General features: G+C 59.6%; 57 protein-coding genes and 2 pseudogenes (1 of these 59 cut by a window edge). 18 read left to right on the forward strand and 41 right to left on the reverse strand.

Annotated elements, in window-relative coordinates:
* Positions 1–81 precede the first annotated feature (81 nt).
* A complete protein-coding gene (locus B5495_RS09355; RefSeq protein ID WP_079553208.1) occupies positions 82–837 on the forward strand; it encodes a DeoR/GlpR family DNA-binding transcription regulator in 756 nt (251 codons plus the stop codon).
* Positions 838–957: 120 nt separating this feature from the next.
* Here B5495_RS09355 and B5495_RS15130 read toward each other — a convergent pair whose 3' ends face one another.
* Positions 958–1,209 carry a PhzF family phenazine biosynthesis protein gene (locus B5495_RS15130; protein ID WP_154045255.1) on the reverse strand — a complete coding sequence of 84 codons (252 nt, stop codon included), beginning with the start codon at positions 1,207–1,209 and terminating at the stop codon, positions 958–960.
* Positions 1,210–1,215: 6 nt separating this feature from the next.
* On the opposite strand from B5495_RS15130, the gene B5495_RS14685 reads away from it, so the two are divergent.
* Positions 1,216–1,857, forward strand: a complete 642-nt coding sequence (locus B5495_RS14685) for a hypothetical protein (RefSeq protein ID WP_172824546.1) — start codon at positions 1,216–1,218, stop codon at positions 1,855–1,857.
* Positions 1,854–2,156, forward strand: a complete 303-nt coding sequence (locus tag B5495_RS09365) for a BON domain-containing protein (protein ID WP_079553117.1) — start codon at positions 1,854–1,856, stop codon at positions 2,154–2,156. The genes B5495_RS14685 and B5495_RS09365 overlap by 4 nt, the downstream gene beginning before the upstream one ends.
* Positions 2,157–2,199: 43 nt before the next feature.
* Here the strand turns inward: B5495_RS09365 and B5495_RS14815 are convergent, their stop codons facing one another.
* From B5495_RS14815 to B5495_RS09400, 8 genes are all read right to left on the reverse strand, one after another.
* Positions 2,200–2,370 carry an exopolysaccharide biosynthesis protein gene (locus tag B5495_RS14815; RefSeq protein WP_197685615.1) on the reverse strand — a complete coding sequence of 57 codons (171 nt, stop codon included), beginning with the start codon at positions 2,368–2,370 and terminating at the stop codon, positions 2,200–2,202.
* Positions 2,371–2,494: 124 nt separating this feature from the next.
* Entirely contained in the window at positions 2,495–3,439 is a 945-nt protein-coding gene (locus tag B5495_RS09370) for a DMT family transporter (protein ID WP_172824547.1), read from the reverse strand.
* Entirely contained in the window at positions 3,378–4,121 is a 744-nt protein-coding gene (locus B5495_RS09375; RefSeq protein ID WP_172824548.1) for a class I SAM-dependent methyltransferase, read from the reverse strand. The genes B5495_RS09370 and B5495_RS09375 overlap by 62 nt, the downstream gene beginning before the upstream one ends.
* A 79-nt stretch (positions 4,122–4,200) precedes the next feature.
* Entirely contained in the window at positions 4,201–4,950 is a 750-nt protein-coding gene (locus tag B5495_RS09380; RefSeq protein WP_079553216.1) for an AraC family transcriptional regulator, read from the reverse strand.
* A gap of 86 nt (positions 4,951–5,036) precedes the next feature.
* On the reverse strand, positions 5,037–6,887 hold the full coding sequence (gene glmS / locus B5495_RS09385; RefSeq protein ID WP_079553218.1) for a glutamine--fructose-6-phosphate transaminase (isomerizing): 1,851 nt from the start codon (positions 6,885–6,887) through the stop codon (positions 5,037–5,039).
* 47 nt (positions 6,888–6,934) lie between these two features.
* The gene (gene glmU, locus B5495_RS09390; protein ID WP_079553220.1) at positions 6,935–8,302 is read right to left on the reverse strand and encodes a bifunctional UDP-N-acetylglucosamine diphosphorylase/glucosamine-1-phosphate N-acetyltransferase GlmU; all 1,368 of its coding nucleotides are present in this window, start codon (positions 8,300–8,302) and stop codon (positions 6,935–6,937) included.
* Between the two features lie 4 nt (positions 8,303–8,306).
* Positions 8,307–9,413: an FAD:protein FMN transferase gene (locus B5495_RS09395; protein WP_079553222.1), complete on the reverse strand. Its 1,107-nt coding sequence runs from the start codon at positions 9,411–9,413 to the stop codon at positions 8,307–8,309.
* 60 nt (positions 9,414–9,473) lie between these two features.
* The gene (locus B5495_RS09400) at positions 9,474–10,274 is read right to left on the reverse strand and encodes an undecaprenyl-diphosphate phosphatase (RefSeq protein WP_079553223.1); all 801 of its coding nucleotides are present in this window, start codon (positions 10,272–10,274) and stop codon (positions 9,474–9,476) included.
* A 192-nt stretch (positions 10,275–10,466) separates the two neighbouring features.
* Here B5495_RS09400 and B5495_RS09405 point away from each other — a divergent pair, with 192 nt between their 5' ends.
* The gene (locus B5495_RS09405; protein ID WP_079553225.1) at positions 10,467–11,648 is read left to right on the forward strand and encodes a cation diffusion facilitator family transporter; all 1,182 of its coding nucleotides are present in this window, start codon (positions 10,467–10,469) and stop codon (positions 11,646–11,648) included.
* Here the strand turns inward: B5495_RS09405 and mgtE are convergent.
* The 14 genes from mgtE to mnmG form a co-directional block, all read right to left on the reverse strand.
* Entirely contained in the window at positions 11,645–13,063 is a 1,419-nt protein-coding gene (gene mgtE / locus B5495_RS09410) for a magnesium transporter (protein ID WP_079553227.1), read from the reverse strand. The two genes, B5495_RS09405 and mgtE, sit on opposite strands and share 4 nt — an antisense overlap.
* A gap of 161 nt (positions 13,064–13,224) precedes the next feature.
* Complete coding sequence (locus tag B5495_RS09415; RefSeq protein WP_079553229.1) at positions 13,225–13,647, reverse strand: F0F1 ATP synthase subunit epsilon; 423 nt, start codon at positions 13,645–13,647, stop codon at positions 13,225–13,227.
* A 24-nt stretch (positions 13,648–13,671) separates the two neighbouring features.
* Positions 13,672–15,051, reverse strand: coding sequence for a F0F1 ATP synthase subunit beta (gene atpD / locus B5495_RS09420; RefSeq protein ID WP_079553231.1), 1,380 nt, complete (start codon positions 15,049–15,051; stop codon positions 13,672–13,674).
* Between the two features lie 64 nt (positions 15,052–15,115).
* Positions 15,116–16,000 carry a F0F1 ATP synthase subunit gamma gene (gene atpG / locus B5495_RS09425; protein WP_079553233.1) on the reverse strand — a complete coding sequence of 295 codons (885 nt, stop codon included), beginning with the start codon at positions 15,998–16,000 and terminating at the stop codon, positions 15,116–15,118.
* A 70-nt stretch (positions 16,001–16,070) separates the two neighbouring features.
* Positions 16,071–17,615, reverse strand: coding sequence for a F0F1 ATP synthase subunit alpha (atpA, locus tag B5495_RS09430; protein WP_079553235.1), 1,545 nt, complete (start codon positions 17,613–17,615; stop codon positions 16,071–16,073).
* Positions 17,616–17,631: 16 nt separating this feature from the next.
* On the reverse strand, positions 17,632–18,183 hold the full coding sequence (locus tag B5495_RS09435) for a F0F1 ATP synthase subunit delta (RefSeq protein WP_079553237.1): 552 nt from the start codon (positions 18,181–18,183) through the stop codon (positions 17,632–17,634).
* Positions 18,184–18,194: 11 nt separating this feature from the next.
* Positions 18,195–18,665 (reverse strand): F0F1 ATP synthase subunit B, encoded by a 471-nt coding sequence (locus B5495_RS09440; RefSeq protein WP_079553239.1) that lies wholly within the window; start codon positions 18,663–18,665, stop codon positions 18,195–18,197.
* A gap of 75 nt (positions 18,666–18,740) precedes the next feature.
* The gene (gene atpE, locus B5495_RS09445; protein WP_079553241.1) at positions 18,741–18,968 is read right to left on the reverse strand and encodes a F0F1 ATP synthase subunit C; all 228 of its coding nucleotides are present in this window, start codon (positions 18,966–18,968) and stop codon (positions 18,741–18,743) included.
* Between the two features lie 52 nt (positions 18,969–19,020).
* Positions 19,021–19,848 (reverse strand): F0F1 ATP synthase subunit A, encoded by an 828-nt coding sequence (gene atpB / locus B5495_RS09450; RefSeq protein WP_079553243.1) that lies wholly within the window; start codon positions 19,846–19,848, stop codon positions 19,021–19,023.
* A 4-nt stretch (positions 19,849–19,852) separates the two neighbouring features.
* Complete coding sequence (locus B5495_RS09455) at positions 19,853–20,266, reverse strand: ATP synthase subunit I (RefSeq protein ID WP_331712878.1); 414 nt, start codon at positions 20,264–20,266, stop codon at positions 19,853–19,855.
* Between the two features lie 194 nt (positions 20,267–20,460).
* Positions 20,461–21,396, reverse strand: a complete 936-nt coding sequence (locus B5495_RS09460) for a ParB/RepB/Spo0J family partition protein (protein ID WP_079553245.1) — start codon at positions 21,394–21,396, stop codon at positions 20,461–20,463.
* A gap of 47 nt (positions 21,397–21,443) precedes the next feature.
* On the reverse strand, positions 21,444–22,211 hold the full coding sequence (locus tag B5495_RS09465) for a ParA family protein (RefSeq protein WP_079553247.1): 768 nt from the start codon (positions 22,209–22,211) through the stop codon (positions 21,444–21,446).
* Positions 22,212–22,223: 12 nt separating this feature from the next.
* Positions 22,224–22,892: a 16S rRNA (guanine(527)-N(7))-methyltransferase RsmG gene (gene rsmG, locus B5495_RS09470; RefSeq protein ID WP_079553249.1), complete on the reverse strand. Its 669-nt coding sequence runs from the start codon at positions 22,890–22,892 to the stop codon at positions 22,224–22,226.
* Positions 22,889–24,793 carry a tRNA uridine-5-carboxymethylaminomethyl(34) synthesis enzyme MnmG gene (mnmG, locus tag B5495_RS09475; RefSeq protein ID WP_079553251.1) on the reverse strand — a complete coding sequence of 635 codons (1,905 nt, stop codon included), beginning with the start codon at positions 24,791–24,793 and terminating at the stop codon, positions 22,889–22,891. The genes rsmG and mnmG overlap by 4 nt, the downstream gene beginning before the upstream one ends.
* A 652-nt stretch (positions 24,794–25,445) precedes the next feature.
* Here mnmG and B5495_RS09480 point away from each other — a divergent pair.
* Complete coding sequence (locus tag B5495_RS09480; RefSeq protein ID WP_079553253.1) at positions 25,446–26,132, forward strand: SDR family oxidoreductase; 687 nt, start codon at positions 25,446–25,448, stop codon at positions 26,130–26,132.
* Positions 26,133–26,159: 27 nt separating this feature from the next.
* Here B5495_RS09480 and B5495_RS09485 read toward each other — a convergent pair whose 3' ends face one another.
* From B5495_RS09485 to argC, 5 genes are all read right to left on the reverse strand, one after another.
* Positions 26,160–26,918 (reverse strand): amino acid ABC transporter ATP-binding protein, encoded by a 759-nt coding sequence (locus B5495_RS09485; RefSeq protein WP_079553255.1) that lies wholly within the window; start codon positions 26,916–26,918, stop codon positions 26,160–26,162.
* A 9-nt stretch (positions 26,919–26,927) separates the two neighbouring features.
* Positions 26,928–27,599, reverse strand: coding sequence for an amino acid ABC transporter permease (locus B5495_RS09490; protein WP_079553257.1), 672 nt, complete (start codon positions 27,597–27,599; stop codon positions 26,928–26,930).
* A gap of 92 nt (positions 27,600–27,691) precedes the next feature.
* Positions 27,692–28,480 carry a transporter substrate-binding domain-containing protein gene (locus tag B5495_RS09495; protein WP_154045306.1) on the reverse strand — a complete coding sequence of 263 codons (789 nt, stop codon included), beginning with the start codon at positions 28,478–28,480 and terminating at the stop codon, positions 27,692–27,694.
* Positions 28,481–28,672: 192 nt separating this feature from the next.
* Positions 28,673–29,026, reverse strand: coding sequence for an iron-sulfur cluster insertion protein ErpA (erpA, locus tag B5495_RS09500; RefSeq protein WP_079553258.1), 354 nt, complete (start codon positions 29,024–29,026; stop codon positions 28,673–28,675).
* Positions 29,027–29,147: 121 nt separating this feature from the next.
* Positions 29,148–30,182 (reverse strand): N-acetyl-gamma-glutamyl-phosphate reductase, encoded by a 1,035-nt coding sequence (gene argC / locus B5495_RS09505; RefSeq protein WP_079553260.1) that lies wholly within the window; start codon positions 30,180–30,182, stop codon positions 29,148–29,150.
* 121 nt (positions 30,183–30,303) lie between these two features.
* Between argC and B5495_RS09510 the strand changes: the two genes are divergently transcribed.
* The 6 genes and pseudogenes from B5495_RS09510 (at position 30,304) to B5495_RS14980 (ending at position 36,119) form a co-directional block, all read left to right on the forward strand.
* The gene (locus B5495_RS09510) at positions 30,304–32,109 is read left to right on the forward strand and encodes a chloride channel protein (protein ID WP_079553262.1); all 1,806 of its coding nucleotides are present in this window, start codon (positions 30,304–30,306) and stop codon (positions 32,107–32,109) included.
* Between the two features lie 42 nt (positions 32,110–32,151).
* Positions 32,152–32,583, forward strand: coding sequence for a protoporphyrinogen oxidase HemJ (gene hemJ / locus B5495_RS09515; RefSeq protein WP_079553263.1), 432 nt, complete (start codon positions 32,152–32,154; stop codon positions 32,581–32,583).
* Entirely contained in the window at positions 32,583–33,407 is an 825-nt protein-coding gene (thiD, locus tag B5495_RS09520) for a bifunctional hydroxymethylpyrimidine kinase/phosphomethylpyrimidine kinase (protein ID WP_079553265.1), read from the forward strand. Before hemJ ends, thiD begins: the two co-directional genes overlap by 1 nt.
* Before the next feature lie 18 nt (positions 33,408–33,425).
* A complete protein-coding gene (hemL, locus tag B5495_RS09525) occupies positions 33,426–34,712 on the forward strand; it encodes a glutamate-1-semialdehyde 2,1-aminomutase (RefSeq protein WP_079553267.1) in 1,287 nt (428 codons plus the stop codon).
* A gap of 124 nt (positions 34,713–34,836) precedes the next feature.
* Positions 34,837–35,205 carry a hypothetical protein gene (locus B5495_RS09530; RefSeq protein ID WP_079553269.1) on the forward strand — a complete coding sequence of 123 codons (369 nt, stop codon included), beginning with the start codon at positions 34,837–34,839 and terminating at the stop codon, positions 35,203–35,205.
* A 60-nt stretch (positions 35,206–35,265) separates the two neighbouring features.
* Positions 35,266–36,119: pseudogene (locus B5495_RS14980) on the forward strand (IS5 family transposase).
* A 146-nt stretch (positions 36,120–36,265) separates the two neighbouring features.
* Here the strand turns inward: B5495_RS14980 and B5495_RS09545 are convergent.
* Positions 36,266–37,684, reverse strand: a complete 1,419-nt coding sequence (locus B5495_RS09545) for an IS1380 family transposase (protein WP_079553070.1) — start codon at positions 37,682–37,684, stop codon at positions 36,266–36,268.
* 67 nt (positions 37,685–37,751) lie between these two features.
* Here B5495_RS09545 and B5495_RS14695 point away from each other — a divergent pair.
* A pseudogene (locus B5495_RS14695) lies at positions 37,752–37,841 on the forward strand (IS5/IS1182 family transposase); the annotation flags it as partial.
* Positions 37,842–37,944: 103 nt separating this feature from the next.
* Here the strand turns inward: B5495_RS14695 and B5495_RS09550 are convergent.
* From B5495_RS09550 to B5495_RS14700, 3 genes are all read right to left on the reverse strand, one after another.
* Positions 37,945–38,727, reverse strand: a complete 783-nt coding sequence (locus B5495_RS09550) for a hypothetical protein (protein WP_079553273.1) — start codon at positions 38,725–38,727, stop codon at positions 37,945–37,947.
* A gap of 61 nt (positions 38,728–38,788) precedes the next feature.
* Complete coding sequence (locus B5495_RS09555) at positions 38,789–39,349, reverse strand: hypothetical protein (protein WP_079553275.1); 561 nt, start codon at positions 39,347–39,349, stop codon at positions 38,789–38,791.
* Between the two features lie 376 nt (positions 39,350–39,725).
* Positions 39,726–39,896 (reverse strand): CsgG/HfaB family protein, encoded by a 171-nt coding sequence (locus B5495_RS14700; RefSeq protein ID WP_269457152.1) that lies wholly within the window; start codon positions 39,894–39,896, stop codon positions 39,726–39,728.
* 65 nt (positions 39,897–39,961) lie between these two features.
* Here B5495_RS14700 and B5495_RS09560 point away from each other — a divergent pair, with 65 nt between their 5' ends.
* Positions 39,962–41,380 (forward strand): IS1380 family transposase, encoded by a 1,419-nt coding sequence (locus tag B5495_RS09560; RefSeq protein ID WP_079550240.1) that lies wholly within the window; start codon positions 39,962–39,964, stop codon positions 41,378–41,380.
* A gap of 142 nt (positions 41,381–41,522) precedes the next feature.
* Here the strand turns inward: B5495_RS09560 and B5495_RS09565 are convergent, their stop codons facing one another.
* The 4 genes from B5495_RS09565 to B5495_RS09580 all read right to left on the reverse strand — a co-directional run bounded on the left by B5495_RS09565 (position 41,523) and on the right by B5495_RS09580 (position 44,079).
* Positions 41,523–42,278, reverse strand: coding sequence for a CsgG/HfaB family protein (locus tag B5495_RS09565; protein ID WP_079553277.1), 756 nt, complete (start codon positions 42,276–42,278; stop codon positions 41,523–41,525).
* A 58-nt stretch (positions 42,279–42,336) separates the two neighbouring features.
* Positions 42,337–42,777 carry a curli assembly protein CsgF gene (locus B5495_RS09570; RefSeq protein ID WP_079553279.1) on the reverse strand — a complete coding sequence of 147 codons (441 nt, stop codon included), beginning with the start codon at positions 42,775–42,777 and terminating at the stop codon, positions 42,337–42,339.
* Positions 42,777–43,319, reverse strand: coding sequence for a curli production assembly/transport protein CsgE (locus B5495_RS09575; RefSeq protein WP_231897152.1), 543 nt, complete (start codon positions 43,317–43,319; stop codon positions 42,777–42,779). Before B5495_RS09575 ends, B5495_RS09570 begins: the two co-directional genes overlap by 1 nt.
* A 61-nt stretch (positions 43,320–43,380) precedes the next feature.
* The gene (locus B5495_RS09580) at positions 43,381–44,079 is read right to left on the reverse strand and encodes a response regulator transcription factor (protein ID WP_079553281.1); all 699 of its coding nucleotides are present in this window, start codon (positions 44,077–44,079) and stop codon (positions 43,381–43,383) included.
* Between the two features lie 257 nt (positions 44,080–44,336).
* On the opposite strand from B5495_RS09580, the gene rdgB reads away from it, so the two are divergent.
* The 5 genes from rdgB to B5495_RS09605 all read left to right on the forward strand — a co-directional run bounded on the left by rdgB (position 44,337) and on the right by B5495_RS09605 (position 49,515).
* Positions 44,337–44,957, forward strand: coding sequence for an RdgB/HAM1 family non-canonical purine NTP pyrophosphatase (rdgB, locus tag B5495_RS09585; protein WP_079553282.1), 621 nt, complete (start codon positions 44,337–44,339; stop codon positions 44,955–44,957).
* Complete coding sequence (hemW, locus tag B5495_RS09590) at positions 44,954–46,165, forward strand: radical SAM family heme chaperone HemW (protein WP_172824549.1); 1,212 nt, start codon at positions 44,954–44,956, stop codon at positions 46,163–46,165. The genes rdgB and hemW overlap by 4 nt, the downstream gene beginning before the upstream one ends.
* Positions 46,166–46,200: 35 nt before the next feature.
* Positions 46,201–46,929, forward strand: coding sequence for a YiaD family glycine zipper/OmpA-like lipoprotein (locus tag B5495_RS09595; protein WP_079553284.1), 729 nt, complete (start codon positions 46,201–46,203; stop codon positions 46,927–46,929).
* A gap of 124 nt (positions 46,930–47,053) precedes the next feature.
* Positions 47,054–47,899 carry a 23S rRNA (adenine(2030)-N(6))-methyltransferase RlmJ gene (locus tag B5495_RS09600; protein ID WP_079553285.1) on the forward strand — a complete coding sequence of 282 codons (846 nt, stop codon included), beginning with the start codon at positions 47,054–47,056 and terminating at the stop codon, positions 47,897–47,899.
* Positions 47,900–47,988: 89 nt separating this feature from the next.
* The gene (locus B5495_RS09605) at positions 47,989–49,515 is read left to right on the forward strand and encodes a phospholipase D family protein (protein WP_079555022.1); all 1,527 of its coding nucleotides are present in this window, start codon (positions 47,989–47,991) and stop codon (positions 49,513–49,515) included.
* Positions 49,516–49,531: 16 nt separating this feature from the next.
* Here the strand turns inward: B5495_RS09605 and B5495_RS09610 are convergent, their stop codons facing one another.
* The 5 genes from B5495_RS09610 to B5495_RS09630 all read right to left on the reverse strand — a co-directional run.
* Positions 49,532–50,305 carry a DUF3726 domain-containing protein gene (locus B5495_RS09610; protein ID WP_079553287.1) on the reverse strand — a complete coding sequence of 258 codons (774 nt, stop codon included), beginning with the start codon at positions 50,303–50,305 and terminating at the stop codon, positions 49,532–49,534.
* Positions 50,302–52,077, reverse strand: coding sequence for a hypothetical protein (locus B5495_RS09615; RefSeq protein WP_079553289.1), 1,776 nt, complete (start codon positions 52,075–52,077; stop codon positions 50,302–50,304). Before B5495_RS09615 ends, B5495_RS09610 begins: the two co-directional genes overlap by 4 nt.
* Position 52,078: 1 nt before the next feature.
* Positions 52,079–53,710 carry a BCCT family transporter gene (locus B5495_RS09620; RefSeq protein ID WP_079553290.1) on the reverse strand — a complete coding sequence of 544 codons (1,632 nt, stop codon included), beginning with the start codon at positions 53,708–53,710 and terminating at the stop codon, positions 52,079–52,081.
* Between the two features lie 116 nt (positions 53,711–53,826).
* Entirely contained in the window at positions 53,827–54,834 is a 1,008-nt protein-coding gene (locus B5495_RS09625; RefSeq protein WP_172824550.1) for a dipeptidase, read from the reverse strand.
* 24 nt (positions 54,835–54,858) lie between these two features.
* Positions 54,859–55,402 carry the final stretch of an aldehyde dehydrogenase family protein gene (locus tag B5495_RS09630; protein ID WP_079553292.1) on the reverse strand. It continues 923 nt past the right edge of the window, so 544 of the gene's 1,467 nt are visible here — the last part of the coding sequence; its start codon lies beyond the right edge, outside the window; the stop codon is at positions 54,859–54,861.

Consider the following 55,402-nt stretch of genomic DNA (forward strand, 5'->3'; position numbering starts at 1 on the left):
TCGAAGGTCGTGACGGTCTCGGATAGCCTCAGTAAATACCGGCCAGAACGGGGCCGGCATCTGATTTCGGGAAATTCTCACATGAACGAACGCAGTGCTCGGCGCATGGCACAGCTGGTCAATATGCTGGCTCAGGGAGGTGCACTGCGCCTGCCCGAGGCCGCCCGACTCTGTGGTGTTTCAGAGATGACCATTCGTCGCGATCTGGCGGCCACGGGCAGCGGTCTGGCATTGATTGGCGGCCGCCTGATACGCACTGACAACCCGCATTTTACCCCGCTCTACGATCTGCCCACCCAGCAGGATCGTCAGACCCGAGCCAAGCAGCAGCTATGCAAGGCGGCGGCGGATTACATCGAGGATGGCGATACGCTGTTTATCGACTGCGGCACCACCCTCATGCCGTTGGTGTCGGGCCTGTCCCAAGAGCGTTCGCTGACCGTCGTCACCTATGCCCTCAACGTGGCCAACGCCATCTCCCAGCTGCCCGGCGTACGCCTGATATTGCTGGGCGGTATGTATCATCACTCGTCGCAAACGTTCGCCGGCAACGATATTGCGCCAGGCCTTGCCCGCCTGGGTATCAACAAGGCCTTCATTTCCGCCGCGGGGATGCATGCCGACAAGGGGATAAGCTGCTTCCACTTCCATGAAGTAGCGCCCAAGCAGGCCGCCATTGCCTGCGCCACGCAGCGCTTGCTGGTGGCCGACGATACCAAGGCAGGGGTAGTCCGCCCGGCCTATTTCGCCACCCTCGACGATTTTGACGTGGTAATTACCGGCCCCGACGCAAATATCGAGACATCCGCCGGCCGGCCGTACATCGTCACCGTCTGAGCGACTGATATCGCTGTGGATTCATAATAAAACTGGGCGTTCAAATAAGGCTCTTTCCTTTCCGACACATTTTTCATGCGAATCAAGAGGATATTTTTTACTTGGTTAGCTTCATGAACGTTATGCCAATCCCGTATGTAGCGTGCCGCTACCGACGACCACTGCCTGCCCGGCAATACGGATCAGTGAAGCATTATCGTTTCGCTCTGTTTCGGCGAAAATGAGGCTGGGGCGACCCATCTCTATGCCCTGATGGATTTCCCACCTGCATGGATCAGAACATGGCATAGCGACTGCGAGGTATCCTGCCAACGCTGCTGCAGCACTACCGGTAGCAGGATCTTCACGAATACCACCCTCTGTGGAGAACATGCGACTGTGTATCGAACGTTGCTGGTCTTTAGCCTTGCCGATGAAAGCGTGGGTATCGTCGGGGGGCGCGGCAAGTTCTGGATCGAGGGTCGATCGGTCGCCGATCTTCTGGCGTCCGCTGACGGTGGCCTGCTCCTGCTGATGAAAGGCGGCAGGCTGGATGCGGTGCTCGTGGAGCTGGCCGGACTCGACACCCTCCAGGCGTTTCTCAGCTGGGCGCGCGGGCGTGATCCGGTGCCCATCGAATGCGCCTATGCCGACCTGCAGGCGCGCAGCGGTGTCGCCAAACTGGATACCTTCGTCATCGATACCCTGGATACCACCTTCACGGCCGGCGGCGAGGTGGACCTGAACACGGAACGCCTGGATATCTCCATCTTCGCCTACCCCAAGGATCCCAGTGTCTTTGCCGGGCACGCGCCCTTTCATCTGGGCGGCACCTTCGATGATATCGAGCCCGGTGTTCATGGTGGCGGCCTGGGGCTAGGGTTGCGCGCCGGGGCCAGTGCTGTGCTCGGCGCCATCGGCGGACCCATTGCCGCGCTCCTGCCTTTGCTGGGAGCGGGCGACGATCCCGACATGGCGTATTGCGAGGGGCTGGTCAGTCGCTCTCGCGAGGCGATCCGAGGCGAGGAAGGTGGACCATGAACCGACGCGACTGGATCGGCGCCCTGCTGGCAGCGGCACTCCTCGTGGGCTGCGCCGACACCCCCATCAACGAATCCGCGCGGCTCGAACATCAGGATTCCCCCCAGGCGGTGAGGATCAAGGCCCTGCTTCTCGAGGAGCCGGACCTCGCCGGTGCGGCCATCGACGTGGACATGAGCGACGAGCGCGTCATCCTGGAGGGCTTCGTCGAGACCGAGGATCAGCGCGAGCGGGCTGAAGCCATCGCGCGTGAGCAAGGCTCGGGCAGCGAGGTCGAGAACAGGATCACCGTCAAGTGAGCGCCAAGGGCAGGGTCGAGACACCCCGGCCAGGAAGTTCTTCTCAGGTCAGGTTGAAAATCACCAGTGCCAGGGTGCCGCCGGTCAGGATGTAGCCCAGCAGAGCCATCAGGCCATCGTTGGCCAGCAAGGCCAGGGCGAAGAGCGTGAGGATAGGAATTTCAACGGAGCTTTGCTCTGGAGGTAGTCTGTATTGCCGACGAGGGTATCCCATTTGAACTGACGAATTGACCGCGGCGATACTGCGAAGGAAGCGGTTGGATTTCCTATCCTCCGTTCTTCGGTCTGCTGCTGGTTGACATCCTCCCCTCCCTTCGCGCTGCAGCCGCCCAGCCTCTCTAACGTTGCTTATTTAGCAAGCCGCTCAGTATGCTAAATAGAACAATCAAAAATATGCCGAAGTATTGTAGAATGGTTAAATGCTCGTTCAGTAAAGCACTAGCCAATACAATCGCAACTAGTGGCTCGAGGGTGGTAACCACGCCTACTGATGAAGCAGGCACCATTTTAATTCCTCGCGTAAACAAGAAATAGGAAAAAATGGTACCAAATAGGCTCATCGTCAATAATAGCATCCAGACGGACAAGCTTTCGCTTTCCATGAGTCGCGCTACACCATCCCATGCCGGGGGAGTAGAAGCAAAAGCCAAACCACTGATCAAAAAAGAACTGAATAGCAATACCGTTGGTGGCACATGGTATATCGCTCGCTTGCCAATAACCGGATAAAGGGCATAAGTAGCGCCAGCTGCGAGGCCTAACAAAACCCCCATTACCGATGGAGTCGAACCCACTCCACCTACACCCAGGGTAAGCATTACGCCAGTACAAGCACCCAGTGCCGACAGGCTGCGTAACCAGCTTAGTCGTTCTCCCAATATAAAAATCGAAAAGACAAGGGCCCAAATTGGTGCGGTGTATAACAGCCCAACAGAGAAAGTCACGCCAACTTCTTCAATGGCAATGAAATACAGCACGTTATAGAAAAACACGCCTATCAGGGAGTGAATGCAAAGGATTGGCCAATGCCTCCGTATTGTTGCCAGATGCGGTCTCAACACTCGTGGTGATATGACAAGCAGAACACAGGCCGAAAGAAGTACGCGTAATGCGGCCACCTCAAAACCATTGAAACCGACAGCGATGAGTCCTGAAGCCAGAATCCCCAATGTACCCCAGCTTGAAGCCGCCAAAGCAATGTAAAGCATACCTATTGGCATATCAAACCGTCTGCTTGCGGCACAGATATATTCCAAGCTCACCACCTTGACCATCATTTTCATTGCGCAGCCTTTGATCCAATATAATGGACTCTTTATAATAATTTTCCATCTTTTCACAACAATCTGATTGGCAAGAAAAATAAAAATCACTATCAAAAAAAATGGCATCTTTTTTATTTATGACTTCTAATCCTGCTGCATTCAAAACCAAATTTAATGAACCTATTTCCTCACACAAAAGTTTCAATTTATTGTTAATATCAGATGTATTTACTGCTAAAAAACCACCGAAACGAGTGTTTGGTTGCCAGATCGAAACGACAAAAATTCCATCTAACGCTAACACTCTAGAAACCTCCGTCAAAATAGCAAGATAATCATAGGAATGGGAAATAGTGCTCATCATACATGTCACTAATTGAAAGCATTCATTTTTAAACCCCATCGAGGCCCCATCCATTAAATGGACACGTTCAGTAGGCATTCCCCAGTAGCCAATATATTCTTGCGTAATAGATACAGCATGCGGGGAATTGTCAATACCATAAGCCGAAAAACCCAGCTCATCAGCGACGCGCATATATCGGCCAGTGGCCGTGCCGATATCCAGACTATCACCATGGCAGGTAAAATCAGCAAGCAATTCTTCGAAAGCTGCATGTTCCAAAATTTTTTTCAGGCCATCGTTGCTGCTAGCTATTTCGTATTGCTTGTACCAAGAGGTGGAGTAGGTAATTTTCAATATTTTATCCTCCTTGTCATTCACCAGCAGTTTAGCGGGAGACAGGAGGCGGAGGCATTAGGCAAAGCTCGCGAGTTTTTTACTTTCTTGGCACTCGAAATTTCGCGGGTGTCATTCCAAAGCGTCGTTTAAACAGGTTTGTGAAGGATGAAACATTTTCATAACCAAGTTCGTAAGCAATAGCAGATACCGATAGCCGTGAGTTCAACAAAAGCTCCACGGCACATTTCAGCCGAACATCGAGCTGAGCCTGCTTCGGTGTCTGACCATAGGCGCTACGATACAGTTGATGGAAGCGGCTAACCGAAAGGCCTGAGTCTCTTGCCAGTTCAGCCATATTAAGCGGCAAACAGGCTTGCTCTGTGAGTCTACGAGAAACAGCTTCCACGCGAGGATGCGGCGGTGCCACAGCATTTGACGATTTTTTCGCATCTATCAACAGCTCACGGACGGTTGCCAATACGTTTACCGACGCCAACATCCGACTTTCCTTCAGAACAGCCTCGGAGGCCAAAAATTGCATATAGCGCCAAGCAGTCGGTGTGATCTGCCGCAATGAACAAAGGTCAGGCGTTAACCAAGACTCGATCAAGGCACTACCGCTGAGTTCGAGGATAAGAAATTGGCCATCGTGCGTACTTTCAAAGTCGTGAGTCGCTCCCGGCGGAAGTACCGCGACGGAACTCGGAGTAAGACGAGACCCTCGACCATCAATTTCAATCTCCATCGCGCCGCGTAGCGGCACGATAGTCTGAACGAATGAGTGAGTATGACGCTTGACTTGTGGTTCGTAGGTTCGTAAGGCAATTTGAAATGCGCTTTCTTTCATCGGAATTTCCAATCATTTGAGCATCAAAGAAAATTCAGTGGCCTGGCTATTCTGACACGGAAAGCGCATGACATCAGAGCATAAACCTATTCCACCGTGACGCTTTTGGCCAGGTTGCGCGGCTGGTCAACGTCGGTGCCTTTGAGCACTGCAACATGGTAGCTCAGAAGCTGCAGCGGTAGGGTGTAAAGCAGCGGCGCCAGCGCTTCGTGAACGTGGGGCAGGTGCAGTACGCAAACGTCGTCCTCGGTGTCGTCGATGCCCACATTTTCGTCAGCGAACACAAACAGCTGGCCACCGCGGGCGCGGACTTCCTGCAGGTTGGACTTGAGCTTTCCTAGCAGGTCGTCGTTGGGGGCGACGGAAATCACCGGCATTTCGCTGTCCACCAGCGCTAGCGGGCCATGTTTGAGCTCGCCGGCGGGGTAGCCTTCGGCGTGGATGTAGGAGATTTCCTTGAGTTTGAGCGCGCCTTCCAGGGCAATGGGGAAATGCGCGCCGCGGCCGAGAAACAACGCATGGTGCTTTTCGGCAAACGCTTGGGAAAGCGCTTCGATGTCGGCGTCCAGCGCGAGCACCTGGCGGCAGATGTCGGGCAGCGTTTTCAGCGCCGCGACGATGTCAGCGTGTTTGGTACCGTCGCTGTCGCGCGCGTCTTTACCCAGGGTTTTGTCTAGCGCCAGGGTCAGCAGCATCAGTGCGACCAGCTGGGTGGTGAAGGCTTTGGTCGAGGCGACGCCAATTTCTGGGCCGGCGCGGGTCATCAGCGCCAGATCGGATTCGCGCACCAGCGAGCTGCCCGGCACGTTGCAGATGGCAAGCGAGCCGATGTAGCCCAGCCGTTTGGCAAAGCGCAGCGCGGCCAGCGTATCGGCGGTTTCACCCGACTGGGAGAGCGTGACGAACAACGTGCCTTCGGGCACCACCGGGTGGCGGTAGCGAAACTCCGAGGCCACTTCAACCTGCACCGGCACGCCGGCGTAGCGCTCCAGCCAGTAGCGTGCCACCAGGCCAGCGTGGTAGCTGGTGCCGCAGGCGATAATGTGGATCTGGCGGGTGTTGGCCAGCAGCGCCTGGGCATCGGGGCCAAAGCTTTCGGCGAGTACGCTGTGTTCGCCCAGCCGGCCTTCAAGCGCGGCGTTAATCACCTTGGGCTGCTCGAAGATTTCCTTGAGCATGAAGTGGCGGTAGTCGCCTTTGCTGGCCACGCCGTCGGCGTATTCGAAGACGTGAATAGGGCGCTCGACGGCTTTTCCGCTATGGTCGACGATACGCACACTGCCGCCGGCGCCCAGCTCGACCATGTCGCCTTCTTCCAAGTAAATAAAGCGGTCGGTGACCTGCAGCAGCGCCAGCGGGTCGGACGCCAGAAACGCTTCGTCGATGCCCACACCCACCACCAGCGGGCTGCCCTGACGCGCGCCGACCACTACGCCAGGCTCCTGCGGGCTCATCACGCCCAGCGCATAGGCGCCGCCCAGGGTATGCATGATTTGCTGCACCGCGGCAAACAGCGTGACGCCGGCCGTCAGCGTTTCCGCCAGCAAGTGGGCGATGACTTCACTATCGGTTTCCGAGGTGAAGACGTAGCCATCCGCCTGCAAGCGCCGTTGGTGCGCCTCGAAATTTTCGATGATGCCGTTATGCACTACCGCGACCTGGGCGTCGCTATGGTGCGGATGCGCATTTGCCTGAGTGGGCTTGCCGTGGGTGGCCCAGCGGGTGTGGGCAATACCGGCGGTGCCCGGCAGCGGCTCCTGCTGCAGACAGGCGTCGAGCGCTGCGACCTTGCCCACGGCGCGGTGGCGGGTCAGCGCTTCATTGCACATTATCGTCATGCCGGCAGAGTCGTAGCCGCGATATTCCAGGCGCTTGAGGCCTTCCAGCAATATACCTTGAACGTTGCGCTGGGCAACGGCGGCGACAATGCCACACATGGCGTTTCTCCTTGTTCAGCCGTAATCGTCAATGCGTAAAAACAGTCTCAGTCACGTTTGGCGGGGCGCGGCCAGTCGGCCTTTTCACGCTGGGGCGCGCGGGTAATGCCCAGCGCATGGTCGCCAACGTCTCGGGCAATGGTCGAGCCGGCGCCCACCGTGGCGCCCCGGCCCACGTTCACCGGCGCCACCAGTGCGGTATTGGAGCCGATAAAGGCGTAATCGTCGATCCGGGTGCGGTGCTTGTTGGCGCCGTCGTAGTTGCAGGTGATGGTGCCCGCGCCAATATTCACCCCGCGCCCCAGGGTGGCGTCGCCCACGTAGCTTAAATGATTGATCTTGCTGCCTTCGCCAACGTCCACGTTTTTGGTTTCAACGAAGTTACCCACCTTGGCGGCAACCGCCAGGCGTGTGCCCGGGCGCAGCCGCGCGTAGGGGCCAATCTGGTTGCGTCCGGCCGCTACGCAGTGTTCCAGCACGCTGTGGCTTTCCACCACGCTTTCCGCGCCGATGGTGGCATGTTTAATCACGCAGTAGGGGCCGATGTGTACGCCCTCGCCCAGGCTGACATCGCCTTCAAACACGCAGCCCACGTCGATAAACACGTCGTGGCCGCAGGTCAGCGTGCCGCGCACGTCCAGCCGCGCGGGGTCGGCCAACGCCACGCCCTCGGCCATCAACTGCCGGGCGTAGCGGCCTTGCCAGGCGCGCTCAAGGTGCGCCATCTGCGCGCGGTTGTTGACCCCTTCGACCTCGACCTGGGTCGCCGGCTGAGCAGTCGACACGCTCACGCCTTCGGCGGCAGCCATGGCGATCACGTCGGTCAGGTAATATTCGCCCTGGGCGTTGTCGGCCGACAGCTTCGGCAGCCAGCGTTTCAGCTGGGCGGCGGTCATCGCCATGATGCCGGTATTGCATTCGGTCAACGTCAGCTGATCGGCACTGGCATCTTTTTGTTCGACGATAGCCACCGCGCTGCCGGCCGCGTTGCGCACGATGCGCCCGTAGCCGTCGGGATTATCCAGCGTTACGGTCAACAGACCCAGATGCTGCTCGTCGACGCGCTCAAGCAGCGCGGACAGGGTGTCGCGGCGGATCAGCGGCACGTCGCCGTACAGTACCAGCACCTTGCCGTGCCCCAGGTGATCCAGCGTTTGCGCTACCGCGTGGCCGGTGCCCCGCTGCTCGGTCTGTACGCTGAAGCGTACCGGTAGCTCGGCCAACGCTTCACGCAGCACGTCAGCACCGTGACCAATCACCACGTGGGTGCGCTGAGGGGACAGGCCATATGCCGTATCCAGCACGTGGCGCACCATTGGCTTGCCGGCTAGCGGGTGCAGCACCTTGGGCAGGCTGGAGCGCATGCGCGTACCTTTGCCGGCGGCGAGAACGACAACATCCAACTCATCATGCATGGGATTATCCTTGTGTGTCTGCGGCGGGCTCGTCAGCCACCTTGATCTGATGATCCGCCATAAACTCGCGGCCGAAAAACGCGGCAAAGGCGGGGCTTGCCAGACTCTGCCAGCTGTCACCATCACGGATCAGCATCAGCACCTTGAGATCCAGCGCCTGAGCCAGCGCCATGCCTTCCTTATCGCCCAGCACGGTCATTGCCGTGGCCCAGGCGTCGGCCCGGGCGTTGGACGGGTGCACCACGGTAACCGAGGCAAGCGAGTGGGTAATCGGCCGCCCGGTGCGCGGATCAATGGTGTGCGAAAAGCGCTGGCCGTCCTGCTCGAAATAGTTGCGGTAGTCGCCCGAGGTGGCCACCGACATATCCGACAGGGGAATCACGTACTGCGCGCTGCGCTGTTTTGCCTGAGGTTTTTCAATGCCGATATGCCAGGGCGTTTGCGCGTCAGCGTCGCGATAACCGTGGGTGATCAGGTCACCGCCCAGATTAACCAGATAGTTCTCAATGCCCTGCTGGTCAAGGTAATGCGCCACGCGGTCGGTGCCGTAGCCCTTGGCCACGGCGGAAAGGTCGACGAATACGTCCCGGGTACGCCGCGCCCGATTGGCATCGGTATCGACGTTCAGGGCGTCAAAGCCCACCTGTTCAAGGCGCGCGTCAAGCTCGTCCTCGTCAGGAATTGCCTTGGGTTCGGCTTCGGGGCCAAAGCTCCACAGGTTGACCAATCCGCCAATGGTCACGTCAAAGGCGCCGTCGCTTTGCCGGGCCACCTGCTGGCTGATCGCCATCACCTTGATCAGCGGTGCCGGCAGCGTTTGCCACTCGTCCAGCGGCGCGTGATTGAAGGCCACCAGATCGCTGTCGTCGCGGTAGGTCGACATGGCTTCATCGACGCTCTCAAGCTCGGCCAGAAAGCCCTCTTCCAGCGCGTCGGCGTCGCTTTGGGTCAGCGGGTCCGACACGCTGACCTGATAAAAACTGCCAAATACGCCGCCTTCAAAACTGACCGGCGTAGTCAGCGTCTGCTCGCCCTGAGAGCAGCCGGCAACCAGCGCCAGCGCGATGAGACCAAGCCCTGCTGCCAGTGCCCTGACGGTTATATGTCGCATGTTGATTACCTGTCCTGTTGTCTAACCCTTTTAACCCTAAATTGCTGCTGTCTGAACCGCTTAGCCATAAAACAACCACAGCAGCCATACGCCCAGCACAATGCGGTAGATCACGAAGGGCTGCATGCCCAGCCGCTTGATGAACGCCAGAAAGAGGTGGATACACAGATAGGCGCTGATGCCCGCAAGCGCCGTGCCCGAGAGCAGGGTCAGCCAGTCAACCGGCGCGGCCTGGCGACCGAGAGTGATGGCTTCCATGCCGCCGGCCAGCACGATCACGGGGATCGAAAGCAGAAAGGAAAACCGCGCTGCGGCCTCACGGCTCATGCCCAGCATCAGCGCGGCGGTGATGGTAATACCCGAGCGCGACGTGCCGGGAATCAGCGCCAGCGCCTGGGCCAGGCCGATCAGCGCGATATCGCGCCAGCGCAGCTGATACTCGTCGCGGCTGCCTTTATGGCCCCAATCGGCGTAGCCCAACAGCAGGCCAAAGCCGATCAGCGCGACGCCGATAATCAGCGTGGAGCGCATGTTATCCTTCACCACGTCGTGCAGCAGCAGGCCGATAACACAGACCGGCAGCGTGGCCAGCGCCACCCCCAGCGCCAGCCGGGCATCGCGATCCACGGCCTTGCCTTTAAGCGCGGCAAAGCTGCTTTGCAGCATGGCAAAAATCTCACGGCGAAAATAGGCGATCACCGCCAGCAGGCTGCCCATGTGCAGGGCTACGTCGAACGCCAGCCCCTGGTCTTCCCAGGTGGTTAACGCCGGCACCAGAATCAAATGGGCCGAACTCGATACCGGCAAAAACTCGGTGAACCCCTGCACCACGGCTAATACGATGACCTGTAACCAATCCATGCATAACCCTGAGGAAATTAGTAAGAGAAAACCAGTTAGAAAAAAACCATTCGTTGACGGTGAATAACTGGCGCCCAAGAATACACGTCTGCCGCCGCATTGTCCGCCCTGCCCAGCTGCGCGATGGTAGGGTGTTGCGCTACAATGGGCCGCCGCGCCACGAGGAGCGCTGCACGTTGTTAAAGGTTATTTATGAGCGCTAATGCCGACACCCAGGCAGAACAAATGAGCCGCGAAGCCAAACACGTTACCTATGTGGGTGCCTGGCTTAACGGCGTACTCAGCGTGGCCAAGGTTGTTGTCGGTTCCTGGGTCGGCTCGGCGGCGCTGATTGCCGACGGCATCCACTCGTTTTCCGATCTGGTTACCGACGCCTTTGTCCTTGCGGGCATTCATTACGGCCGCCAGGGGCCCGACCACGATCACCCTTACGGCCATGGCCGCATCGAAACGCTGACCACGCTGCTATTGGGCAGCGTGCTGATCTTTGTCGCCGGCGGCATTGCCTGGTCGAGCCTTGAGCGGTTGTTCAGCGGCGAAGGCATCGGCGCACCGGGCATCTGGGCGATCCTGCTTGCCGGCCTTGCGTTGCTCTCTAAAGAGTGGATCTTTCGCTACACCCTGCGCGTGGCCAAGCGGGTCAAATCCAGGCTGCTGGAAGCCAACGCCTGGCATTCGCGCAGCGATGCTCTGTCGACCGTAGTGGTGCTGGTGGCGATGATTGCCGCGCAGTTTGGCTTGGGCTGGGTCGACGCCGTGGCCGCGATTATCGTCGGCCTGCTGGTGGGGAAAGTCGGCTGGGATCTGCTCTGGGAATCCGCCCGCGAACTGGTGGATACCGCGCTGCCCGATGACACTCAGCAGCAGATGCATGAGGTTGCCGAGAGCGTGCCGGGCGTCGAGAGCGTGCACGACCTGCGCACCCGCCAGTCGGCCGGCTGGGTGATGGTCGACTTGCACGTGGTGGTCGCGCAACGCGTCAGCGTCTCGGAAGCCCACGAAATCGGCAACGAAGTCAGCCGTCGCCTGCGCCATGCCTTTCCCGCGCTGACCGACGTCACCTTCCACGTCGATCCCGAAGACGACGCCGGCGAAGGCGATCCCAGCCGCCTGCCGGGCCTGCCGCTACGCCCCGAGGTCGAAGCGACGCTGGACGAACGCTGGTACGCCAATCCGATATGGCGCACCCGCGCCGAGCTGCAGCTGCACTACCTGAACGGCCAGGTCTCGGTCTCGCTGATCATCGGCGATGAGATTCAGCAGCCGCCGCAATGCCTGGCCAGCCAGCTCAAGGCGCTGGCCGACGACGTCGAATGGCTGGGCAACGTCGAAATACTGCTGATTACCCGCGCCACCAGCAGCGCCACCGGCTAGCCGGCGACGTTGGACAACACGGCCGTGGCGATGCTGAAATAGATCACCACGCCGGAGGCGTCGATCAGCGTTGTCACCAGCGGTGCCGAAGCCGTGGCCGGGTCGATCTTGAAGCGCTCCAGCACAAACGGCAGGCACATCCCCAGCAGGCTGCCGAACAGCACGATGGTAATCATGCTGGTGGCCACGATGAATGCGACTGCGTCGCCGCCGCGCATGATGCCGATCGGCGTCACCGCGATCGCCATGGTCAGACCCAGCGAGCCGGCCACCAGCAGTTCGCGCCCCAGCAGTTTGCCCCAGTCCTTCCCGCCCACATCGCCGGTGGCCATGCCGCGCACCATTAGCGTGGCCGCCTGGGCGCCGGCGTTACCACCGCTGCCGATCAATAGCGGCAGGAAAAATACCAGCGCGACCTGGGCGGCAATGGTGTCTTCAAAGTAGGCAATGCCGGCACCGGAAAACAGGTTGGCAAATACCAGCAGCACCAGCCACATCACCCGTTTGCGGTAAAGTGTCCACAGCGGTACACGGCTGATGCCGTCTTCCAGCTGGCCGATGGACATCCCCTTGTGGATATCTTCGGTGGCCTCGGATTCAACCACGTCCATGGCGTCATCGTGGGTAACGATGCCGACCATACGGTTGTCGATATCGATTACCGGCAGCGCGATCAGGTCGTAGCGCGCCACGATACGCGCCACTTCTTCCTGCAGCTCATCCACCGCGGCGCTGATCACATCCTTGATCATGATGTCGTCCACCACCGCGCCGGGGCGCGCCACCATCAGCTGGCGCAGCGACATGGTGCCGATCAGCTCACCGTCGTTTGAAAGCACGTAAAGCTGGTAGACCGTTTCCGCGTCCGGGGCGGTCTGGCGCACGCGCATCAGCGCCTGGGATACCGTCATGCCGCTGGCGATGGCCACATAGTCAGAGGTCATGATGGCGCCGGCGCAGCCTTCCTCATAGCTGGCCAGGCGCTTGAGTTCTTCCCGCTCCTTGCGGGCCATGCGCCGCAGCAGCGCTTCGCGGCGGTCGTCATCCAGCAGGTTGAAGAGGTCGGCACGCTCATCCGAGCCCATTTCTTCGAGCAGCTTCAACACCTGACTATCGTCGAGCGTGCCCACGATAAGCAGCTGATAGTCGCCGGGCAGATAGCCCAGCACGTTGGCCGCCCGGTCGGTGGCCAGAATGTCCAGCGTGGTCACCGCCACGTCGAGGGCGTCGTCTTCCTCGATCAGGGTTTCCAGCACCTCACCGATGTCGGGCGAACGGATCTCGCTGAGCCGATCAGCCACCGCCTCGCGACCGGGCATATCGGCCGGTGCCGCATCGTCGGCCTGTGACGTGGGGGCAATCAGGGCCAGCAGATCATCTTTTACCGCTTCCAGGGTATTATCATTAAGTGCCATGGTTATCCTCCAAGCGGTAGGTGTATCAGCAGAACAGGTCGTTCAAACAATAGCGTGATCGCAAGCATGCGTTTGTGGCTATCTTAACAGACAAAAAAAACGCCCCTTGAATCCGTCGAGGGACTCAAGGGGCGTGGGTCTGGCCGGGTTGCCTGGTGTGGCTAGCGACCCCTGTTGCGCAACAGCTGGATAGTACGCAGCTTGGCAACGGCCTCGGCAAGCTCTGCGGACGCTCGAGTATAGTCAAGCTCGGCAGACTTGTCGTTAAAGGCCTTGAGCGCCTCGCGGCGTGACTCTTCGGCGGCGGCCTCGTCGAGGTCGTGCGCACGAATGGCCGAGTCCGCAAGGATCGTAACCACGTCAGGCTGCACTTCCATGAAGCCGCCGGAAACGAAGAAGTTTTCCTCGTTGCCGCCGTCAAACTTCACGCGTACCGGCCCCGGTTTCAACGACGTCAGCAGCGGGGCGTGCCCCGGCAAAACGCCGAGATCACCCGACGTGCCTGAAGCAATCACCTGCTCAACGCTGCCTGAGTAGATGGATGCTTCGGCGCTGACGATATTGCAAGTAAAGCTATTCGCCATGGCGAATCCCCCTGGTGAACGGGATTACTTCTGCATCTTGTTGGCTTTCTCGACGGCTTCGTCGATAGTGCCGACCATGTAGAAGGCCTGCTCCGGCAGCTCGTCGTATTCACCGTTCAGGATGCCCTGGAAACCGGCGATGGTGTCTTTCAACGACACGTACGTACCCGGTGAACCGGTAAAGACTTCGGCAACGAAGAACGGCTGCGACAGGAAGCGCTGGATTTTACGCGCCCGGGAAACGGACAGCTTGTCTTCGTCAGACAGCTCGTCCATGCCCAGAATCGCGATGATGTCCTTGAGCTCCTTGTAGCGCTGCAGCACGCCCTGCACGCCGCGGGCAATGGCGTAGTGCTCATCGCCGACAACCTGCGGGTCCAGCTGACGCGAGGTTGAGTCCAGCGGGTCGATCGCGGGGTAGATACCCAGCTCGGCAATCGAACGCGCGAGTACCACGGTGGCGTCCAGGTGCGAGAAGGTGGTCGCCGGCGACGGATCGGTCAAGTCATCCGCGGGCACGTAAACGGCCTGCACGGAGGTGATCGAGCCATCTTTGGTCGAGGTGATACGTTCCTGCAGAACGCCCATTTCCTCGGCCAACGTCGGCTGGTAACCCACCGCGGACGGCATACGACCCAGCAGCGCCGATACTTCGGTGCCCGCCAGCGTATAGCGGTAGATGTTATCCACGAACAGCAGTACGTCGCCGCCTTCATCACGGAAGTTTTCAGCGATGGTCAGGCCGGTCAGCGCCACGCGCAGACGGTTACCCGGCGGCTCGTTCATCTGGCCGTAGACCAGCGATACCTTGTCGATAACGTTGGAGTCGGTCATTTCGTGGTAGAAGTCGTTACCCTCACGGGTACGCTCGCCCACGCCGGCAAACACGGAGTAACCGCTATGCTCGGTGGCAATGTTGCGGATAAGCTCCATCATGTTGACGGTTTTACCCACGCCGGCGCCGCCGAACAGGCCAACTTTACCGCCCTTGGCGAAGGGGCATATCAGGTCGATGACCTTGATACCGGTTTCCAGCAGCTCTTCAGACGCTGCCTGGTCGGCGTAACCCGGCGCCTTGCGGTGGATCGGCATGCGTTTTTCTTCGCCGATCTCGCCCGCCTCATCGATGGGCTCACCGAGTACGTTCATGATGCGGCCAAGGGTGGCCTTGCCCACGGGGACAGAAATTGCGGCACCGGTGCTGCTTACTTCAGTGCCGCGCTTGAGCCCTTCGGTGGTGCCCATGGCGATGGTGCGCACGACGCCGTCGCCCAGCTGCTGCTGGACTTCCAGAACCGTCTCGGACTGGGAGACGTCCAGCGCGTCGTAGACCCTGGGCACCGAGTCCCGCGGGAACTCTACGTCAATCACCGCGCCGATGATTTGTACGATATGTCCGCTCATCTTGGTTCCTCTTTAAAACCTGCAAATGAAACCTGTGTGCCGGGAGGTAGTACCTCCCGAGGCGTTATACGGCAGCGGCACCGCCGACGATTTCAGAAATTTCCTGGGTAATGGCGGCCTGACGGGCCTTGTTGTATACCATTTCCAGATCGTCGACCAGGTCGCCGGCGTTGTCGGTGGCGCTCTTCATGGCAATCATGCGCGCCGCCTGCTCGCAGGCGCCGTTCTCCACAACCGCCTGATATACCTGCGATTCGATAAAGCGAACCAGCAGGCTATCGAGCAACGCCTTGGCATCCGGTTCATACAGGTAGTCCCAGCTTCGGGGACGGGCATTTTCCTGATCCTGCTCGTCGTCGCCCACGTCGGACGACAACGGCAGAAGCTGGCGCACCGTCGGCCGCTGCGTCATGGTGTTAACGAATTCGTTATTCACCACGTACAGGCGGTCGAGATGGCCTTCGTCATATGCTTCGAGCATGACCTTGACGCTACCAATCAGATCGTCGGCCCGGGGTGTTTCACCCAGGCCACTTTTGGCTGCCACCAGCTTGCCGCCATATTTGTTGAAAAAGCTGCTCGCCTTGCTGCCCAGCGCACAGAACTCGAGCTCTGCGCCCTGGTCACGCCAGGCGGCGGCGTCTTTCACCGCGGTCTTGAACAGGTTGGTATTCAAGCCACCGCAAAGACCACGATCCGACGACACCACGATATAACCGACGCGCTTGACCTCGTCACGCGCCACCGTATAGGCGTGCTTGTACTCGGGGTTGGCATCGGCAATGTGGGCCACCACGTTGCGGATCTGCCGGGCGTAAGGCTGGCTGGCCTTCATCAGATCTTGTGCTTTACGCATTTTCGATGCAGCGACCATTTCCATGGCGCTGGTGATCTTCTGCGTATTTTTGATGCTCCCGATCTGGGTGCGTATCTCTTTTGCAGCTGCCATAGCGATCTACCTTTCGTTCGTGGCTCTCAGAGAAGAAGGCAGGCTCACCCTGCAAGGTGAGCCAGGCGCTTTACCAGGTCTGAGTGGCCTTGAACTGTTCAAGAACCGACTTCAGGCCAGCCTTGATCTCATCGCCGTAGTCGCCAGATTCGTTGATCTGATCCAGCAGCGTTGCGTGCTCAGCCTTGGCGTAGTCGTGCAGGGCGTTTTCAAAGTCCAGCACCTTGGCTACGTCAACGTCGTCCAGATGGCCTTCGTTGGCGGCATACAGCGACAGCGCCATTTGCGCCACGGACATCGGCGAATACTGCTTTTGCTTCATCAGCTCGGTCACGCGCTGACCGTGCTCAAGCTGCTTACGCGTGGCTTCGTCAAGATCCGAGGCAAACTGCGAGAATGCCGCCAGCTCGCGATACTGCGCCAGCGCCAGACGAATGTTGCCGCCGAGCTTTTTGACGATCTTGGTCTGCGCCGAGCCGCCCACGCGCGAGACCGAAAGGCCTGCGTTGATGGCCGGACGGATCCCTGAGTTGAACAGATCGGTCTGCAGGAAGATCTGACCGTCGGTGATCGAAATCACGTTGGTCGGAACGAACGCGGACACGTCGCCGCCCTGGGTCTCGATGATCGGCAGCGCGGTCAGCGAACCGGTCTTGCCCTTCACTTCACCGTTGGTGAACTTCTCGACGTAGTCGACGTTCACGCGAGCGGCACGCTCGAGCAGACGCGAGTGGAGATAGAACACATCGCCCGGGTAGGCTTCACGGCCCGGCGGACGGCGGAGCAGCAGCGATACCTGACGGTACGCCACGGCCTGCTTGGACAGATCGTCATACACGATCAGGGCATCTTCGCCACGGTCGCGGAAGTATTCGCCCATGGTGCAACCGGCGTAGGCCGCGAGGAACTGCATGGGTGCCGGGTCGGCAGCGCCGGCGGCAACGATGATGGTGTGCTCCATCGCGCCGTGCTCTTCGAGCTTGCGCACCATGTTGGCAACGGTCGACTGCTTCTGGCCGATGGCCACATAAACGCAGGTAACACCCTTGCCTTTCTGGTTGATGATGGCGTCGATGGCAATCGCCGACTTACCGATCTGACGGTCACCGATGATCAGCTCACGCTGACCGCGGCCGATCGGCACCATGGCGTCGATCGCCTTGAAACCGGTCTGGATCGGCTGGTCAACGCTTTGGCGGGTGATAACGCCGGGCGCGACTTTTTCTACCGCGTCGGTCATCTTGGCGTTGATGTCGCCCTTGCCGTCGATGGGGTTACCCAGCGCGTCAACTACGCGGCCAATCAGTTCGGGGCCGACCGGCACTTCAAGAATGCGGCCGGTGCACTGAGCGACCATGCCTTCTTCAAGCTGCAGGTAGTCACCCAGTACTACAGCGCCAACGGAATCGCGCTCAAGGTTGAGCACCATGCCGAAAATGCTGCCGGGAAATTCAATCATTTCACCAAACATCGCGTCTTCGAGGCCGTGAACTTTCACGATACCGTCGGAAACGCTGACGATGGTGCCCTGATTACGGGCTTCGGATGCGACGTCAAGCTTCTCGATACGCTGCTTGATGATGTCGCTGATCTCGGAAGGATTCAGTTGCTGCATGCCATGTCCCTCAAACTCAAGTGGTCAGCGCTTCGGAAAGGCGGTTCAATCGACCGCGCACCGAGCCGTCGATAACGGTATCGCCGGCGCGCAGGATGGCGCCGCCAATCAGCGACTTGTCCACCTGAGTGGTAATAGAGATGTCGCGATTCAGACGTTTTTTAAGCGCGTTGAGCAGCGTCGTTTGCTGCTTCTCATCGAGCTTAAAGGCTGACGTCACGTTTACGTCGATACGCTGCTCGTGCTCCGCGCGCAGCTGTTCAAACTGAGCGGCAATGGCGCCAAGGGCGCCGAGGCGATGCTGCCCCGCCAGGTTGGCAAGGAAACGCTCGAGGCCTTTCCCTGCTCCCTTGGCTGCTTTGCCGTCCGCCAGCAGGCCGGTCAGAAAGGCGACTTTCTGCTCGTTGGCCAGCCGGGGGCTGCTCAGCAGACGGCTCGCATCTGCGTCGAGCGTCACTTGACCCAGCAGGGTCAGTGCGTCAGACCAGGCCGGTAGCGCATCGTGATCGCGCGCATATTCAAACGCTGCCTTGGCGTAAGGACGAGCGACGGTAAATTGTTCCGCCATGGTTCACCTCCTTACAGTTCGGCAGCCAGCTCATCAAGCAGCTTGCGATGCGCTTTCTCGTCGACAGCACCTTCCAGCACGCGCTCGGCGCCGAGTACCGCAAGATGGGCGACCTGGGCGCGCAGCTCTTCGCGAGCGCGCTGCATGTCCTGCTCGATAGCGGAGCGAGCACCGGTAATCATGCGCTCGCCTTCGGCGCGAGCCTGCTCGCGTGCATCTTCGACAATGTGCGCGGAACGGGTATTCGCCTGCTCGAGAAGCTGCGACGCCTGCTCTTTGCTTTCACGCAGCGTCTTCTCTGCCTGCTCTTGCGCCATTTCAAGGTCGCGAGATGCACGGCTGGCTGCGTCCAGACCATCAGCAATTTTCTTCTGGCGCTCATGGAGCGCATTGCTGATCGGCGGCCACACATACTTTATGCAAAACCAGACAAAGATCGCGAAGGCGATCGTCTGCCCGATTAGCGTCATGTTGATATTCACAGGGGTGTACCTCTGACAAGTTCGTGGCGACCGGAGTGAAACAAAACCGAGCGGCCAGCGCCCGGTCAAACTTGTTTAACCGGCAACAACGAAGATGAGGTACATCGCGATACCAACGCCGATCATCGGCACGGCGTCGAGCAGACCTGCCATGAGGAAGGTTTTAACCTGCAGCTCATCACCCATTTCCGGCTGACGCGCAGTAGCTTCGATCAGCTTGCCACCCAGGATGGCGAAGCCAATGCCGGTGCCCAAAGCGCCCAGGCCGATCATGAGGGAAGCGGCAACGTAGATGAGTTCCATGGTAGTACTCCTAGAGGTTAGGTCAGGTTATGGGTTTAAAAGTGTTGCTTGGTTAATGGCGTTCGTGTGCAGCGTTCAGGTACACAACGGACAGCACGGTAAAGATGAAGGCCTGCAGGGTGACTATCAGAATGTGGAAGATAGCCCAGGGCACATCCAACAGCCAGATAGCCCAGAACGGCAGCAGGGCGATCAGGATGAAGATCACTTCGCCGGCAAACATGTTGCCGAACAGACGCATCGCAAGGCTGAACGGCTGAACCAGCAGCGCGACAACTTCAAGCAGCAGGTTGAACGGGATCAGCGCCCAGTGGTTGAACGGCTTGAGCGACAGCTCGCGGGCAAAGCCGGCGACACCTTTAATCTTGAAGTTGTAGTAAAGCACCAGCAGGAACACGCCCAGCGCCATGCCAAACGTGGCGTTGAGATCGGTGGTCGGCACGATTTTCATCTGATCGACGCCCAGGCTTGCGAACACGCCGGGGAAGTAGTCGACCGGAATGATCTTGAGCGTGTTCATCATCAGGATCCAGACGAACAGCGTCAGTGCCAGCGGCCCGATAATGGGGTTTTCGTTACGGAAGGTAGAGCGGGTCAGGCCTTCGATAAACTCGAACGTGATTTCGACGATGTTCTGCATCATGCCGGGCACGCCGGTTGTCGCAGCGTTGCCCACTTTGCGAAACAGCCAGATAAACAGAAAACCCATGGCGATGGACCAGCCCATGGTGTCAACGTGGATAGCCCAGAAGCCCATGTCGCTAGCCTCTGCGGCGTTTTGTGCAAACGACCAGCCGTTGTCCGGATGCAGCCCGAATGTCAGGTTCTGCAAGTGGTGCTGGATATAATCAGCTGGCGCGACTACGTTTCCTGCTGCCATGACGCTAGTTACCTCGATAAGTTGAGCGTTGCCGCCGCAAAAGCCAGGGACCCAGCCAATGCGTGAGAACGACCGCTACGTAAGCACTAAAGAAGAAAGCGGGGTTTGAAGGGGGCGCTGCGACAAATAACAGCGTGAAAAGCGCCACCGTCAAACCAAACTTACCCATTTCGGCGCGTAACAGGCGCTTGGCGCCCTGTAACGCACCCAGGCGAGGGTTCAGGATACCCGCCCGCAGCACGAACATGGCCTGCGGGATGATGGCAACGAGCGCGCCCTTAAGCGCTGATAACACGCCATCGCCACCGTCCGCGATGAAGCCCCAGAGCATGCCGGCAAGGGTCACGCCTGCCTGGGCGATGGCCAGCCGGTAGACATACCCCCGGCGGCGCTTGAGTCGGTTTCGTTGCATCGTCATTCAGGCCATGTTCCAGAGCATGCGTCTCAAGGGCGCAAGCCCGTGTGATCACAGCCTGCAAAATCATGCGCGATTATAGGGAAGCGCTATCACTCCTTCAACCGAACAGCGCATTTTTTCGACGTTATCGCGCTATTTTGCGACCAATACGCAAGATTTTAGCGCAGTTGGACGCGCCAGATTTAATAAGCCTGCTAGCGAATATGCCCGAGGATACCGTCCAGTTCTTCAAGGCTGGTGTAGCGGATGGTCAGCGCGCCCTTGCCTTTTTTGCCCTGTTTGATGGAAACCGGTGCACCCAGCTGTTCGCTAAGCCGGGTTTCCAGGCCCGCCACGTCGGACGAATTTGCCTGGGCGGCCGGCTTCCTGGGAGGAGACGCCGTCTGTGCCGCCACGTTTTTCACCAGCGCTTCGGTAGCACGCACGGTCAGGTCCTGATTGACGACGTCGTGGGCCACACGGCGCTGCTGTTGGCCTTCAAGCGCGAGCAGCGCCCGGGCATGCCCCATATCCAGATCGCCGCGTTCCAGCAGGGTCTGCACGTCGGTTTCCAGACTCAACAGGCGCAGCAGGTTGGCGACCTGGGTGCGCGATTTGCCCACGGTATCGGCAATTTGCTGCTGGGTGAGCGAGAACTCGTCGCTCAGGCGCTTGAACGCCAGCGCTTCTTCTATCGCGTTGAGGTTTTCACGCTGAATGTTTTCAATCAGCGAAAGCGCCAGCGCGACGTCGTCGCCCACGTCACGAATAATCGCGGGAATAACGTCGAGTTCGGCAAGCTGGGCGGCACGAAAGCGGCGTTCACCGGCAATGATTTCGTAGCGTTGCTCACCCACCGCGCGCACCACGATGGGCTGCATGACGCCCTGGGCGCGAATGGAGTCGGCCAGTTCTTCAAGCGCTTCGGGATGAAAGTCGCGCCGTGGCTGATATTTGCCCCGAGCGAGCTGGCCCAGCGGCAGTCGCTCAAGACGCTCGACAGTTGCTTCGGCATCGCCGGCGGGCACCGCCGTCGCATCATCAAGGGCGAAGCTGGTCGCTTCAGCGGTCAGTTCCAAACCATCACGGTGGCGGGCACCGGCGCCGATCAGAGCGTCCAGCCCGCGCCCCAGCGCACGTTTACGCGTCATTCGCTTTTCCTCGTCATCAACCGAACGTTCATCAAAGCACTCGTGTATTAAAGCGCCAGCCGCTGAAGCATTTCCTTGGCGAGTACGCGATAGGCCTGGCTGCCGCGTGAGAACCGGGCGTAATGGTTCACCGGCAGGCCGTGGCTTGGCGCTTCGGCGAGCTTGACGTTGCGCGGAATGGTCGCCTTGAGCAGTTTATCGCCGAAATAGCCGCGCAGCTGGCTGTCAACCTCGCGGGTCAGGCTCATGCGCTTATCGTACATGGTGCGCAGGATACCCGAAATTTCAAGCGTCGGGTTGATGCTTTCTTTGATCTGCTCGATGGTATCCAGCAGGGCCGAGAGCCCTTCCAGGGCGTAAAACTCGCACTGCAGCGGGATCAGCACGCCGTCCGCGGCGGTCAGCGCATTGACCGTGAGCATGTTAAGCGACGGCGGGCAGTCGATCAGCATCACGTCGTAATCGTCGCTTAGTGCTTTCAGGGCGCTGGCCAGGCGGCTCTGGCGCTCATCAAGCTGCAGTAGTTCGACCTCTGCCGCGGTCAGGTCACCGTTGCCCGGCAGCACATCATAGCCCGCCGGCAGATCCCGGACGATGGCCTGCTGAGCAGCAGTATCTTCCAGCAGTACGTCGAGCACGCTGGTCTCCAGCGTGTGCTTGTCGATACCGCTGCCCATGCTGGCATGCCCCTGAGGGTCAAGATCCACCAGCAATACGCGGCGTCCAAGTGCCGCCAGACTGGCCGCAAGATTGACGGCGGAAGTGGTCTTGCCAACGCCGCCTTTCTGGTTGGTCAGGGCAATGATCTGGCTCACTTACGGCTCTCCTTACGGGGTCAGAATCAAAAGTTGCCGCTCGGCGGTAGCAAAAGGCACGTCGAGCCGGTGGCGATGCGCAAGCGTCACTCCTGCGGGCAGGGCTTCGAGCTCGTCGTCGGCTCCGGGGCCTTTCATCGCCAGCCAGCGCCCGCCCGCTGCGGGTAGTTGGCGTGTCAGGGTAATGAAATCTTCCAGACTGGCAAAGGCGCGGGAGATCACCTGATCAAAACCACCGGCTTCGAATGACTCAACCCGAACTTGTTCCGGGGTGACGTTATCCAGCCCCAGCTCCATCACCGCCTGACGCTGAAAGCGTACCTTTTTGCCGTTGCTATCGAGCAGCGTCACGTTGAGTTCAGGCATTAAAATCGCCAGCACCAGCCCGGGAAACCCCGGACCGGCGCCCACGTCGAGCAGCGTTGTGGGGCGGATGAATGGCATCACCGCGGCGCTGTCGAGCACGTGGCGAGAGACCATCTCGTTAATGTCGCGCACCGCGGTGAGGTTATAAGCCCGGTTCCACTTGTGCAACAAGGCCACCAGCCCCAATAGCCGGCGGCGCTGCTCGTCATCGGCGGTAATGCCCAAGGCATCAAGGCCGTCGTCCAGGCGCGCGGCGACGGTATCAGGCAGCGTTGCTATCAGCGCCGCTGACGGCCCTTGCGTTGCAGTGCTCATCCGTTAGCCACCTCGGCCTTGTTCAGCAGGCGATGTTTTTTCAGGTGAATCAACAGAATCGAGACCGCAGCGGGGGTCACGCCGGAAATACGCGCGGCCTGGGCCAGCGTTGCGGGGCGGGTATCGCCGAGTTTCTGCCGCGTCTCATTGGAAAGCCCGTCGACCTGGCTGTAATCCAGACTTTCCGGTAGCGGCGTGGCTTCGTGGCGCTTGAGCTTGTCAATTTCATCCTGCTGGCGGTCGATATAGCCCTGATATTTGGCCTGAATCTGCACCTGCTCGGCCACGGTGTCATCGCGGACCGGCTGGCCGTCGATACCCGGCAGTGCGGCGATATCGGCGTAGCCAAGCTCGGGCCGCTTGAGCAGGTCGCGCAGAGTGAATTCACGCGCCAGCGGCTTGCCCAGCGTTTTGGCCAGGCTCTCGCCCGCCGGCGATTTCGGCTGCACCCAGATCGAGGACAGCCGCTGGTTTTCCTGCTCAACCGCCTCGCGCTTGGCGCTGAATGCCTCCCAGCGGGCGTCGTCGACAAGCCCCAGCGAGCGGCCAATTTCGGTCAGGCGCAAATCGGCGTTGTCTTCGCGCAGCAGCAACCGGTATTCCGCCCGGGAGGTAAACATGCGGTAGGGCTCTTTGGTGCCCATGGTGATCAGATCATCGACCAGTACCCCAAGGTAGGCTTCATCGCGGCGCGGCCACCAGGCATCAAGGTTTGATGCGCGGCGCGCGGCGTTGAGCCCGGCTAACAGCCCCTGGGCGCCGGCTTCTTCGTAGCCGGTGGTGCCGTTGATCTGGCCGGCAAAAAACAGGTTGTGGATAAATTTGGTTTCCAGCGAGTGTTTCAGATCGCGCGGATCAAAGAAATCGTACTCGATGGCATAGCCTGGCCGGGTGATGTGAGCGTTTTCCAGCCCTTCGATGGAGCGCACTACCTCAAGCTGAACGTCAAACGGCAGCGAGGTGGAAATGCCGTTGGGGTACAGCTCGTGGGTATCGAGCCCTTCGGGTTCGATAAAAATCTGATGGCTGTCTTTATCGGCAAAGCGGTGGACCTTGTCTTCGATCGACGGGCAATAGCGCGGGCCAACGCCTTCGATATCACCCGAATACATCGGTGAGCGATCCAGATTGGCGCGAATAATTTCGTGGGTACGCGCATTGGTATGGGCAATGTGGCAACTCATCTGGCGCGGATGCATCTCGCGATTGCCCAGATACGACATCACCGGCGTTGGCGTATCACCGGGCTGTTCATCAAGCCTGGAAAAATCCACCGTTCGCGCATCGATGCGTGGCGGGGTGCCGGTTTTCAGCCGATCAACGCGAAACGGCAGTGCCCGCAGGCGCTCGGCCAGTGCGTTGGAGGGCGCATCGCCGGCGCGTCCACCAAGGGTTTTATCCAGCCCGATGTGGATAACGCCGCCCAGGAACGTGCCGGTGCACAGCACCACGGTGTCGCTATGAAAGTGGATGCCGGTTTCGGTGACAACACCGCGCACGGTGTTGTCATCCACGATCAAATCGCCGGCGGCCTGCTGAAAAATCGTCAAATTCGACTGGTTTTCCAGGGTACTGCGAATGGCCGCTTTGTAGCGAATGCGGTCGGCCTGGGCACGGGTGGCACGAACGGCGGGGCCTTTGCGGGCGTTGAGCACGCGAAACTGGATGCCGCCCTTATCCGTTGCCAGCCCCATGGCGCCGCCCAGCGCATCAATTTCCTTGACCAAATGGCTCTTGCCAATGCCGCCAATGGCGGGATTACACGACATTTGTCCCAGGGTTTCGATGTTGTGGGTCAGCAACAGGGTTTGACAGCCCATACGAGCGGAGGCCAATGCGGCTTCAGTTCCCGCATGGCCACCGCCGATGACAATCACGTCAAAGCGGTCGGGATAATTCAAAGAACACCTCGTCTTGTGCGTTGGGCACGGATGTGAAAAGCGCAGCAGCGCTGAATGACTAGGGCCGGGAGTATAAACCTCCTGTGGGTAACCGTCAGGTTTTTCCACACCGGGTTTTCTTCTGTTCTGCGCTTTTAGTAACTATATATATATAAATAAAAGAAGTTCTATTGTTGTTGTAACTACTGGTGTGGACGAATTCTGTGGAAAAGCCATTATTCCCTTTATATCTCAATCAAATAGAGCGTTGATAGATGCGCGTGAAAGGTGCGCGTGGAGCGCGGACAAGCGCTGGAGGACCTGTGTATAAGGAGGGTGCTTATCCACAGGCGCAGATAATGACAACTTCTCCACCGCTGCATACCGGTGTTGTTACCGCGGCTGTGAACAACCCGAGCGTGTCTTGCGTAACGCCGCTAAACGCCCGCGTGACAGGGCCTGGCAGGTAAAAAAAGCGGAAAGGAAAAAAATACTATCCACAGGCAAAAAAAAGCCCGTGAAGCGGGATTCTTGAGGAAAAAAAGGGCAGATAAGCCGTATTTCTATACCGGGAGAAGACGTGTCGTCTTGAGAGGATCTTGAGAGAGCCTTGAGAGAAAGAGACCAGCGGCGTTAATCTGGAGCATCGTCTGTCACTCAACAGGAGCTCAGTATGGATGATCGTGTATTGCTGATTACCGGCGCCTCCAGCGGTATCGGTGCCGCCACCGCCCGCGCCGCCGCCGAGAAAGGTTACAAACTGGTATTGGCGGCACGCCGCCAGGATAAGCTCGAAGCGCTCGCCGAGGAGATCGGCAAGGACCGGGTCGTCACCGTGAGCTGCGACGTGACGTCGATGCAGGAACAGCAGGCCATGGTCGAGCAGGCACTGGAACGCTTTGGTCGCCTGGATGTGGTGTTTGCCAACGCCGGGCGCGGGGGTTCAGCCGGCGGCTTCAGCGAGGCGGATCATGAGCAATGGAAGGAGATGCTGATGACCAACGTTTATGGCGTCGGCCTGACTCTGCAGGCGACGCTGCCCGCTCTTAAGCAAAGCCAGGGGCATGTGCTGCTGACCGGCTCTGCTGCCGGGCGTGCCACCATTCCCGGCTCCATGTATAGCGCTAGCAAATGGGCGGTGACCGGCGTCGGCTACAACCTGCGGGAAGAACTGCGCGGTACGGGCATTCGCGTCACCCTGATCGAACCCGGCATGGTGGATACGCCCTTCTTCGACGAACGCCCCGCCCATGCCATGCAAGATGAGGATATCGCCAACGCGGTGATCTACGCCCTCGACCAGCCCGCCCATGTGGACGTCAACGAAATCCTGATACGCCCGACGCCGGCCAGGGAATGAACCCGAAAAAACGCCGTTGAGCAGGCGTCAGTGCTTGAGCACCCGGGACAAAAAGCCCTGGGTGCGCTCATGCTGCGGAGCATCAAACAGCTGTTCAGGCGGGCCCTGCTCGGTGATTTCCCCCTGATGGATGTAAATCACGCGGTCGGCCACTTCACGGGCAAAGCCCATTTCGTGGGTCACGATGACCATGGTCATGCCGTCTTTGGCCAACTCGCGCATGGCATCCAAGACTTCGCCGATCATCTCCGGGTCGAGCGCCGAGGTAGGCTCGTCAAACAGCATCAGCCGCGGCTCCATGGCCAGCGCCCGGGCAAGCGCTACGCGCTGCTGCTGACCGCCGGAGAGCTGCGAGGGGTATTTGTCCGCCTGATCCTCGATGCCCACGCGTTCGAGCAGCCGGTTGGCGGTTTGCTTGGCTTCCTGGCGGTTAACGCCGCGAACTTTAAGCGGTGCCAGGGTGATGTTGTCGCGCACGCTGAGGTGGGGAAACAGGTTGAACTGCTGGAACACCATGCCGACCTCGGTACGGATATGCTGCAGCGCACGGCCGCTTTTGCCGTGCGGCTGCAGGGTCTTGCTATCTACCTCGAGGGTGCCCTGCTGAAACTCTTCCAGGCCGTTGATACAGCGGATCAGCGTGGATTTTCCCGAGCCGCTGGCACCAATCACTACCACGACTTCTCCCGGGGTGATGGCAAGGTCGATATCCTTCAGCACGTGCAGGCTGCCAAAGTGTTTGTTGAGCTTCTGCATGCTCACAATAGGTTGCGTTGTTGCGTTCATGAGCGGTCCTTATTCTCCGGCCAGGCCTTTGCGTTCCAGCAGAGAAAGCAAGATGGAAAGTGTCCAGGTAATGGCCAGGTATAGAAGCGCCACCATGAAATACACCTCCATGGCGGTAAAGGTGGTGGCGATGTAAATTTGGCCCTGGCGTACCAGCTCGCCGACGCCGATGACCGAAAACAGCGACGTATCCTTGATGCTGATAATCGCCTGGTTGCCCAGCGGCGGGATCATGCGGCGCAGGGCCTGGGGCCAGATGACGTAGCGAAACGACTGGCTGCGCGAGAGCCCCAGCGACAGTGCCGCTTCGCTCTGGCCGCGCTCGATGGACTGTACGCCACCGCGGACGATTTCGGAGATGTAGGCGCCGGAGTTGACCGCAATCGCGGCGATGCCTGCGGTCAATGCGTCGATTGGCCCGCCAAGCAGCTGGGGTAAGCCGTAGAAGATAAACAGTACCTGCACCAGAATCGGCGTACCGCGAAATATCTCGATGTAGGTAATCGCCAGCCAGCGCAGCCAGCGCAGCGGGCTGATACGCAAAAGGCCGAAGAAAATACCGATCACAAAGCCGAAGGCAAGGCCGCCAAAGGAAATCAGCAGCGTCCAGGGAATACCGGGCAGCAGGTGGGGGATTGAATCAATCGCGGCTGCCCAGTCAAAATTGAAGGAAACGTCCACGTCGTCTGCTCCTGAATAGGGACGATAAAAAACGCAGGGCCGGGAGCGCTGCTCTCCGGCCCTGAAAAATAAAGCGGATTAAAACGCCATGATTACTCGGCGTCGGGGCTTTCGCCAAACCATTTGGTGTAGATCTCGTCGTAGGTGCCGTCTTCTTTCATGGCGGCGAGTGCGTCGTTGGTCGGCTCTAACCACTGGCTGCCTTTATGAAAGACAATGCCGTACTGCTGGCCTTCGTAAAGCGGGCCCAGGACCTTGGCGCGGCCATCCCCTTGGGTTTGCGCAAAGTAGGCGACGTTAGGGGCATCATAGAAGGCGGCGTCAACGTTGCGGCCCAAAAGCGCCATGTACATGTCTGAGGTGCCGGGATAGGGCGTGATATCAGCGCTGTCGCCGAGTTTTTCCGTGAGGTAGTCGTAGCTGGTGGAGCCAATTTTAGTGGCGACTGATTTGCCTTCAAGATCTTCGACCGTTTCGATGTCGTCGTTGTCTTCACGCACGATCAGGCGCAGGCCGGAATCGTAGTAGGGATCCGAGAAATCAACGACCTTGGCGCGTTTCTCAGTGATGGTGGTGCCGGCAATAGCGATTTCCTGGCTGCCGGTTTGTACGGCGGGAATGATCCCGGAAAACTTCATGGTGGTCAGATTGACCTCAAACCCGGCGCGCTTGGCCACTTCGTTGATGATGTCCATATCGAAACCGATCATTTCATCGGTTTCCGAATCGAGCATTTCGAAGGGCACAAAACTTGGGTCGGTGGCAACGTTAACGCTGGGTTTATCCTGCGCCATTACCGCACCGGCGCTGCCAATCCCCAGTGCCACGGCGGCGGCCAGTAGGGTTTTGGCTAGCGGTGTGCGGGTGCTTGCCTGCTGCATGATATTTGCTGTGTTCTTATTCGCCATGATGTTATCCCCGTATTTATGGGTGCCCGATGGAAAGGCGCCGGGATAGCCCCGTGCCTTGACCTTAAGGCTATTGTTGGTCTTTTTAACCTTGGCGAGAAACTGGCGAGGCGTCAAGCAATGAAAGATGGCAGGCGTTAACGCTTTATCGACGCGGAGAGATAGCTACACCATAAAGGAGGCGCCGCAGCCGCAGGTAGAAGTGGCATTGGGGTTTTGCACGCGAAAACGCGCGCCGGCAAGGCCCTCTTCGTAGTCGACGGTAGAGCCGACCAGATATTGGTAAGACAACGGATCGACCACCAGCGTGGAGTCGCCAAACTCGATGAGCGTATCGTCGTCGGCAACGTTGTCGGCGAAATCAAAGCCGTACTGAAACCCCGAGCAGCCGCCGCCGGTGACGTAGACGCGCAGTTTTAGCATGGTGCTTTTTTCGTCTGCCATCAGCGCCTTCAGGCGCGCACGGGCGCTGTCGGACAGGAGTAGCGGGGTGGGAACAAAAGATTCTGCACTGCTCATGGATATCTCCCGCAAGCGTCAGAGGAAATCGGAGGTAAAAAATTACCGTGGGTCTGTCAGTTTGATTATGGGTAATACCCAGCAAAAGGGTCAACTTTTGCTGGGGGAGAAGCGTTAAGCATCAGGGCATCAGCGCCGGTGCTTTCAGGCCCAGATTTTCGTCGAGACCAAACATCAGGTTGAGGTTTTGAATGGCCTGACCCGACGCGCCTTTCACCAGGTTATCAATCACCGAGAGCACCACGACGGTGTTGCCATTACCCGGGCGGTGAACGGCCAAGCGGCAGGTGTTGTTACCCTTGACGCTGCGGGTTTCGGGATGGCTGCCCGCAGGCATAACGTCAACAAAGGGCTCATTGGCATAGTAGGTTTCAAACAATGCCTGCAGGTCGTCCGGCTCGGCGGTCAGCTGGCCATAGAGTGTGGCATGAATACCGCGGATCATGGGCGTTAGGTGCGGAACAAAAGTGAGGTTGATATCGCCCTTGTACGCCTCGGCAAGCCCCTGGCGGATTTCAGGCAGGTGGCGGTGGCCGTTGGCGGCGTAGGCCTTGAACGACTCGCTGGCTTCGGCCAGCAGTGAGCCTACCTTGGCGCCGCGCCCGGCGCCGGTCACGCCGGTCTTGCAGTCGGCGATCAGCTGGCCAGGATCAATCATGTCGGCCTGCAACAGCGGCAGAAAACCCAGCTGTACCGCCGTCGGGTAGCAGCCGGGCACGGCCACCAAGCGGGCGTTCTTGATGGCATCGCGGTGCACTTCCGGCAGGCCGTAAACGGCCTCCTTGAGGAGTTCCGGCGCGCCGTGGGGCTGGCCGTACCAGGCTTCCCATTCGGGAATATCGCGCAGGCGGAAATCGGCCGAAAGATCGATCACGCGGGTGCCGCGTGCCAGTAGATCACCGGCCAGCGCGTGGGCGACGCCGTGGGGCGTGGCGAAAAACACCGCGTCCATGTCGCCCAGCAAGGCGGCATCGGGCTCACTAAATGCCAGGCTATCGTAATGGCCGCGTAAATTGGGGTACATCTCCGCGACTTTTACGCCCGCCTCGGAACGCGAGGTAATCGCCTCGACGCTGACGTCTGGATGCTGAGCCAGCAGGCGTAAAAGTTCTACGCCGGTATAGCCGGTACCGCCTACAATGCCAACCTTGATCACGTTTGACTCCTTTAGTGCTGTCGCAGTGTATACCCCTATGATACACAATGGAGCAAGTACAGGCGTAAAGAGTACAAGAGCAAAGACATCATAAGGGCATTCATACAAGGACTTTAATAGAGTGGCACGCGGATTCCGGTCATTTTTTACCCTTGAGCGTTTTCGACGCCAGCTCGCCAATGTGGATGCGCTGCCGCAGCTTTGCGTATTAGGGCTGGTATCAGGCGTCATTACCGGCTCGCTGATGGTCGGGTTCCGCTTTTTACTTGGCCTGGGGGCAACGCTTTACATGCCCGATGGGGACCCGGAAGCCTTCGAGGGGCTGGCGCCGGCGTGGCGCGCGGCATTACCGCTGGTTGCGGTGCTGCTGATCGGCCTGTGGCTTGGCCGCCAGACGTCGGCCGGGCGCAAAATCGGGGTGGCCCACGTGATCGACCGGTTGACGTATCACCAGGGGCGGTTTCCCCGGCGCAACTGGTTCACTCAGTGGTGGGTCGGGCTGGTCTCGGTGCTGGGCGGGCTTTCCGCCGGCCGTGAGGGGCCAGCCATTCATCTGGGCGCGGCGGCGGCGAGCGGCCTGGGCGAGAAGCTGCGGCTGCCCCACAACAGCCTGCGGGTTCTGGTGGCCTGCGGCACCGCCGCGGGGATCTCGGCGTCGTTCAATACGCCGATTGCCGGGGTGATCTTTGCCATGGAAGTTGTGATGATGGAATACACCATCATCGGCTTCATGCCGGTGATCCTGGCCTCCACCGTGAGCGGATTGATTGCGCAGCTGGCATTTGGCTTTGAGCGCCCTTTTCAGATCAGCAATATAGCGCTGGATTCGTTGATCAACCTGCCCTGGATCATCGTCTGCGGCCTCGGGATCGGCCTGTTGGCGGCGGGCTTTGTGCGCTTGGCGCGCGCCGCCGAGCGGTTGCAGCAGCTACCCATGACGGTCCGCTTTGCGCTGGTCGGGCTTTTGGTCGGCGGCTTTGCCTGGTTTTACCCCCAGGTGCAGGGGATGGGCTACGACACCCTGGGACTGACGTTCAGCGGTACGGTGGCGGTCGATGTACTGCTGGCCGTGGCCGTGGGCAAGCTGTTGCTCACGGCGTTTACCGTGGCCTGCGGTATACCGGTGAGCATTATCGGTCCGATTCTGGTGGCCGGCGGCGCGGCCGGCGCGCTGTTTGGCCTGCTGGGCACCCAGCTGATGCCCGAGGTTTCTGCCGGGCCCGCGGTTTACGCGATGCTGGGCATGGCGGCCATGATGGGCGCCATTCTGCAGGCGCCGCTGGCGGCACTGATGGCGCTTCTTGAGCTGACCCATACGCCGAACATGATGCTGCCGGGCATGCTGATCGTGGTGGTAGCGTGCCTGACCACCCGCCAGCTGACCGGCAGCAAGGGCTTTTTTATCGGCGTCGTACATGACGGCCGCCATCCGTTGCAGCATCCGCTGATGCAGGCGCTGTCGCGTATTTCGGTGCCGGCGGTGATGGAGCGTAATCTGGTGCGTACCGAGCGGGTGATTACGCCCGACGCCGCACGCAAGCTGCTGGAAACCAACCCGGTTTGGCTGGTTATCGAGCGCTCAAGCGACGATAAGCCGCTGCTGGCGCTGAAAGGCGCGGCGCTGGCACGCTGGCTGCTGGAGCATGCAGACGCCATTGAACAAAATCCCGGCGACTATGAGCGCATCGATCTGATGGAAATTCCCGGTCAGCGTCTGGAGCTTGCGCCGATCGGCCTGCAGGCGACGCTGTCGGAGGCGTTTCTGGCGCTGCAAAACGATAACCTCGGCGCGCTTTACGTGGTGCATGGCTATCGCCTTAAGCAACAGCGAATTTCAGGTATCATCACCCGCGGCGCGATCGAACGTTACTATCACTATACCGACCGCTTGCCCGAAAGCCGCAGCCCCGAGGGGAGCCGTTCTTAGACTGGCCCTCGGGCCTCTTCTCTGACGCGTTAAGGAGCCAGCATGTATTTATGGGTGAAGGCGATCCACCTGATGGCCGTTGTCACATGGTTTGCCGCGCTGTTTTATTTACCGCGCCTGTACGTTTACCACGCCATCGCGCGGGACAAGGGTGAAACCGAGAGCATGGCAACCTTCAAAATAATGGAGCGCAAGCTGTATCGCGGCATCATGACACCGTCGATGATTGCCGTCATCGTGCTGGGCGGTGTGCTGCTGTACCTCTCGCCCCAGTGGTTGAGCCAGGGCTGGATGCACGCCAAGCTGTTGTTCGTGGTTCTGCTGATTGCCTATCATCACGTGTGCCTGATTTATCTCAAGCAGTTTGAACAGGACCGCTGCAGCAAACCCCAGGTATTTTTCCGCTGGTTTAACGAGCTGCCGGTGATCGCACTGGTAGCCATTGTGATTTTTGCCGTGGTGAAACCCTTTTGATGATGCCGCCGCTTCCCCCTGTCGTACTCGTGCTGGCCGGGCATGACCCTACCGGCGGCGCGGGACTCGTCGCCGATAGCGAAGCCATCGCCGCCAACGGCGGCTGGGCGCTGACCATTCCCACCGCGCTGACCGTACAGAACTGCCACGACGTCAGCCGGGTGATACCGGCCGACCCCGAGCTCATGCTGGCCAGCGTTGATGCATTGGCCGATATGCCGGTGGCCGCCATCAAGATCGGCCTGCTTGCGGACGCCCCGACTTTGATCGCCGCGGAGCGCATCGTGCGGCGTTTCCCCGGCGTACCGGTGGTGGTTGACCCGGTGCTCAAGGCCGGCGGCGGCGCTGATTTATCCACACCCGAACTGTGCCGGCTGTTTGTGGATAAGCTGCTTGCTCACGGCGATATCCTGACGCCCAATCGCCACGAGCTGGCCCGGCTAACGCCAGAGCTTGTGGACGCCGACGATACCGCCCGTGCCGTTGCGTTACTTTCGCAGGGGAGCCAGGGCGTGCTCGTGACCGGCACCGATGATCCGCTGCCGGAAAACGACCGGCAGACGGTCACGCATACCCTGCACACGCCGGAAAGCGCTCGCCAGTGGCAGTGGCCACGCCTGCCCGATACGTTTCACGGCTCGGGCTGTACCCTTGCCGCCGCGCTGGCGGCAAGGCTGGCCGCCGGTGAAGCGCTGCCCGTAGCCTGCGAACAGGCCCAGCACTTTACCTGGCAAAGCCTGTCACACGGCTATCGGCCGGCGCATGGCCAGCGCCTGCCCAACCGCCTTTTCCATGATCGCAATGCTTATGCCAAGCTACTTTGAAGCCAACGAGAGGACGCCATGACCACATCAGCTGAACTGTTTGACCGTGCCAGCCGCCATATTCCCGGCGGGGTGAACTCACCCGTGCGCGCGTTCAAGGGCATGCACCGCCCGCCGGTATTCATCGAACGCGCTCAGGGCGCGTATCTGTTCGACGTCGAAGGCAACCGCTACGTTGACTACGTCGGTTCCTGGGGGCCGATGATTACCGGCCACGCCGATCAGGACGTGCTCGCCGCCGTGCGCGCACGGCTGGATAACGGCCTCTCGTTCGGTGCGCCGACCGAGATCGAAACCACCATGGCCGATCTCATCTGCGAGATGATCCCGAGCATGGAAATGGTGCGCATGACCAGCTCCGGCACCGAGGCCACGATGTCGGCGATCCGCCTGGCGCGGGGCTATACCGGCCGGGACAAGATCGTCAAATTCGAAGGTAACTACCACGGCCATTCGGATTCGCTGCTGGTCAAGGCGGGCTCCGGCGCGCTAACCCACGGCGTGCCCAACTCGCCCGGAGTGCCGGCTTCGCTTGCCGAGCATACCGTGACGCTGTCGTTCAACGATCCCGAAGGCGTTGAAGCCTGCTTTGCCGAAATCGGCGATCAGGTCGCCTGCATCATCGTCGAGCCGGTGGCGGGCAACATGAACTGCATTCCGCCGCAGCCGGAATTTCTCGAGACGCTGCGCCGGGTGTGCAACGAGCACGGCAGCGTGCTGATTTTTGACGAAGTGATGACCGGTTTCCGCGTGGCAATGGGCGGTGCCCAGACGCACTACAACATCATTCCGGACCTGACGTGCCTGGGCAAGATTGTGGGTGGCGGCATGCCGGTGGGCGCGTTTGGTGGCAGCCGCGAGATCATGGAACAGATTTCCCCGCTCGGGCCGGTGTATCACGCGGGCACGCTGTCGGGGAATCCGCTGGCCATGGCCGCGGGCACTACGCTGCTGTCCAAACTGCAGGTGCCGGGCTTCCACGATGCGCTGGCCCAGCGGGTAGAAACGTTATGCACAGGACTTCAGGAGCGCGCCGACGCTGCTGGTGTACCCATGGTGACGCAGTCGGCCGGCGGCATGTTCGGGCTGTTCTTCACTGCGCAAACCCGTGTGGATAACTTTGCTCAGGCCACCGCGTGCGATCCGGAAGCTTTCCGCCGTTTCTTCACCGCCATGCTGGATGAAGGCGTGTACCTGGCGCCGTCGGCGTTTGAAGCCGGGTTCATGTCAAGTGCCCACACGGCAGAAGACATTCAGTTCACCCTTGATGCGGCAGAAAAGGTATTTGCCAATATGGCCCGGTAACGCGATAGCCGTGCGCTGCTGACAATATCGCAGTAACGCAATGTTACACCGTCCGCTATGCTGAAGAGTCGCCTGCTCGTTATTTACAGCGAGAGGGCGGCTCTTTTTACGTAGGGAGAACATCATGCAGCGACATACGGTCTGGCGAGGCGTGTTCATGGCGGCGGGGCTGTGCGCAGCCTTGCCGTTGATGGCAGCAGCTTCGTCACAGGAGCAGGCAATGAATGCAATTCGCATCGAGATTGACGGCACGCCCGGCACGGCATTTTCTGCCCGCTGGACGATCAAAAACGACGGCGAAATACAGGAATATCGTGAGCCGGACGGCCGCGTGCCGGCAAGCCTGCGATTCGAGGGCAGCGGTGTCGAGGGTCGCGTTGAGCTGCTAAGCGACGGGCAACTGGACGTCACCGTCAGCAAGAACGGCAACCGCTCGCGCTCGTCTACCCGGGGCAAAGGGGGAACGCTACATATCAGCGTTTCAAACAACTAGGTTTTGTACGAAAAGTGTTTTCTGCTAGGTTTGCCCATACCGTAGCAGCATAGGTGACGTATGGCAGGTCGTTACGAAATCTCGAGCCACAAGTGGTCGCTGATCGAAGATATTGTCTCTCCGCCGCAGCGGATGGGAAGGCCTAGACGGGATGATCAACAAATACTGAATGGTATCTTTTGGGTGCTGTGCTCCGGTGCTAAATGGCGAGATGTGCCGGAGCGCTATGGCCCGTGGACCACCGTATATGATCGCTTTCGTCACTGGCGTGATGATGGCACCTTCGATGCCGTTCTTGAGCGACTGCACCTCCAGCTGCGAGAAGATGGGCTCATGGATTTAGACACATGGATGGTCGACTCCACTTCAATTCGCGCCACGCGGGCTGCCTCGGGAGGCGGCAAAAAGGGGGCTCCAGCGAACCGTTAGATCATGCGCTGGGCCGCAGCCGTGGCGGATTGACGACCAAAATTCATTTGGTGTGTGATCGCCACGGTTGGCCCCTGACCTTTAGCTTGTCGCCTGGGCAAGACGCTGACTCCCGCCACTTCATCTCCGCCTTGGAGAGCGTCTACCTGCCCGGGTGCCGGGGGCGGCCTCGAAAGCGTTGCCGCTACGTGGTGGCGGATAAGGGATATGATAGCGAAGCCCTGCGCCGGTATTGCGACCGCCATCATATGAAGCCCATCATTCCTCAGCGCAGGATGCGGCGTAAACCACGCCCCGGGCTCCCTCGTGGATTTGATAAACCTAAATATCGTGAGCGTAACGCCGTCGAGCGTTGCATTGGCTGGCTCAAAGAGCTGCGGCGCATTGCGACACGTTATCCCGCCTTATTCATCAGGACGCCGAACGAGCGTTTTACGTCCCGTGGTGACCGGGACCGACCGGCTTTTATGTCATACGGTCGCTGAGTAGCCGATTAGCACATAGCTTTATCGTATCAATGCCGTGATATTTATAACTGAAGTTCATTGGTTTCGAGTGACGGCGCAGCCGTGGTCGTCGGCCTCCATAGTGGCCGTTTTGTCTGCTGGAAAAGGCTGAGTAATGCGACGTGTCAGGTCAATGCCGTCAGCCGCGGCAACCCTTTCAGTAAAGATGGCCACCATTTATCGGCGGCATCGCCGAGGTGCACGGTGATGCGCCGGGCGTGCACTGTCAGCGTGGCGGCCACCTTAAGCACCTGCTCGCGCATCCGCTTCAGGCTCCAGCCCTGCCGGGTCTGTCGTTCCAACAGGCAACGCAGCCCGTGTAGCACCTGATAAGCGCAGAGAGTCAGCAGCAGGTTTACCTCGTTGCGGGCCATGACGTCCTGGACGGTGGAGACACCGCGATCAGTCGAGGAGAGATGCAGGTCGAGCGCCGACTTCACCTCGCCCATGTGGGCTTCGGCGCTGCCGCGCTTGCGATAAAGCGCCAGGACCTTTTCCGGCGGCCAGTTGAACTTGCCGAGGTTGGTGACCAAAAAGAAGGCATGCAGCAGCAGATCATCGGGCCGCTCTTGTACCACCAGCACCACGCGCCGCGGCGCCGGCCAGGTACCGGCTTGGTACGCCAGGTCATGGCACCATTCCCGAGGTTGCTCGGGGGGCCGGCCGCGTGGCCGCTTCAGATGTGGCGCTGCCAGTGTCTGCAGGCCCGTATGACTGCGCAACCGGCCCAGATACTCGATGTCGCGATCTTCCAGCGCCTCAAGCGTGTCGTTGTCGGTGAAACCCGCGTCGATGCGTACCTTGACCTTGGCCCCGGTGCTCTCGTTGAGTCGCCGCACCAGATGTGGGATCCAGGTATCGGCATTCTCGGCTGGGCCGGCGTTACCTTCACGCAGCAGACCGCCCACCATGTCGCCGGTCTCTGCCAGCGAGGCCACCAAAGGCGAGTAGATTCTGGCCCCGTAAAGTCCATGAAACGCCGAACCGCCCTGGTGGCCGTGAACGTCGATCGGCAAGCCGTCGATGTCCAGCGTCAGATGCTCGGGGCGTTCGCCGCCGTTCAGCGAGGTCAGTCGCCAGACCGCCAGCCGCAGCAGGCCCTCATGCACGGTATCGATATTGTCGTCGCGGCCCAGGCACGTCAGCAGCCGCGACAGCGTCGCTTGAGATGGCCGGTCCTGAGCCAACGGCGTTGTCCCGCGGGCATCACTGCAGGCTAGCTGCCAGAGCGGGTCACGGCGAAGCGTATCGGTATCGCTGAGGTCGATCCAGCCCATCGAACGCTGCAGCACCAGGGTACGCAGCTGGCTGGCTAACGAGTGGCGGACGCGATCCGGGTCGCGATGATCGACCAGATGGTCGTCCAGCGCATCGATCATGCCGCTGTTGTCGAGGGCTTCACGCAACAGCAAAGCACCGCTGTCGCTGGTGGTGCGATGGCCGCTGAGCTCGACGCGGATGGACCCGTTGCATGACGGGGTCCAGGGGGATAGGCTTTCACCCATGGCGAGTGGTCCTCTTGAGTCAAGTTCGGTTAGGAACATATTGATTCTACAAGAGAAACTGCTCGCCATCTTCTTTTCTGTCTCAGCCCGGTGAATAAGGCGGGGTTATGACAAGCTGGCTCGTAGTTTCCGTGCCATGGTATGCCTTGCGTGCATACATCGTTGCCTACGAGCCAACTTTTCGTACAAAACCTAATAGAAAAGCATAAAAACGCCCTGCTCATCACAGGGCGTTTCAACACGCAGGATTATATCTTTTCACACCTTGTCATAAGACAGCTGCTATACAGAAAACCCTTTTAGTTTCCCTGGTAAACGGAGTTAGTGTTGCCGTTCCCGTTTGTCAGGATTTGCGAGAAGTGCTGGCCTGACGACGAGAAGCTACCTGCCTGATTGACAGTCTGGGTGTTATTACTGCCATGGGTTGAGATGAAGGAGTCATGACCATAGCCGGTTTGGTTCACGACGTGCATGTTGTTATTACCACTGGCCAAGATATCGCTGTCAAGCTCGTCACCGTGCTGAAATACGTCGGCGCTGTTTGAGTCGCCGGTGAACTTGATGTAGCTGTCATTCAATTCACCGTGTTGATATACGTCAACGACGTTGTCATTGCCATCCTGTTTCACCCAAGAGTCATTGCGTGTACCGTCCTGGGCCACATTGGCATTATTTCGATTGCCATCCTGGTTGATGATCGAGTCGTTTTGCTCGCCCAGCTGATTGACATCGGCTTTGTTGAATTTACCATCTTGATCAATCTTTGAGTAGTTTTGACCCGGAGCCGTTTGGGCGACACCCACAACATCATCCTGGACAACGGTTGTTTCGTTGCCACTACCGTTCTGCTTGATGCGGGAAATCTGGGTACCCCACTGCGTTACGCTGTTTGTGTTGCTGTTGCCCGTTTGGTTGATATAGGAATCACTGCCCACGGCATTACCGTCGTACAATGGCCCAGCCATACTATTCACTGTGTTACGTGAGCCATTGAACTGAGATCCGGGCGCGGTTTGCGCTACTGCCGAAACGGATACGGTCAGGGCGACAGCTGCTGCGATTGTTGTCATTTGCATTTTCATGGTGTTTCCCCTTGTTTTTCGATCTTCTTGCCGTGGTGTTTTACTGAGCGCTCAAGGCAACTCAGTAAGCATCGATAGTGACCGGCCGCGCATTGCCCGAATAGTTTTGTTGTTCGACGCTTATGCTGCGAGAGCCACTGCCCGATTGTGAAAGTGAAACATCGCTTTTAAAGCCGACCTGAGATACATCGGCTCTGAGTGATAAACTGTTACCCGTCTGGGAAATAGTGGCCGAGTGATCATCACCTACCTGGCTGACCACGCCGATATTATTGCCGCCCTGCTGATCTATACTGGCATTGTTGTTACGGCCATTTTGATAGATATAAGCCAGGTTACCCATCTGGTAGCCGGCAGCGCGTGATTGACTAACACTGCCGCTGTTGTTATCGCCAACTTGCTGAATAACGCTGGCGTTGCCCGCAAGCTGGTTCACGTCGATAATGCTTTTGGCCTGCTGGAAAACACGAGCGGCGCTCAGTATGGCTGCTTCGTTATCAGAAGACGCCGCCATGGCAGGAAAGGAAACTGCAGCTGCTACGGTGGCTACTGCCACGGCCGAAGCCAACTGGCTACGCGAGCTTACCGTTTTTGAAAAGCTGTAGATCGCTGACAGTTTCATTTAATTTCTCCGCGTTAACAGTGCGTTTTCTTTTCTTTTCTTTTCTTTTCGTTTTTCTTGTTTCGTTGTATTGAGTTTGGGCGATTTAGCGTTAACTGCCATCAGCACTTTTTTTATAAATGCAATTAGCCCCGTGAGACGGAAAAGAAAATAAAAAGCGAAGTTTATAATTATGGAGGGATGAGGTTTTTCATCTCTGCGGCATATGTGATGTTGTATGGGGTTATCTATAAAAACTACAAAAAAATGGCCATGCGAATGCATGGCCATCAATATCTTGTTTTTATATATTTTATTTTCCCTTGATGATTTTTATTTAAAAATTCCCTGATTTATTTTTATATGCAATAGAACGTCAATATGCTTCTATTTGATATTAAAGCTCGGGAATGGGCGCGTTAAGGTAATCGGAAAGCATCGTTTGATTGATATCCATCCCGGCAGGAAGGTTCCACAGGTTGCTTTCTACCCCGCGTGCAATCAGATGAATCACCGAGGACTCAATCGCGGACATGACCGCCAGTTGCACAGGTTCGTTGGTGGTAATCCCGCCTTATTCACCGGGCTGAGACAGAAAAGAAGATGGCGAGCAGTTTCTCTTGTAGAATCAATATGTTCCTAACCGAACTTGACTCAAGAGGACCACTCGCCATGGGTGAAAGCCTATCCCCCTGGACCCCGTCATGCAACGGGTCCATCCGCGTCGAGCTCAGCGGCCATCGCACCACCAGCGACAGCGGTGCTTTGCTGTTGCGTGAAGCCCTCGACAACAGCGGCATGATCGATGCGCTGGACGACCATCTGGTCGATCATCGCGACCCGGATCGCGTCCGCCACTCGTTAGCCAGCCAGCTGCGTACCCTGGTGCTGCAGCGTTCGATGGGCTGGATCGACCTCAGCGATACCGACACGCTCCGCCGTGACCCGCTCTGGCAGCTAGCCTGCAGTGATGCCCGCGGGACAACGCCGTTGGCTCAGGACCGGCCATCTCAAGCGACGCTGTCGCGGCTGCTGACGTGCCTGGGCCGCGACGACAATATCGATACCGTGCATGAGGGCCTGCTGCGGCTGGCGGTCTGGCGACTGACCTCGCTGGACGGCGGCGAACGCCCCGAGCATCTGACGCTGGACATCGACGGCTTGCCGATCGACGTCCACGGCCACCAGGGCGGTTCGGCGTTTCATGGACTTTACGGGGCCAGAATCTACTCGCCTTTGGTGGCCTCGCTGGCAGAGACCGGCGACATGGTGGGCGGTCTGCTGCGTGAAGGTAACGCCGGCCCAGCCGAGAATGCCGATACCTGGATCCCACATCTGGTGCGGCGACTCAACGAGAGCACCGGGGCCAAGGTCAAGGTACGCATCGACGCGGGTTTCACCGACAACGACACGCTTGAGGCGCTGGAAGATCGCGACATCGAGTATCTGGGCCGGTTGCGCAGTCATACGGGCCTGCAGACACTGGCAGCGCCACATCTGAAGCGGCCACGCGGCCGGCCCCCCGAGCAACCTCGGGAATGGTGCCATGACCTGGCGTACCAAGCCGGTACCTGGCCGGCGCCGCGGCGCGTGGTGCTGGTGGTACAAGAGCGGCCCGATGATCTGCTGCTGCATGCCTTCTTTTTGGTCACCAACCTCGGCAAGTTCAACTGGCCGCCGGAAAAGGTCCTGGCGCTTTATCGCAAGCGCGGCAGCGCCGAAGCCCACATGGGCGAGGTGAAGTCGGCGCTCGACCTGCATCTCTCCTCGACTGATCGCGGTGTCTCCACCGTCCAGGACGTCATGGCCCGCAACGAGGTAAACCTGCTGCTGACTCTCTGCGCTTATCAGGTGCTACACGGGCTGCGTTGCCTGTTGGAACGACAGACCCGGCAGGGCTGGAGCCTGAAGCGGATGCGCGAGCAGGTGCTTAAGGTGGCCGCCACGCTGACAGTGCACGCCCGGCGCATCACCGTGCACCTCGGCGATGCCGCCGATAAATGGTGGCCATCTTTACTGAAAGGGTTGCCGCGGCTGACGGCATTGACCTGACACGTCGCATTACTCAGCCTTTTCCAGCAGACAAAACGGCCACTATGGAGGCCGACGACCACGGCTGCGCCGTCACTCGAAACCAATGAACTTCAGTTATAAATATCACGGCATTGATACGATAAAGCTATGTGCTAATCGGCTACTCAGCGACCGTATGACATAAAAGCCGGTCGGTCCCGGTCACCACGGGACGTAAAACGCTCGTTCGGCGTCCTGATGAATAAGGCGGGGTAATACCTGCTTCAACTTCCAGCAAGCGGCGAAAATCAATAAAGCGATAGATACCTGCCCGCACCTCTTTGGAATAGATGGTTTTGGTGGTATTAACGTTGGCCAGCACTTCACCGGTCGAGATTTCGACCGCGCGTAGGGTCACCGTCACCTGGTCGACCTGGTATTCACCGGACGCGCCAATGCCGAAATACTCCGCGCCTGCGCCGCCGGTACGTATGTTGGACTCATAGGCAATAATGCCCCCCTCAAGCATGACCGAGGCCGAACGCAGCGACGGCAGGGTATCCGGGCGGCCAAAGCGCTCGAACTCGGCGCGGATGATACGACGCTCGGTCAGCAGGTTTTGCAGGCCGATACGCTCCAGTGGAATAAACCAGCCTGAATCGGCCAGCGCACCGGTGAGCATGGCGGCTGCCCCCTGGGTTACCGCGGTAGAGAAGGTGCTGGCCGGTGCCGGGCGGTATTGGCCAGTCTGATCGCGGAAGTCGTACACCGAGACAAAGATGCGACCGGAGGGTGGTGGTAGCGACACCAGGTCCTGATAGGTGGCACCGCGTGGAGTCAACGTGGCTTCAACACCTTCAAGGTGCTCCGAATTAGCAACGACGCCGGCACAGCCGCTGAGTACGCCGCATAACACAAGGATGGCTGTTGCTTTCATAATTATTATTCTCCTGCGTGACGGTAACAATTTGCATGTTTTCTGAATCAGGTCTTTATCAGGGGTTGAACAGTCCACCGACGCTGATATTGGTGACGTCACCTGTGAGCTTGTCGACGACGCGAACCACCAGCTCGCCGCCTTCATCGCTGACCACGACGCCAAATTCGTCGCTGTCAAAGCTGCCCTGGCTGACATCACCCGCGCTGACGTCAGCGATAAGCTGGGATATCAATCGGCTCTCCAGGCTCTGCAGCAAACGCTCTGTCGCTGACGTTGGCGTTGAGCGCCGCAGGTTGGGATCCTTGTTGGTGTCCTGGGCCTGGGCCTTGCCCAGCAGGTAGCTACCGACGAAAGGGTCACCGCCGAACGATGGGTTTATAGGCTGGTACACCAGCTCGCCGGCGTAGCCTGAAAGTGGCGCAAGGCAGAGTGCCGCGGCGATGGTGAAGCACTTGGCGCTCCTGAGGGAGCGGCTTTTCCGGATCATGGATGTCATTAGAATAACTCCTCGCTTCCCAGGTCTTTATCAGAGGTAATGGCGGCTTTAAGCCGCTGGCGCAAAATCGCTTTTTCCACGACCTGCACGGCTTCTTCAGCGGTGCGATCGGCTTCATTGATTTTGGGCGACAGCTGCGTACGGAAATACATACGGTTGCCTTCCATGACCCATAGCTGGCTGCCCCATCGCGCATCCGGACGTTCACGAATGGTAATCGTGGCATTGCCAATCACCGGGTTGCCCATTGCCTGTTGGCTAAAGGCGCGGTAGAAGGTTTTGCCCGCCATGGTGACGGTGCGATCCACCATCACGCCGGTCAGCTCGCTGCCCGAGGGCGATGGCTGTACAGCGGGGCCATCAGGGCTTTCCACGCGGTTGATCGATTGGATTTTTTCTTCTTCGGCCTGGCGTTGTGCCTGCTGGCGTTGCGCGGCGTCGGGCAGGGCGGAGGCCGATTCCTGAGCATGGGCGGTCGTCATCCATACCGCCGCAAGCATGCCTATCGGCAACAGCACATGGGTAAAAGGGCAAGCACGCATAGAAAAACCTATCCTTGCCGCCATCATGCGGCGTAACCCCGGCGGCACCGGGCGTTGCACATTATTCTTCAGGACGCTGCTGAAGGTTGCGAACGGTGTCAGCGTTGGGGACCAGTGGGCCCAGGTTCTGGTGTATCCAGTTGAGCGCCTGAATACGGTTATGCACGTTGATTTTGCGAAAGATGTTGTAAAGGTGAGACTTCACCGTGTGCTCGCTGACAAACAGCTTTTCGGCAATTTGCTGATTGGAAGAGCCGGCGCTTAGCAGCGAGATGATTTCCATTTCCCGATTGGTCAAGCCACAGGCCGGGCGAAAGGCATTGCTCTGGTACTTGCGATAGAACAGAATCAGCCGCGCCATCAGATCTCGCGACATCCACAAGTCTCCGCCGAGCAGGGTGTGGATACCTTTACAAATCACTTCCAGGCTTTCGTTACGATAAAAAATGCCCTTTAGCTGCGTGCAGGTCAGCGCCCTGAGCGCGTGATCCAGGTCGCTGACGTTAAGCGCTGCTATAGGTGCTTTGACGAGTGACTCCGGCAGCGACTCCTGCCAGGCGGGGAGTGCATCGGCGGCGATATGATCGCTGTCGATTAACAGCAGCGCGCGGTCTGCCACCGTGGCACTAAAAGTGGCAGCAGGCGCCTGAACGCGAATCTCACAGCAGGTATGCTCGGCAAGATAATCAGCAAATAGCTGAGTTTGTGGGCTTTTTTCGGTAATGAGATAAACAGTACCGGTACTTTTATCCTGCGCCATGGAAATGATCCTCATGCAGAGAAAGGATGAGCAAGCATCACGGGAAGTGTTGTTCAATGCGCTCATTTTGTAAAATAAAGTTACAATTAAAGATGAGTGATTTCCCTGTTTTTTATTAAGTAGATGTTTTTATTAAGTTAAATATTTCAGAAATTTTTAGTGTAATTATTTGTAACTAATTTTTTGTATGCCGAAGGCGGCTCTTTTGGTGAGCCGACGCCCGGCGTACACTGTCCGGCTGCCAAGGAGACATCGATATGACCGCAACACGCACCCTCGTCCTGGCCAGCGGCAACGCAGGGAAACTGACCGAGTTCAACCAGCTCCTCCGCCCGCTGGGTATCGACGTACGGCCACAGGCCGACTTTGGCGTGCGGGACGTTAAAGAAACTGGACTGACCTTTGTGGAAAACGCGCTGATCAAGGCACGCGAAGCCAGCCGGGTGAGCGGTTTGCCGGCACTGGCCGACGACTCGGGGCTGGAAGTGGATGCGCTCGATGGCCAACCCGGCATTTACTCGGCCCGCTACGCCGGCGAGCCCAAAGACGATGCGCGCAACAACGCCAAACTGCTGAGCGAGCTTGCCGACTGCCCTGAAGGGCAGCGCACCGGACGTTACTGGTGCGTGCTGGTGTATTTACGCCATGCGGATGATCCGGTGCCGGTTATCGTCCAGCGCAGCTGGGAAGGCGAAGTGCTGGCGCATGCCCGGGGTGACGGTGGTTTTGGCTATGACCCGCTGTTCTGGATGCCCAAACAGGCGATGAGCGCCGCCGAGCTGACCGCCGATGAAAAGAACCGCCTGAGCCACCGTGGCCGCGCGCTTGGCGCCTTGGTCGATAAACTCGAGATGGCGCACGGGCAAGGGGCGTTATGACTCAAGGTGACGTTATTCAGTCCGGTATGACTCAATCCGGTATAAACAGGCTGCCGCCGCTATCGCTTTACATACATACGCCCTGGTGCGTACGTAAATGCCCCTACTGCGATTTCAATTCGCACGAGTCAGGCCGTCGCGAGCTGCCTGAAAGCGCTTACCTGCAGGCACTGTTGAAAGATCTGGATCACGATCTGACGCTTGCCGACGGGCGCCCGCTGACGTCGATTTTTATCGGTGGCGGTACGCCCAGCCTGCTGTCGCCCGGTTTTTATCAAAGCCTGCTGACGGAAATTCACAAGCGCCTCGCGTTTGCCCCGGATATCGAAATCACCCTGGAAGCCAACCCCGGCACCACCGAGCAGGATCGCTTCAGCGGCTACCGCGACGCGGGTATCAACCGGCTTTCGCTGGGGATTCAGAGCTTTCAGGCGGACCAGCTGGAAGCGCTGGGGCGCATTCACAGCGGTGACGAAGCCACGCTTGCCGTCACCCAGGCCCGCGCCGCCGGCTTTGATAACTACAATATCGACCTGATGCACGGCCTGCCGGGGCAAACGCCGGCGCTGGCGCTGGATGATATCGAACGCGCGCTGGCGCTATCGCCCCGGCACATTTCCTGGTATCAGCTCACGCTTGAGCCCAACACCGCGTTTCATACCCATCCGCCGGCGCTGCCCGAAGAAGAAGCGCTGTGGGATATTCAGGATCTGGGGCACGCGCGCTTGCAGCAGGCGGGTTTTTCGCGCTATGAAATATCCGCCTACGCGCGTCAAGGTTATCCAAGCCGGCATAACCTCAATTACTGGCAGTTTGGTGACTATCTGGGCATCGGCGCCGGCGCTCACGGCAAGGTAAGCCGCATTGATGAGCGTGGCCAATGGGCCATCGAACGGCGCTGGAAAACCCGTCAGCCGGAGGCCTACTTGCAGCGCCTGCAGGATATGCGCGGGTTTATCGCCGGCAAGCGCGAAGTGACGGCCGCCGAGCTGCCGCTTGAGTTCTGCATGAACGCGCTGCGTTTGACCGAAGGCGTTGATGCCACGCTTTGGCCAGCGCACACCGGGCAGGCGCATGACGTGTTACAAAAGCAGTTACAGAGTGCCGTTAATAAAGGACTTTTGCAGGAAACACCGGAAAGACTGCAACCTACGCCCCAAGGTCTATTATTCTTGAATGAATTGCTGGCGGATATCAGCAACACCTGAACCGCAATTTTTAATTATCCCTGAAGGAGAAACCAATGCGCATGACTCGAGTGATGGTGCCACTGGCCGCGGCCATTCTGCTGGCCGGCTGTGCCTCGCAAAGCCCCTACGGCGGGCAAAACAACGGTGGCCAGACGCAGCGCTCCAAAACGGGCGTGGGTACTGGCATTGGCGCAGTTGTGGGTGCCGCTGCCGGTGCGCTTTCGGGCGATGGTAGCACCAGCCGCCGCGACCGCGCGCTGATTGGCGCCGCTGTGGGTGCCGCCGCCGGTGCCGGCGTGGGCGCCTATATGGATCGTCAGGAAAACCAGCTGCGCGAAGGCCTGCAGGGTTCGCGCATTGAAGTCGATCGTCGCGGCGACGACATCGTGCTCAACATGCCCAGCAGCGTGACGTTCGGCTTTGATTCAGCCCAGCTGACCGGCCAGGCACAAAGCGCGCTGAACGAAGTCTCCAACGTGCTGCGCCAGTACACCGACACCCGGGTGAACATTGCCGGCCATACCGACAGCACCGGGGATGCCAACTACAACCAACAGTTGTCCGAGCGTCGGGCGCAGTCGGTGGGTAACTACCTGGGGCAGAGCGGTGTTTCATCGTCGCGCCTGAACCCGGTGGGCTACGGTGAAAGCCAGCCGGTCGCGAGCAATAACTCGGATGCCGGCCGCGCACAAAACCGCCGCGTGGAAATCACCCTCACGCCAACCGGCAATGCCGGCAACGGCCAGCGCCAAGGACAGGGTCAAGGCCAGCCCCGCTACTGATCCTTTGAGCGGTATATTCCGCTGAGCCACAGCCCGCCAGCCTGACGGTATGGCGGGCTTTTTATTGTCGTTAACTATTGTTGTTAACGATGGTTGTTAACTACCGTTTGTACGGCAGGTTGTCATGCTTTCGTATCAGCACGCGTATCACGCCGGCAATTTTGCCGATGTACACAAGCATCTTGCGCTGTTTGCGGTCTCGCGCCACTTATTACGTAAAAAATCAGCCATTACATATATCGATACTCACGCCGGGCGAGGGCTGTATCCGCTAAGCGCGAGCGAAAGCCAGCGACTGCAGGAGCACAGCCACGGGGTTGAACCCGTCTGGCAGGCCAGACGCCGGGTGAGCCAGCCGCTGCTGGGCGAATGGTGCCAGACTCTTGGCGATGCCCAACCCGATGCGGCAACGCTGACCCATTACCCCGGTTCGCCGTGGTGGCTGGGCCAAGCGCTGCGCGAGCAGGACAGGCTGCGCCTTTATGAACTGCACCCCGGCGAGCACCGTCACCTCAGCGAACAGCCGCTTGCGGGTAATGCCGCGCGTATTTTTGGCGACGGCCTTGAAGGCCTGAAGCGGCAGCTACCCGTGCCCACCCCGCGGCTTTGCGTGCTGATTGACCCGAGCTTTGAGCGCAAAGAGGAGTACAAGGAAGTCGCCGAGGCCGTGCGCTTCACTCTGGCCAAGGCGCGCCATGCCATTGTGCTGGTGTGGTACCCGCTGCTGCCGGCGGGGCATCATCATGCGCTGGCGGATAATCTGGCGGCCAGCGGTATCCGTAACATCTGGCGCAGCGAGCTTGCTCAGCGCCCGGCGGGCAGCGCCACCCACGGCATGTATGGCAGCGGTATGCTGGTGATCAACCCGCCCTGGGGCGTGGATGCAACGCTCAGCGCGGTGTTTGCGGAAATCGCTCCGCTGCTGGGTGAACAGTGCCACCACCGTGCAAGATGGCTGGTGGGAGAATAACGCCCGCCTGACCTGATAATTCCAACGCTTATTGCCCCGGCCAAAACCCATGGAACGCTGACGTGCTTGCCTTTATTCGCCCTGTTTTTATGTTGACCACTGTCCTTGCCGCGACGCTAACGCTGGGGGGCTGTGCGCTGCCGCCGCCCGACTCGCGCGTGGCCAGTCAGGTGCTATCACCGGCCCAGACGGCCGAGACCTCCCTGGGCCGGGCGGTGCAAGCGCGCCTGAAGGACCGCCCCGACGGCGTCAGCGGGATCTATCCGCTGGAGGATTCGCTGGACGCCTTTACCGCCCGGGCCATGCTCGCCGAAGGCGCCGACAAAACCCTCGACGTGCAATATTACATCTGGGCCGACGATACCACCGGCCGGCTGTTGCTCAAGGCGCTGCGGGAGGCTGCCGAGCGCGGCGTGAGGGTGCGTCTGCTGCTGGACGATAACGGCATTGCCGGGCTGGATACGTCGCTTGCCGCGTTAAATGCGCACGCCAATATCGAGGTCAGGCTGTTCAACCCCTTTCCCGTGCGTCGGCCCAAGTGGATCGGGTATCTGTGGGAGTTTCCGCGGCTCAACCACCGCATGCACAACAAGTCGTTCACTGCCGATAGTCAGGCCAGCATTATTGGCGGGCGTAACGTGGCCGACGAATACTTTGGCGCCAACCGGCAAAGCCAGTTTGCCGACCTTGACGTCCTCGCGCTGGGCCCTGCGGCGCGGCAGGTAGGCGAGGATTTCGACCGCTACTGGGCCAGCACCTCGGCGTACCCCGTTGACCAGCTGCTGCCCGCGGTGGAAACGCCACAAGCGGTGCTCGACGAGACCCTTGCGCCGCCGGAAGATGGTCCTGATACCCAGCAGTATCTGGAGGCGCTTGAGCAGTCCGACTTCCTCCAGCGCCTGCTGGATAAATCGCTTGCGATGACTTGGGCCCATGTCTCGGTGATCAGCGACGATCCCGAAAAAGCGCTGGGTAAAGGACAGGATGAGCGCCTGATGAGCCGCCAGCTCTCGGCAGCGCTTGATCAGCCGCGCGCCTCGGTGACGCTGGTGTCGCCTTATTTTGTGCCCACTGAATCAGGCGTGGCCCTGTTTGGCGAGCTTGAAGCCCAGGGCGTCGAGGTCACGGTGCTGACCAATTCGCTGGCGGCCAACGATGTGGCCTTTGTTCACGCAGGCTATGCCAAATACCGCAAGCCGCTGCTGAAAGCCGACGTGACGCTTTATGAAATGCAGCGCACGGCATCCACGGGGAACAAGCGCCCCCGCGCCGGCGTTATGGGCAGCTCCGCCTCAAGCCTGCATGCCAAGACCTTCGCCATTGACGGCGAGGTATTGTTTATTGGCTCGTTCAACTTTGATCCGCGCTCGACCAACATCAATACCGAGATCGGCTTTTTGATTGAAAGCCCCAAACTTGCCACCGAGATGACAGATAGCTTCGCCGAAGAAGTGCCGCAAAGCGCCTACGAACTGGCGCTTGAGAATGGCGATGTGCGCTGGATCGAGCGCCACAACGGTGAACAGATACGCCACGATCACGAGCCGGAAACCGGCCCGTTCAAACGTTTCTGGGTGTCGCTGCTGTCCTTTCTGCCGCTGGAACCGCTGCTGTAACTCAATCTCTTTAACTTCAGTCGCTGTCGGTGGTGCCGGGGCCGGCACCGCTGCGCGAGGCGTCGGTGGACTCGACCAGCATCCGCGTGGCCAGGTGTTTGAGCTTTTCCCATACGGCGTCGTCGATGGTGATGCCGTCGAGCATGGCGCGTTCGCGGCTGGCAATGAGCGCTGATTCCTTGTGGCAGGCCAGCAGGTCGTAGTCGTATTCCGAACGCATCGAGGGCAGCAGCTCGACGTGGTTGGCAAGCACCAGCGTGACGCCGTCGTTGGGCTCGTTTTCTTCGGGCACCTGGGTCACCGCGTACACGCGGATTTCGGGCACCGAGCTGTTGGCACGAAAGCCGACCACCTGCTCGGTCAGCGGATTCTGGGCGTTGCGCCAGAAGGCAGTGACGTTCATCCCGCGTCCGGCGATGCGCGCCAGATAACCCATGATCAGCTGTCGGTTGTGACAGCGACGGATCTTGATCACTGCAAGGCCGCGGGCGCGCGCCTTGGCGAAGCCCAGCTCCAGTGCCAGGCTGGAACTTTGTAAAACGCTGTGGCCCTGGCCGTCGAGCACCGCCAGATCGTCGTCGGCGTAGAGCAGGATCGGCGCACGCTCTTCTGTCTGCTGTTCGGCCAGCAGGTAGTCAAGGCCACGGTTGAGCGCCTCCAGCCCGTTGAGCTCGTAGAGCTGCATCCAGGCCACCATGTCGGCGGCATCGCTGGCGTCGCCGTCCTCAAAATTCAGCCCCTGAAAGGCTTTGCGGCAGAGTCCCTGTAGTTCGTTATAGGAGACTTTCATGACGTGGCTCCGGGTATGGCGGTGGTGCGGGCGTTGCTAATGGTGCTTTCGGGTAGCGCGTCGAGCGTGGGTTCCAGCGGAAAGCTCCAGTCGTCGAAATCGCGCAGGTCATCGGGCTCGGCGTTGAGCTCCTCGACCAGCGGCGCGCCCTGAAACAGGGTGATGCGTACCCAGCGGTCCGACTTGGGGTCGAAGCGGCTGGCGCCGAAGAACGACAGTTTGGTGCGCAGCAGGTGCATGGGCTTCATGTCGCGGGCCCAGAGATTGGCGCGAATCTCGCCCAGCGGCGTTTCCGCCATGGTCTGAATGCGCCGCACGATGTCCTTGTAGCGGGAATGCTGGATCAGAAAATCTACCACCATGGCGCGCGGGTGGTCGCTTAAATACTCGGCAACGACGCGGTGGGTGTCGGCCACCCGAGGGGCGATGGCCAGCTTGAGCTCGCGGTCGACGCCGGGCTCATGGCCGCGTACCCCGAGGCGCGGCTCTTCTTTTTCCACCGAGCGGTACCAGAACCAGTAGCGGTTCTCTGGGTCGTCGAAGTCATAGGTCAGCGCCCAGTCGTAGTGGGTTTCGATCAGCTGCTTGAAGCGCACCAGCGGCATTTCCGGCGTCAATTCCAGACGCTCATTAACGCCCATGCGGTTTTCGAACGGCTCGACAATGGCCGGATAAAGCTCCAGCAGCAGGGTGTTGATCAGCTCTTGGGCTTCGAGCGACAGGGCGCGATGGCTCCATTCGGTCAGCTCCTGCCAAAGGTCGTTGGTCAGCGGCACCTGTTCCAGCCAAATGCGCACTTCGGGCAGCATCGCGACCGTTTCGGCGTTGCGCTCCCCCTGTTCGGGGTCGGCGGTAACGGTCTGCTCCAGGTGACGCTGGGCGCGGCTGAGCAGCGCGAGCAGCCGTTCGCGCTGCGCTTCTTCCGGCGGCTGGGCGCTGATCTGGGCCAGCGCCTGCTCGCGGCTCTTGATCCACTGCTCGATCAGCTGCGGATGGTTAATCAGAAACGGTGCCATGCCCAGCCCGGTGGAGTTGCCGATGCCCAGATAGCGTTTCAACGGCGTTGCCAGACCCACGGCGGTCGCCGGCGACCGGCGGCGGGCGACGTGCTCGATCTGCTGGATGGAAAAATGGCGCAGCAGGTAGACCGCCAGCATCTGGGCCGAGAACGGCCGCTGGAAGTCGGGGTTGTCCTTGAGCCGGTCGAAGTCGGCGAGGCCGAACTTGCCGTTGCCGTAAACCGCGGTGGTGCGGTACAGGTAGCCGGCCTGAGTGAGCCACGCCGGGTCGGGCTGGCGGCCGGCGGCGAGGGCATCGCTAAAAGCGGCGAAGTTTCGCAGGCTGCGGTTGGCGCGGGACAGCACCAGCAGGCGCGGATGCTGGCGCCCGGCTTCCTGCAGCGGCACGTTGGCGGCCATTTGTTCGAGCAGGGCGTCGTCGACGTCGCCTTCGACCACGCCGAAGGTGACGTCCCAGGCTTCGGCAATCACGCGGTCCGAGCGCGCGTCGTCTTGCAGGGGCTGAGAGAAAATCACCCCGTGATAGCGCCCACAGGGCGTCTGCAGCCGGTAAATGGCCGTGCCGTGGCCGGCGTCGTCAAGGTCGAAACGCGTGGCGCTGATCTGCCAGCGCTGGCGCGCCATCTGACGGACCAGACTGCGCACGAAGCTCAAGCGGCTGGGGTGCAGGCTGCCCAGGCGTTCCAGATCCATCACCCGCTCGGGCGCGCGCAGGCGCAGGCTTTCTTCGCGCGGGGAAATACGTTCCATCATCTCACACCTCCCGAGACGGCGGTTGAGCGGGCGATGCCGGCTTCGCGTGTCGTGACATAAGCCCCTGTTCGCGGGCCATGGCGACGGCCGCCTGGGGGCCGGTCCACAGCGACGGCAGCAGGATCAGCGACACCGGAATCGCGGTGAGCACGATGAACTGCTGCAGCGCATTGATCTGTCCGGCGCCCATGTACAACAGGATAGCCGCCATCAGCGACATGGTGATGCCCCAGAAGGCGCGGATCAGCGGGTTGGGCTCGTCGTGCCCAGCGGCAACCACGGAGATGGCGTAGCTCATGGAATCGCCGGTGGTGGCGACAAAAATGGTGGTCAGCAAAAGGATCGCCAGCGCCATGAAGGTGCCGCCGGGCAGCGTTTCCGCCACGGTCAGCGTGGCCACGTCGAACTGGAAGTTGTTCAGCGCCTCGCTCAGGTCAAACACCCCGGTGAACTGATAGAAGATGCCCGAGCCGCCCAGCAGGGTGAACCAGATAGTCGTCGCGATGGGCGCTAGCACGGCCACGGTCAGTATCATTTGGCGAATGGTGCGCCCTTTGGAGATGCGTGCGACGAAGATCGCCATCAGCGGCCCATAGCCGATAAACCAGGCAAAGAAGAACACTGTCCACCACTGCATCCACCAGTCCGGCGCGCTTTGGGAAGTCATGGTCGACATGGTGAAAAACGACGACAGGTATTCGCCAAAGCCCTGGGTAAAGGCTTTGACCAGAAACTGCGTGGGGCCGAACAGAAAGATCACCGCCGCGATGCCCAGCGCCAGAAAAACGTTGAGGCGGCTCAGCAGCTGAATGCCCTTGTCGATGCCGGTCATCGCCGAGGTCACATAGATGGCGCCGAGGCCAATCAGGATAATCAGCTGGGTGGTGTAGCTGTTGGCGACGCCAAACAGCTCGTGCAGGCCGAAACTCACCTGGGTGGCGAGAAAGCCGATGGGCCCCACGGTGCCGGCGACCACGGCGATAACGCACAGCGCGTCGACTACGCCGCCGAACGTGCCGCGCATGATGCGCTCGCCGAAAATCGGATAGAGCAGGGTGCGCGGCTGCAGCGGCTGGCCCTTGTCGTAATGCGCGTGCGCCAGCACGATTGAGGTCAGGCTGCCGAGTACCGCCCAGGCGAGAAACCCCCAGTGCATGAACGACTGTGCCAGCGCCGGGGCAATGGCGTCGACGGTGCTCGCCTGGGTATCGAACGAGGGCGGCGTCACCACGAAGTGGTAGATCGGCTCGCCGGCGGCAAAAAACACCCCGCCGCCTGCCAGCAGGGTGCACATTATGATCGACACCCACTTGAAGGTGGAAAGCTCGGGCGTGCGCGTATTGCCGATACGCGCGCTGGCCATGGGCGTACAGGTCACGCCGATGGCGATCAGGAAGGTTAGCAGCAAGAGTAGCTGGAAGTAGGCACCGAGCGTTTTCGCCGTCCAGGCGAAGCCCGCGGCAATGGCGTCGGCGACGAGCTCGATGTTGTAAAGCGAGAGCCCCACGAACAGCAGGATAAAACCGATGCTCAGGACGAGCACCACAGGATCACCGAAGCGGTGCTGGCCCTCGGGCAGCGGGGCGGGGGATGCCTTGGCGTGGGTCTTGGTATGGGTCTTGGTTGACGACATCAGAGTGGCCTCTGGCGTAGGCCCCGTGAAGCGCGGGGCCCTTATTGTGATTGTTATGGTGCTGCTTGTTTATATCGCTATGTGGGTTGTGGTGGTTTTCTTTCGAAGGCAATGAATCAGGCGGCCTGGCTGACACCCCGCTGCGGCGTGGTCGTTCGCTCGAGCAGGGCGACCCAGTTTTGCCCCATGATGCCGGCGACTTCGTGCTCGGCAAAGCCCACTTCGCGCAGCCCGCCAATCAGGTTGGGGAAGTCGCGGCTGTCGCGCAGCCAGGGCAATGGCTTGGGCCAGCCGGCATTGGCGGCGCTGCCCTCGCCGTAGTCCATGTCCTTCGACCAGCGGCCGTTACGCATCCATTCGAGGATGGAAACGGGCTGGTTCTGGCACAGATCGGTGCCGATCCCCAGATGCTCCACGCCAATCAGGTCCGCGGTGCGGGCGATCATGGCGCAGTACTCGGCCAGGCTGCAGTCGGGGCCGTTTTTCAGGTGGAAGGGGTAGGCCGAAAAGCCCAGCAGCCCGTCGCTCTCGGCGATGGCCTTGAGCACTGTGTCCGACTTGTTGCGCTTGGCGGGCTGCCAGGACGCCGGGTTGGCGTGGGAAATAATCACAGGACGCTCGGAAAGCTCGATGGCCTCAAGCGTCGAGCGCTCGGCGCTGTGCGACATGTCGATGACCATGCCGACGCGGTTCATCTCGCGGATCACCTGGCGCCCGAAGCGGGTAATGCCGCTGTCTTCGGCTTCGTAACAGCCGCAGGCGAGCAGGCTCTGGTTGTTGTAGGTGAGCTGCATGATCAACAGGCCCAGGTCGCGCATTACCGCGACCATGTCGATATCGTCCTCGATGGGCGAGCAGTTCTGGGCGCCGAGGAAGACGCCAATCCGCCCCTGCTGCCGGGCGCGGAGAATATCCGCTGGCTCGCGCACCGGCATGATCAAATCACTGTGTTCTTCAAAGCGGCGGTTCCACTCGCCCAGCCTTGAGAGGGTATCGCGGGTGGTTTCGTGGTAGACCAACGTGGCGTGGACGGCATCGACGCCGCCCTCGCGCATCTGTTCAAAAATCTCGCGCGACCAGTTGGAATACTGCAGGCCGTCGACGGTTAGCATTTGCCTGGACATCGGCGTACTCCTTAACGTTTTGACTCAGTTCGCTTTGACATAGCAAGTCTTGACCACGGTGTAGAACTCGCGGGCGTAGCGGCCCTGCTCGCGGGGGCCAAAGCTCGAGTTTTTGCGCCCGCCAAAGGGCACATGGTAGTCGGTACCGGCGGTGGCCAGGTTGACCATCACGCAGCCGCTTTCGGCGCGCGCCTTGAACTCGGTGGCAAGTGCCAATGAGTCGGTGATGATGCCGGCGGTCAGGCCGAACTGGGTGTCGTTGAGGACGTCGATGGCCTCATGGTTATCGGCCACCTTGATCACGCAGGCGATGGGGCCGAAGACTTCTTCGCGGTTGATCGCCATGTCGTTGGTGGTATCGACAAACAGCGCCGGCGCCATAAAGTAGCCGTCGGTCTCGCGCTCGAGGCGCTCGCCGCCGAAAGCCAGCGTGGCACCGTCGCGCTGGGCGCGTTCGATCCACTCAAGGTTGGAGTCAAGCTGGCCGGCACTCGCCACCGGACCGAAGCTCACGCCGTCTTCCAGGGCGTTACCCACCTTGACCTGCTTGAGCCGCTTGATCAGCTTT

The organism is Vreelandella subglaciescola (assembly GCF_900142895.1).
Lineage (GTDB): Bacteria > Pseudomonadota > Gammaproteobacteria > Pseudomonadales > Halomonadaceae > Vreelandella > Vreelandella subglaciescola.

What these genes read in the sequence shown, in the direction of transcription:
- B5495_RS09355 (WP_079553208.1), top strand. Translation starts at nt 82, where the DNA reads ATGAACGAACGCAGTGCTCGGCGCATGGCACAGCTGGTCAATATGCTG.
- B5495_RS15130 (WP_154045255.1), bottom strand. Translation starts at nt 1,209, where the DNA reads ATGTTCTCCACAGAGGGTGGTATTCGTGAAGATCCTGCTACCGGTAGT.
- B5495_RS09365 (WP_079553117.1), top strand. Translation starts at nt 1,854, where the DNA reads ATGAACCGACGCGACTGGATCGGCGCCCTGCTGGCAGCGGCACTCCTC.
- B5495_RS14815 (WP_197685615.1), bottom strand. Translation starts at nt 2,370, where the DNA reads ATGGGATACCCTCGTCGGCAATACAGACTACCTCCAGAGCAAAGCTCC.
- B5495_RS09370 (WP_172824547.1), bottom strand. Translation starts at nt 3,439, where the DNA reads ATGAAAATGATGGTCAAGGTGGTGAGCTTGGAATATATCTGTGCCGCA.
- B5495_RS09380 (WP_079553216.1), bottom strand. Translation starts at nt 4,950, where the DNA reads ATGAAAGAAAGCGCATTTCAAATTGCCTTACGAACCTACGAACCACAA.
- glmS (WP_079553218.1), bottom strand. Translation starts at nt 6,887, where the DNA reads ATGTGTGGCATTGTCGCCGCCGTTGCCCAGCGCAACGTTCAAGGTATA.
- glmU (WP_079553220.1), bottom strand. Translation starts at nt 8,302, where the DNA reads ATGCATGATGAGTTGGATGTTGTCGTTCTCGCCGCCGGCAAAGGTACG.
- B5495_RS09395 (WP_079553222.1), bottom strand. Translation starts at nt 9,413, where the DNA reads ATGCGACATATAACCGTCAGGGCACTGGCAGCAGGGCTTGGTCTCATC.
- B5495_RS09400 (WP_079553223.1), bottom strand. Translation starts at nt 10,274, where the DNA reads ATGGATTGGTTACAGGTCATCGTATTAGCCGTGGTGCAGGGGTTCACC.
- B5495_RS09405 (WP_079553225.1), top strand. Translation starts at nt 10,467, where the DNA reads ATGAGCGCTAATGCCGACACCCAGGCAGAACAAATGAGCCGCGAAGCC.
- mgtE (WP_079553227.1), bottom strand. Translation starts at nt 13,063, where the DNA reads ATGGCACTTAATGATAATACCCTGGAAGCGGTAAAAGATGATCTGCTG.
- B5495_RS09415 (WP_079553229.1), bottom strand. Translation starts at nt 13,647, where the DNA reads ATGGCGAATAGCTTTACTTGCAATATCGTCAGCGCCGAAGCATCCATC.
- atpD (WP_079553231.1), bottom strand. Translation starts at nt 15,051, where the DNA reads ATGAGCGGACATATCGTACAAATCATCGGCGCGGTGATTGACGTAGAG.
- atpG (WP_079553233.1), bottom strand. Translation starts at nt 16,000, where the DNA reads ATGGCAGCTGCAAAAGAGATACGCACCCAGATCGGGAGCATCAAAAAT.
- atpA (WP_079553235.1), bottom strand. Translation starts at nt 17,615, where the DNA reads ATGCAGCAACTGAATCCTTCCGAGATCAGCGACATCATCAAGCAGCGT.
- B5495_RS09435 (WP_079553237.1), bottom strand. Translation starts at nt 18,183, where the DNA reads ATGGCGGAACAATTTACCGTCGCTCGTCCTTACGCCAAGGCAGCGTTT.
- atpE (WP_079553241.1), bottom strand. Translation starts at nt 18,968, where the DNA reads ATGGAACTCATCTACGTTGCCGCTTCCCTCATGATCGGCCTGGGCGCT.
- atpB (WP_079553243.1), bottom strand. Translation starts at nt 19,848, where the DNA reads ATGGCAGCAGGAAACGTAGTCGCGCCAGCTGATTATATCCAGCACCAC.
- B5495_RS09455 (WP_331712878.1), bottom strand. Translation starts at nt 20,266, where the DNA reads ATGACGATGCAACGAAACCGACTCAAGCGCCGCCGGGGGTATGTCTAC.
- B5495_RS09460 (WP_079553245.1), bottom strand. Translation starts at nt 21,396, where the DNA reads ATGACGCGTAAACGTGCGCTGGGGCGCGGGCTGGACGCTCTGATCGGC.
- rsmG (WP_079553249.1), bottom strand. Translation starts at nt 22,892, where the DNA reads ATGAGCACTGCAACGCAAGGGCCGTCAGCGGCGCTGATAGCAACGCTG.
- B5495_RS09480 (WP_079553253.1), top strand. Translation starts at nt 25,446, where the DNA reads ATGGATGATCGTGTATTGCTGATTACCGGCGCCTCCAGCGGTATCGGT.
- B5495_RS09485 (WP_079553255.1), bottom strand. Translation starts at nt 26,918, where the DNA reads ATGAACGCAACAACGCAACCTATTGTGAGCATGCAGAAGCTCAACAAA.
- B5495_RS09495 (WP_154045306.1), bottom strand. Translation starts at nt 28,480, where the DNA reads ATGCAGCAGGCAAGCACCCGCACACCGCTAGCCAAAACCCTACTGGCC.
- erpA (WP_079553258.1), bottom strand. Translation starts at nt 29,026, where the DNA reads ATGAGCAGTGCAGAATCTTTTGTTCCCACCCCGCTACTCCTGTCCGAC.
- hemJ (WP_079553263.1), top strand. Translation starts at nt 32,152, where the DNA reads ATGTATTTATGGGTGAAGGCGATCCACCTGATGGCCGTTGTCACATGG.
- thiD (WP_079553265.1), top strand. Translation starts at nt 32,583, where the DNA reads ATGATGCCGCCGCTTCCCCCTGTCGTACTCGTGCTGGCCGGGCATGAC.
- hemL (WP_079553267.1), top strand. Translation starts at nt 33,426, where the DNA reads ATGACCACATCAGCTGAACTGTTTGACCGTGCCAGCCGCCATATTCCC.
- B5495_RS09530 (WP_079553269.1), top strand. Translation starts at nt 34,837, where the DNA reads ATGCAGCGACATACGGTCTGGCGAGGCGTGTTCATGGCGGCGGGGCTG.
- B5495_RS09545 (WP_079553070.1), bottom strand. Translation starts at nt 37,684, where the DNA reads ATGTTCCTAACCGAACTTGACTCAAGAGGACCACTCGCCATGGGTGAA.
- B5495_RS09550 (WP_079553273.1), bottom strand. Translation starts at nt 38,727, where the DNA reads ATGAAAATGCAAATGACAACAATCGCAGCAGCTGTCGCCCTGACCGTA.
- B5495_RS09555 (WP_079553275.1), bottom strand. Translation starts at nt 39,349, where the DNA reads ATGAAACTGTCAGCGATCTACAGCTTTTCAAAAACGGTAAGCTCGCGT.
- B5495_RS09560 (WP_079550240.1), top strand. Translation starts at nt 39,962, where the DNA reads ATGTTCCTAACCGAACTTGACTCAAGAGGACCACTCGCCATGGGTGAA.
- B5495_RS09565 (WP_079553277.1), bottom strand. Translation starts at nt 42,278, where the DNA reads ATGAAAGCAACAGCCATCCTTGTGTTATGCGGCGTACTCAGCGGCTGT.
- B5495_RS09570 (WP_079553279.1), bottom strand. Translation starts at nt 42,777, where the DNA reads ATGACATCCATGATCCGGAAAAGCCGCTCCCTCAGGAGCGCCAAGTGC.
- B5495_RS09575 (WP_231897152.1), bottom strand. Translation starts at nt 43,319, where the DNA reads ATGCGTGCTTGCCCTTTTACCCATGTGCTGTTGCCGATAGGCATGCTT.
- B5495_RS09580 (WP_079553281.1), bottom strand. Translation starts at nt 44,079, where the DNA reads ATGGCGCAGGATAAAAGTACCGGTACTGTTTATCTCATTACCGAAAAA.
- rdgB (WP_079553282.1), top strand. Translation starts at nt 44,337, where the DNA reads ATGACCGCAACACGCACCCTCGTCCTGGCCAGCGGCAACGCAGGGAAA.
- hemW (WP_172824549.1), top strand. Translation starts at nt 44,954, where the DNA reads ATGACTCAAGGTGACGTTATTCAGTCCGGTATGACTCAATCCGGTATA.
- B5495_RS09595 (WP_079553284.1), top strand. Translation starts at nt 46,201, where the DNA reads ATGCGCATGACTCGAGTGATGGTGCCACTGGCCGCGGCCATTCTGCTG.
- B5495_RS09600 (WP_079553285.1), top strand. Translation starts at nt 47,054, where the DNA reads ATGCTTTCGTATCAGCACGCGTATCACGCCGGCAATTTTGCCGATGTA.
- B5495_RS09605 (WP_079555022.1), top strand. Translation starts at nt 47,989, where the DNA reads ATGTTGACCACTGTCCTTGCCGCGACGCTAACGCTGGGGGGCTGTGCG.
- B5495_RS09610 (WP_079553287.1), bottom strand. Translation starts at nt 50,305, where the DNA reads ATGAAAGTCTCCTATAACGAACTACAGGGACTCTGCCGCAAAGCCTTT.
- B5495_RS09615 (WP_079553289.1), bottom strand. Translation starts at nt 52,077, where the DNA reads ATGATGGAACGTATTTCCCCGCGCGAAGAAAGCCTGCGCCTGCGCGCG.
- B5495_RS09620 (WP_079553290.1), bottom strand. Translation starts at nt 53,710, where the DNA reads ATGTCGTCAACCAAGACCCATACCAAGACCCACGCCAAGGCATCCCCC.
- B5495_RS09625 (WP_172824550.1), bottom strand. Translation starts at nt 54,834, where the DNA reads ATGTCCAGGCAAATGCTAACCGTCGACGGCCTGCAGTATTCCAACTGG.